General features: G+C 34.9%; 51 protein-coding genes (2 of these 51 only partly in view). 19 read left to right on the top strand and 32 right to left on the bottom strand.

Going from position 1 to position 57671, the window contains the following annotated elements; translation table 11 throughout:
- The 4 genes in view from JG29_RS00590 to JG29_RS00575 are tightly spaced (at most 30 nt apart) and all read right to left on the bottom strand, a layout consistent with a single transcriptional unit that may run on beyond the window.
- Positions 1-1287 carry the 5' portion of an MFS transporter gene (locus JG29_RS00590; protein ID WP_045922035.1) on the bottom strand. The gene continues 225 nt to the left of window position 1, outside the view, so the window shows 1287 of its 1512 coding nt (coding positions 1-1287); the start codon lies at positions 1285-1287; its stop codon lies beyond the left edge, outside the window.
- 30 nt (positions 1288-1317) lie between these two features.
- Positions 1318-2730, bottom strand: a complete 1413-nt coding sequence (uxaC, locus tag JG29_RS00585) for a glucuronate isomerase (protein WP_045922034.1) — start codon at positions 2728-2730, stop codon at positions 1318-1320.
- An 18-nt stretch (positions 2731-2748) separates the two neighbouring features.
- The gene (gene uxuA / locus JG29_RS00580) at positions 2749-3825 is read right to left on the bottom strand and encodes a mannonate dehydratase (protein WP_198139884.1); all 1077 of its coding nucleotides are present in this window, start codon (positions 3823-3825) and stop codon (positions 2749-2751) included.
- A 14-nt stretch (positions 3826-3839) separates the two neighbouring features.
- Complete coding sequence (locus tag JG29_RS00575) at positions 3840-5471, bottom strand: mannitol dehydrogenase family protein (RefSeq protein WP_045922032.1); 1632 nt, start codon at positions 5469-5471, stop codon at positions 3840-3842.
- 179 nt (positions 5472-5650) lie between these two features.
- Between JG29_RS00575 and JG29_RS00570 the strand changes: the two genes are divergently transcribed.
- On the top strand, positions 5651-6346 hold the full coding sequence (locus tag JG29_RS00570; protein ID WP_232297084.1) for a GntR family transcriptional regulator: 696 nt from the start codon (positions 5651-5653) through the stop codon (positions 6344-6346).
- Positions 6347-6389: 43 nt separating this feature from the next.
- On the opposite strand, the gene JG29_RS00565 is transcribed toward JG29_RS00570, so the two are convergent.
- Complete coding sequence (locus JG29_RS00565; RefSeq protein ID WP_045922030.1) at positions 6390-6857, bottom strand: hypothetical protein; 468 nt, start codon at positions 6855-6857, stop codon at positions 6390-6392.
- 134 nt (positions 6858-6991) lie between these two features.
- Here JG29_RS00565 and JG29_RS00560 point away from each other — a divergent pair, with 134 nt between their 5' ends.
- The 3 genes from JG29_RS00560 to JG29_RS00550 all read left to right on the top strand — a co-directional run bounded on the left by JG29_RS00560 (position 6992) and on the right by JG29_RS00550 (position 10158).
- The gene (locus JG29_RS00560) at positions 6992-7822 is read left to right on the top strand and encodes an aldo/keto reductase (RefSeq protein ID WP_376890641.1); all 831 of its coding nucleotides are present in this window, start codon (positions 6992-6994) and stop codon (positions 7820-7822) included.
- Positions 7823-8113: 291 nt separating this feature from the next.
- The gene (locus JG29_RS00555; protein ID WP_045922029.1) at positions 8114-9697 is read left to right on the top strand and encodes an Nramp family divalent metal transporter; all 1584 of its coding nucleotides are present in this window, start codon (positions 8114-8116) and stop codon (positions 9695-9697) included.
- A gap of 20 nt (positions 9698-9717) precedes the next feature.
- Positions 9718-10158 carry a universal stress protein gene (locus JG29_RS00550; RefSeq protein ID WP_156961595.1) on the top strand — a complete coding sequence of 147 codons (441 nt, stop codon included), beginning with the start codon at positions 9718-9720 and terminating at the stop codon, positions 10156-10158.
- Between the two features lie 63 nt (positions 10159-10221).
- On the opposite strand, the gene JG29_RS00545 is transcribed toward JG29_RS00550, so the two are convergent.
- From JG29_RS00545 to pdxA, 5 genes are all read right to left on the bottom strand, one after another.
- Positions 10222-10542 (bottom strand): PTS lactose/cellobiose transporter subunit IIA, encoded by a 321-nt coding sequence (locus JG29_RS00545; protein ID WP_045922027.1) that lies wholly within the window; start codon positions 10540-10542, stop codon positions 10222-10224.
- Positions 10543-10561: 19 nt separating this feature from the next.
- Positions 10562-10870, bottom strand: coding sequence for a PTS sugar transporter subunit IIB (locus JG29_RS00540; protein WP_045922026.1), 309 nt, complete (start codon positions 10868-10870; stop codon positions 10562-10564).
- A 305-nt stretch (positions 10871-11175) separates the two neighbouring features.
- Positions 11176-12438 (bottom strand): four-carbon acid sugar kinase family protein, encoded by a 1263-nt coding sequence (locus JG29_RS00535; RefSeq protein WP_045922025.1) that lies wholly within the window; start codon positions 12436-12438, stop codon positions 11176-11178.
- A complete protein-coding gene (locus tag JG29_RS00530; RefSeq protein WP_194239616.1) occupies positions 12435-13409 on the bottom strand; it encodes a 2-keto-3-deoxygluconate permease in 975 nt (324 codons plus the stop codon). The genes JG29_RS00535 and JG29_RS00530 overlap by 4 nt, the downstream gene beginning before the upstream one ends.
- Positions 13406-14455: a 4-hydroxythreonine-4-phosphate dehydrogenase PdxA gene (gene pdxA / locus JG29_RS00525; protein WP_198139883.1), complete on the bottom strand. Its 1050-nt coding sequence runs from the start codon at positions 14453-14455 to the stop codon at positions 13406-13408. The genes JG29_RS00530 and pdxA overlap by 4 nt, the downstream gene beginning before the upstream one ends.
- A gap of 169 nt (positions 14456-14624) precedes the next feature.
- Here pdxA and JG29_RS00520 point away from each other — a divergent pair, with 169 nt between their 5' ends.
- Positions 14625-16379, top strand: a complete 1755-nt coding sequence (locus tag JG29_RS00520) for a sigma-54-dependent Fis family transcriptional regulator (RefSeq protein WP_045922024.1) — start codon at positions 14625-14627, stop codon at positions 16377-16379.
- Positions 16380-16387: 8 nt separating this feature from the next.
- Here JG29_RS00520 and JG29_RS00515 read toward each other — a convergent pair whose 3' ends face one another.
- The 3 genes from JG29_RS00515 to thiT form a co-directional block, all read right to left on the bottom strand.
- Complete coding sequence (locus tag JG29_RS00515; RefSeq protein WP_045922023.1) at positions 16388-17485, bottom strand: DUF871 domain-containing protein; 1098 nt, start codon at positions 17483-17485, stop codon at positions 16388-16390.
- A gap of 271 nt (positions 17486-17756) precedes the next feature.
- The gene (gene lplA / locus JG29_RS00510) at positions 17757-18770 is read right to left on the bottom strand and encodes a lipoate--protein ligase (protein ID WP_045922022.1); all 1014 of its coding nucleotides are present in this window, start codon (positions 18768-18770) and stop codon (positions 17757-17759) included.
- Between the two features lie 95 nt (positions 18771-18865).
- Positions 18866-19438, bottom strand: a complete 573-nt coding sequence (gene thiT, locus JG29_RS00505; RefSeq protein WP_052696299.1) for an energy-coupled thiamine transporter ThiT — start codon at positions 19436-19438, stop codon at positions 18866-18868.
- Positions 19439-19737: 299 nt separating this feature from the next.
- Here thiT and JG29_RS00500 point away from each other — a divergent pair, with 299 nt between their 5' ends.
- The 4 genes from JG29_RS00500 (at position 19738) to pepT (ending at position 24379) form a co-directional block, all read left to right on the top strand.
- Positions 19738-20475, top strand: coding sequence for a DUF475 domain-containing protein (locus JG29_RS00500; RefSeq protein WP_045922020.1), 738 nt, complete (start codon positions 19738-19740; stop codon positions 20473-20475).
- 259 nt (positions 20476-20734) lie between these two features.
- Entirely contained in the window at positions 20735-21160 is a 426-nt protein-coding gene (locus tag JG29_RS00495) for an Hsp20/alpha crystallin family protein (RefSeq protein ID WP_045922019.1), read from the top strand.
- Between the two features lie 343 nt (positions 21161-21503).
- A complete protein-coding gene (locus JG29_RS00490) occupies positions 21504-23123 on the top strand; it encodes a peptide ABC transporter substrate-binding protein (protein ID WP_052696257.1) in 1620 nt (539 codons plus the stop codon).
- A gap of 14 nt (positions 23124-23137) precedes the next feature.
- Positions 23138-24379 carry a peptidase T gene (gene pepT / locus JG29_RS00485; protein ID WP_045922018.1) on the top strand — a complete coding sequence of 414 codons (1242 nt, stop codon included), beginning with the start codon at positions 23138-23140 and terminating at the stop codon, positions 24377-24379.
- Between the two features lie 78 nt (positions 24380-24457).
- Here pepT and JG29_RS00480 read toward each other — a convergent pair whose 3' ends face one another.
- Genes JG29_RS00480 through sufC form a run of 7 tightly spaced genes read right to left on the bottom strand, consistent with a single transcriptional unit; the run spans position 24458 to position 30557 of the window.
- The gene (locus JG29_RS00480; RefSeq protein WP_045922017.1) at positions 24458-25048 is read right to left on the bottom strand and encodes a VIT1/CCC1 transporter family protein; all 591 of its coding nucleotides are present in this window, start codon (positions 25046-25048) and stop codon (positions 24458-24460) included.
- A gap of 14 nt (positions 25049-25062) precedes the next feature.
- Positions 25063-25383 carry a metal-sulfur cluster assembly factor gene (locus JG29_RS00475; protein ID WP_045922016.1) on the bottom strand — a complete coding sequence of 107 codons (321 nt, stop codon included), beginning with the start codon at positions 25381-25383 and terminating at the stop codon, positions 25063-25065.
- A 16-nt stretch (positions 25384-25399) separates the two neighbouring features.
- Positions 25400-26806: a Fe-S cluster assembly protein SufB gene (gene sufB / locus JG29_RS00470; RefSeq protein WP_045922015.1), complete on the bottom strand. Its 1407-nt coding sequence runs from the start codon at positions 26804-26806 to the stop codon at positions 25400-25402.
- 1 nt (position 26807) lies between these two features.
- Positions 26808-27257 carry a Fe-S cluster assembly sulfur transfer protein SufU gene (gene sufU, locus JG29_RS00465; RefSeq protein ID WP_045922014.1) on the bottom strand — a complete coding sequence of 150 codons (450 nt, stop codon included), beginning with the start codon at positions 27255-27257 and terminating at the stop codon, positions 26808-26810.
- Positions 27244-28479, bottom strand: a complete 1236-nt coding sequence (locus JG29_RS00460; RefSeq protein WP_045922013.1) for an aminotransferase class V-fold PLP-dependent enzyme — start codon at positions 28477-28479, stop codon at positions 27244-27246. The genes sufU and JG29_RS00460 overlap by 14 nt, the downstream gene beginning before the upstream one ends.
- Positions 28472-29746: a Fe-S cluster assembly protein SufD gene (gene sufD, locus JG29_RS00455; RefSeq protein WP_045922012.1), complete on the bottom strand. Its 1275-nt coding sequence runs from the start codon at positions 29744-29746 to the stop codon at positions 28472-28474. The genes JG29_RS00460 and sufD overlap by 8 nt, the downstream gene beginning before the upstream one ends.
- Positions 29733-30557, bottom strand: coding sequence for a Fe-S cluster assembly ATPase SufC (gene sufC, locus JG29_RS00450; protein WP_045922011.1), 825 nt, complete (start codon positions 30555-30557; stop codon positions 29733-29735). Before sufC ends, sufD begins: the two co-directional genes overlap by 14 nt.
- 224 nt (positions 30558-30781) lie before the next feature.
- On the opposite strand from sufC, the gene JG29_RS00445 reads away from it, so the two are divergent.
- Positions 30782-31807: a LacI family DNA-binding transcriptional regulator gene (locus tag JG29_RS00445; RefSeq protein ID WP_045922010.1), complete on the top strand. Its 1026-nt coding sequence runs from the start codon at positions 30782-30784 to the stop codon at positions 31805-31807.
- Between the two features lie 64 nt (positions 31808-31871).
- On the opposite strand, the gene JG29_RS00440 is transcribed toward JG29_RS00445, so the two are convergent.
- Both JG29_RS00440 and JG29_RS00435 read right to left on the bottom strand, forming a co-directional pair.
- A complete protein-coding gene (locus JG29_RS00440; RefSeq protein ID WP_045922009.1) occupies positions 31872-33374 on the bottom strand; it encodes a UxaA family hydrolase in 1503 nt (500 codons plus the stop codon).
- 2 nt (positions 33375-33376) lie between these two features.
- Positions 33377-34804, bottom strand: a complete 1428-nt coding sequence (locus JG29_RS00435; protein WP_232297066.1) for a tagaturonate reductase — start codon at positions 34802-34804, stop codon at positions 33377-33379.
- Between the two features lie 445 nt (positions 34805-35249).
- Here JG29_RS00435 and JG29_RS00430 point away from each other — a divergent pair, with 445 nt between their 5' ends.
- The 5 genes from JG29_RS00430 to JG29_RS00410 all read left to right on the top strand — a co-directional run bounded on the left by JG29_RS00430 (position 35250) and on the right by JG29_RS00410 (position 42168).
- Positions 35250-36719, top strand: a complete 1470-nt coding sequence (locus JG29_RS00430; RefSeq protein WP_084232461.1) for a glycoside-pentoside-hexuronide (GPH):cation symporter — start codon at positions 35250-35252, stop codon at positions 36717-36719.
- A gap of 24 nt (positions 36720-36743) precedes the next feature.
- A complete protein-coding gene (gene uxaC / locus JG29_RS00425; protein ID WP_045922007.1) occupies positions 36744-38189 on the top strand; it encodes a glucuronate isomerase in 1446 nt (481 codons plus the stop codon).
- 14 nt (positions 38190-38203) lie between these two features.
- A complete protein-coding gene (locus JG29_RS00420; RefSeq protein WP_045922006.1) occupies positions 38204-39085 on the top strand; it encodes an aldose 1-epimerase family protein in 882 nt (293 codons plus the stop codon).
- A 684-nt stretch (positions 39086-39769) separates the two neighbouring features.
- Positions 39770-40933, top strand: coding sequence for an amidohydrolase (locus tag JG29_RS00415; RefSeq protein WP_045922005.1), 1164 nt, complete (start codon positions 39770-39772; stop codon positions 40931-40933).
- 47 nt (positions 40934-40980) lie between these two features.
- Positions 40981-42168 carry a hypothetical protein gene (locus tag JG29_RS00410; protein WP_045922004.1) on the top strand — a complete coding sequence of 396 codons (1188 nt, stop codon included), beginning with the start codon at positions 40981-40983 and terminating at the stop codon, positions 42166-42168.
- 198 nt (positions 42169-42366) lie between these two features.
- Here the strand turns inward: JG29_RS00410 and JG29_RS00405 are convergent, their stop codons facing one another.
- On the bottom strand, positions 42367-42675 hold the full coding sequence (locus JG29_RS00405; protein WP_045922003.1) for a DUF6506 family protein: 309 nt from the start codon (positions 42673-42675) through the stop codon (positions 42367-42369).
- Positions 42676-42801: 126 nt separating this feature from the next.
- On the opposite strand from JG29_RS00405, the gene JG29_RS00400 reads away from it, so the two are divergent.
- The gene (locus JG29_RS00400; protein WP_052696256.1) at positions 42802-43758 is read left to right on the top strand and encodes an NAD(P)-dependent oxidoreductase; all 957 of its coding nucleotides are present in this window, start codon (positions 42802-42804) and stop codon (positions 43756-43758) included.
- A 198-nt stretch (positions 43759-43956) separates the two neighbouring features.
- Here the strand turns inward: JG29_RS00400 and JG29_RS00395 are convergent, their stop codons facing one another.
- The 7 genes from JG29_RS00395 to JG29_RS00365 form a co-directional block, all read right to left on the bottom strand.
- Entirely contained in the window at positions 43957-44718 is a 762-nt protein-coding gene (locus JG29_RS00395) for an acetoin reductase (RefSeq protein WP_045922002.1), read from the bottom strand.
- A gap of 51 nt (positions 44719-44769) precedes the next feature.
- Entirely contained in the window at positions 44770-45540 is a 771-nt protein-coding gene (locus JG29_RS00390; protein ID WP_045922001.1) for a (S)-acetoin forming diacetyl reductase, read from the bottom strand.
- 166 nt (positions 45541-45706) lie between these two features.
- Positions 45707-46840 (bottom strand): NAD(P)-dependent alcohol dehydrogenase, encoded by a 1134-nt coding sequence (locus tag JG29_RS00385; protein WP_045922000.1) that lies wholly within the window; start codon positions 46838-46840, stop codon positions 45707-45709.
- 246 nt (positions 46841-47086) lie between these two features.
- Positions 47087-48253 (bottom strand): MFS transporter, encoded by a 1167-nt coding sequence (locus tag JG29_RS00380; RefSeq protein ID WP_045921999.1) that lies wholly within the window; start codon positions 48251-48253, stop codon positions 47087-47089.
- 100 nt (positions 48254-48353) lie between these two features.
- On the bottom strand, positions 48354-49679 hold the full coding sequence (gene potE, locus JG29_RS00375) for a putrescine-ornithine antiporter (protein WP_045921998.1): 1326 nt from the start codon (positions 49677-49679) through the stop codon (positions 48354-48356).
- Between the two features lie 26 nt (positions 49680-49705).
- Complete coding sequence (gene speC / locus JG29_RS00370) at positions 49706-51898, bottom strand: ornithine decarboxylase (protein WP_232297064.1); 2193 nt, start codon at positions 51896-51898, stop codon at positions 49706-49708.
- 92 nt (positions 51899-51990) lie between these two features.
- The gene (locus JG29_RS00365) at positions 51991-52182 is read right to left on the bottom strand and encodes a helix-turn-helix domain-containing protein (RefSeq protein ID WP_045921997.1); all 192 of its coding nucleotides are present in this window, start codon (positions 52180-52182) and stop codon (positions 51991-51993) included.
- A gap of 149 nt (positions 52183-52331) precedes the next feature.
- Here JG29_RS00365 and JG29_RS08520 point away from each other — a divergent pair, with 149 nt between their 5' ends.
- Positions 52332-52721, top strand: coding sequence for a helix-turn-helix domain-containing protein (locus JG29_RS08520; protein WP_052696255.1), 390 nt, complete (start codon positions 52332-52334; stop codon positions 52719-52721).
- 356 nt (positions 52722-53077) lie between these two features.
- On the opposite strand, the gene lplA (JG29_RS00355) is transcribed toward JG29_RS08520, so the two are convergent.
- A complete protein-coding gene (lplA, locus tag JG29_RS00355; protein WP_045921996.1) occupies positions 53078-54091 on the bottom strand; it encodes a lipoate--protein ligase in 1014 nt (337 codons plus the stop codon).
- Between the two features lie 335 nt (positions 54092-54426).
- Between lplA (JG29_RS00355) and JG29_RS00350 the strand changes: the two genes are divergently transcribed.
- Both JG29_RS00350 and JG29_RS00345 read left to right on the top strand, forming a co-directional pair.
- Entirely contained in the window at positions 54427-55653 is a 1227-nt protein-coding gene (locus JG29_RS00350) for a CPBP family intramembrane glutamic endopeptidase (RefSeq protein WP_045921995.1), read from the top strand.
- 749 nt (positions 55654-56402) lie between these two features.
- On the top strand, positions 56403-57251 hold the full coding sequence (locus tag JG29_RS00345) for an aldo/keto reductase (protein ID WP_045921994.1): 849 nt from the start codon (positions 56403-56405) through the stop codon (positions 57249-57251).
- A gap of 51 nt (positions 57252-57302) precedes the next feature.
- Here the strand turns inward: JG29_RS00345 and JG29_RS00340 are convergent, their stop codons facing one another.
- On the bottom strand, positions 57303-57671 hold the 3' end of the coding sequence (locus JG29_RS00340) for an MFS transporter (protein ID WP_045921993.1). 855 nt of this gene lie beyond the right edge of the window; 369 of the gene's 1224 nt are visible here — the last part of the coding sequence; its start codon lies beyond the right edge, outside the window; its stop codon occupies positions 57303-57305.

The following is a 57671-nucleotide window of genomic DNA, read 5'->3' as shown; positions in this document are numbered from 1 at the left end:
TTTAGCAGATGTTGATTGCATTATTTGGCCTTTTACATAGCCTCCTTTATCTAAAAGAAATCCAACGATTATAGTAGCAACAGCGACTGTTGATTTACGAACAAATGTCATAACAGCTGCATAAATTCCTTCTCTATGTTTACCAGTAACAATTTCATCTAAATCAGGGATCAACGGGAAAACATTCCAAGGTACGAATTGTAAAATTGACAAACCAAAATTATATATTAATCCAAAAATGAATAACATTATTATTATCGCATTGGGTTTGGCTAAATATAAATACAAAAATCCACATAAAGCAAATAACTCACAACTATAAGAAACTGAATATAACCAACGAGGTCCATATTTAACCATTAAAAATCCAGATAGTATAATTACTGCTGGTCCTATTATACTTAAAGAAAGAACGTTTGCTCCTGTAGTAGAGCCTACCATGATAGCTGAAACTGCAAAATAAGCAAAAACTGCATTAAAAACATCTTTTGATGTAAAGGATAATAAATAAATAATTAAATGTTTTCTAAAAGATTTCAATTTAAGTGTAGAAAAATATTCTTTTGCTTCTTTTATTAGCAACTTTAACAAACCTTGCTTTTTTGTCTTTTTTTGCTTATTTGGAGTATCCTCATATTCTATATGTCTTTCCCAAGTAGTAAAATAAGCTATCATTATACAGATAACATAAATACATGAAAAGATAATAGCATTAAGAATAAAAGGCCATGCTTTATTTTCCCCTAGGATCTTAAATAATTGACCTGGAACAAATGTTGCTAAAAAAACTCCAATTGATGAGATAAACATTCTTGATGTAGAGAAAAGTGTTCTTTTATTAAAATCATCTGTCATTTCTGTAGGCAGAGTTTCCCATGGAATCAATACCATTGCAGCAATAATTTCAAATAATAAATAACTAATTAAATAATAAACAAAGGTCATATGTGCGACCCACATAAGTATGAAAACTAACATTAATGGTGAACCGATCAGCAAGAAAAAATGCCGTCTTCCAAATATTTGGCCTAACTTTGTTTTGTAAAAATTATCGGTAATACTTCCCATTAAAAGACTTGTTACAGCATCAACAATTCTTGCAATACCTAAAATGAAACCAGCTTGTATAGCAGTCAAACCAGCATAGGTCGTCCAGTAAAATAGTAACCATGCACCTATAATAGTAAAGGCTCCACCCCCCATCATATCTGGTAAACCATAACCTATTGCCCTTAATAAATTTATTTTTTTAGGCTTGTAAATCCTTTTTAAATTTTTGGATTCCATCTTACTAACCTCCTTATCTGTAAATTTATATTAAAAAAATCCAAAATAATTAGCGGCATTATTATAAGAAATATCTTCAACAATTTTTCCTAAGTAGTCATAATCCTCAACCACCTGACCACGTGCTACCCAGTCGCCAATTAAATCACACAGAACCCGGCGAAAATATTCATGACGGGGATAGGATAAAAAGCTTCTCGAATCAGTTAACATGCCGACAAAGTTCCCTAAAAGACTTTGTTGCGCCATAATTCGTAATTGTTCTTTGATACCTTCACGAGTATCGTTAAACCACCAAGCACATCCCAGCTGTAGCTTTTGGATACCATCTCCTTGGAAAGATTGCATTCCGGTAGCTAATTCCATCCAGTCATTGGGATTAGTTGAATATAGTATTGTTTGCGGAAGACTATCCTCATTATCAGCAAATAATTTCATTATTTCTTCCGATATAGCAGATTGTGAGCCCATAGAATCAAAACCAGTATTTGGACCTAATTGTTTCATCATTTGCGGATTACCATTGCGCAAAACATTCAGATGATATTGCATAGTCCATCCATATTTTTTGTTGAGTTTCATTAATGCTTCAATTAAGGCAGTTTGATAGCCACATATTTCTTCACTATTTAGATCATGATTATTTTTCTTAGCTTTTTGAATAATTAGATCAAGTTGTTTTTTATCCAGTTTAACAAAATAATAGTTATTTAAACCATGGTCTGATAAACGGCCACCAAGAGAATTAAAATAGTGAAAACGACTGCCTATTACATGAACAAGATCATCAAAACTACAAATTTCAATACCAGATAATTTCTCTAATTTATTTAAATATTTCCCGTAATCGCCTGTGCCAATGTTTAATAAATTATCAGGACGCATAGCTGGCAAGACTTTAAACCCATTTTCTGATTCTTTTTGAGATAGTAATTTATGGTAATGTAAATCAGAAGCAGGATCATCCGTTGTACAGACAACTTTAACATTTGCATTCTTAATTAAATTGCGTGGCTTAAATTCTTCAGTTTGTAATAATCGATTAGCTTTTTCCCAAATTGTAGGAACATTAGATACAGTAAAAGGTAAATCAATTTTAAAAAAACGTTTTAATTCTAAATTAGTCCATTCATATAATGGATTACCAATTGCTTTTTCAATAGTTTGAGCCCAAGCAACGAGTTTTTGATATTCATCACCATTACCGGTAATTAATTTCTCAGGTATTCCATTAGCTCTTTCTAAGCGCCACTTATAATGATCACCATAAATTCCATCGTTCAACCAAATGCGTGTCAAATTTGGATAATTTTTATTTTCATAAATGGCTTGGGGTTCCAAATGGCAATGATAGTCAATAATGGGCATTTTTTCAGCATGTTCATGATAAAGTTTCTTTGCAGCTGCTGTTGTTAATAAAAAATCATCATTTAATAACGCCACCCTTTCTTCCTCCTTTTCTTATTTATTACCCTTTTCAATTGCTTCCCATAAACCATTTAAATAACTAATTCCCAACGCCCTGTCATAAAGCCCATATCCGGGACGGCCATTTTCTCCCCAAATATCGCGGCCATGATCTGGACGAATATAACCATCAAAGCCGGTATCATATAACGCTTTCATTATTTCGTACATATCTAAAGAGCCAGCAGATGACAAATGGGCTGATTCATGAAAATCACCTTCTGTACCCATAAACTTAATATTACGGGCATGGATAAAAGGTGCACGATCTTTAGCTACAAATTCACGAATAATAGCGGGAACATCATTAGCCGGATTCTCTCCTAAACTCCCTGTACAAATTGTAAAGGCGTTATATGGTGATTCATGTAACTGTTCAATAGTTAACATATCTTCACGATTTTTATAAATCCTCGGTAATCCAAATAACGGCCGTGGAGGATCATCCGGATGCATTGCCATGCGGACATCACATTCTTCACAAACAGGAATAATTGCATCCAAAAAATATTTCAGATTCTCGGTTAACTTTTGCGCATCCACATCTTTATAAGCAGCAAATAATTCTTTTAATTGCGCTAATCTTTCCGGCTCCCAGCCTGGTAAGATATAACCATTAGAATTATCTTGTACTGATCGTAAAATATCTTCCGGATCTCCCTCTACTTTTTGATGCTGAAAAGCCAAATCCGTCGAACCATCTGCTAAAGGAAAATGTAAATCAGTTCTCACCCAGTCAAAGATCGGCATGAAATTATAACAAATGACTTTAATTCCGTAGGCGGAAAGATTTCTGATCGTCTGCTGATAATTTTCAATATATTGATCACGACTAGGCAAGCCAATTTTAATATCATCGTGGATATTAACTGATTCAATAACTTCCAACTTTAAACCTGCTTCGGTGACCTCTTGTTTCAAAGCAGCAATTTCGTCGTTTGGCCACACTTCTCCTACAGGAATATCAAATAAAGCTCCTACTACTTGTGTGGTACCTGGAATCTGGCGGATGTCCTGTAAAGAAATAGCATCGTCTTTAGCTCCATACCAGCGAAAACCCATATTTTTCATTGAAATATCTCCTTTTAATAATTTCCTTTTTCGGATATTGTCTGTTGAATAGTCTTAATAACAGCACCTTTACCAGTAATCATTTGAGCAAAATATTGTTCTACTTTAGTACCTAAATTAATTGCATATAAATCGTTACCAAAAATTTTTTTATTACTTAAAATAGGCTGTAAATGCTGATGAACATCAATAGCTGACCCTAATTTTATTGATTTAACGTAAGGCTGCACATCCTTTAACATTGGATCCGGGCTCAGTGTGAAACTTTGGCCTTGATCATCAATTCCCATTAAATAACGACACCAGCCAGCCAAAATTAAAGGAATGAATTCTAAATTCTGTACGTCTCGTTTAGGATCATCAAGATAATGTTGAATAGTAACACCATAACGAATAGGAATTTTTTGAGAAGTGTCAGCAGCAATTCGTTGAGGGGTATCAGGAATATTCTTATTAGGTAAACGCTTTGTAATTAATTGATTAATAAATTCTTCAGGATTAATAATTTTAGGATCTTTAACGACCGGCAAATCCTCTTGATAACCTAAATTCTTAATTAATCCTAAAAGTGTAGGATTTGCTACTTCAGCCGCAATAGATTGATAACCTAATAAGTTTCCAAAAATTGCTAAGGCAGTATGCAAAGGATTCAAACACGCAGTGACCTTCATTTGATCAGCATCATTTACTGTTTGTCGATCCGTCATTAAAACACCAGCCTTTTCCAAAGGCGGGCGACCATTAGGAAAATCGTCTTCAATAACTAAATAATGGGTTTCTTCAGTATTACCAAAAGGTGCAATATTAGTATGCTTAACTGTATGCAAAATTTGGGTGTCATCAAAACCTAGGGCTTTTAATTTTTGCGCAACTTCTTCTGAAGGATTGGGTGTGATCCGATCAATCATGCTCCACGGAAAAGTAATTTTGCTGCGATCCTGTAAATATTGAATAAAACCAGCATCCACCAACTGATTGTCTTTCCAGCCTTGAGCGATTGTCATAATTGCTTGTTCTAATTTAGCTCCATTTTGTGAAAAATTATCTGTACTTACTAAAGCTAAAGGAGCTTGATTACGTTGATAACGGGCATATAATAAATGAGCTACAGCACCCATGTTAGTAAGCGGTTTCTTCGGCCCGGCAGAAATATCTTCTTGTGCCATGGGCGTTAATGCCCCATTAATATCTGTCAAAGCATAGCCTTTTTCAGTAATAGAAAAAGTCACAAATTGTAAAGTAGGATTTTCAAAAACATCGGTTAAATAATTCCAACCTGTAGTATTATTACGATTGAAATAAACGCTGGCTCCAACACTAGCTACTAATTCTTTGTCTAAAGTACCATCACTTTTCATCGTGACACTTAATACTCGATTATTATAAGGATGGTATATTTGATCAATTACTTCATCATCATAAGTTTCGGCAACAATAACGCCACTAGTCATTTGTTTCTGATTCAATAATTGTTGGGCAATTCCTGCATGAAAACAGCGAAATAAATTGCCACCGCCAAAATGAACCCAAATTGGTGCTTTTTTCGTTGTTTCTACAACTTTGTCTTGATCATATTGTGGCAAGGTAATTTTTTTTTGAATAAACTCATTGCTATTTTGTAGATAATTATCATTCAATCTAACCATAAAGTTCTCCTCCTTTTAAAATTTTAATACACTAATATATTAGTTTGTACAACTACAATGTATCCGTTTTCGTTATAATTGTCAAGGACTTTTCAAATAAGTTTTCCCCTGAATATTGTCAAATAAACCTTATATGTTCTATACTAGCAAATAATCACTTAATCTATAAATTGAAAAGAGTGAAATATTTATTGAGTTCACCAATGAATTTAAATTCACAAGCCTATAATATTATTTTAAAAAAAATAATTAATACTACTTATAAACCGGGGCAAAAAATCTCGGAAAAAGATTTGGTTAAAGAATTAAATATCGGTCGTACTCCTGTTCGAGAAGCCATCTTACGTCTTCGGCAAGAAGGACTGGTAGCTGCCATTCCTCAGTCAGGAACTTATGTAACCAAAATTGATTTGCAAGTTGCAGCTGATGCTCGTTTTGTAAGAGAGAGTATTGAAACCCGGATTATCAGAGAAGCTGCCAGCGCAAGTGATGAACTAGCAATTAATAAGTTAAACACTATTATTGCTAATCAAAAATTCTTTACAAAACAACGACAATTTGAAAATTTTTTTTCGGAAGATGAAGCTTTTCATCATGAATTCTATAAAATGGCTGATCGGCAAAAAGTCTGGGATTGGCTGCAAACAATTAATATGCAATTAAACCGCTTTCGAATGCTACGCTTAACAATTGAAGAACTACCTTGGGAAGGACTTATTCAAGAGCATATTGCAATTTTAAGGGCTGTCAAAAATCATGAGCCAGATGAAGCCCAACGTTTATTGACTAAACACTTAAATTTAATGCTTGATGAAGAAAATGATCTTTTAAGAGCCTTTCCTAATTATTTTACAAATATTCCCCAAAATAAATAAAGAAATAAACTATTTACAGTTTATTTCTTATCTAGTTATTAATTCACAGTTGGGAAATTTCAATTTCAATATTTTGCGGAATTACTTTGCGCAAATCCTTCTTTAGCTCATCTACTGAACGATTAAAGGTCATTTGAATATTTTGACGACTAACCATTGTAAAAATAGAAATCACCTGAGGTTGGGTGTGTAAAACCTGTACTGGAATTAAAGTTACATGGGCAATTTTTTGATAGTTAACTACGGTAGCAAAAAAGCCGTTAGTCACTAACCTTTTAGTGCCAATGCCTCCTGTTCCTTGCATTAAAGTAATCGTTAAAAACGAGGCTACCATAATAATATACGGCCATGAATTAATAGGACCTGTCCATACCCACATAGCAAAGAATATCGTCCAGAAAACACAAGAGATTTTATATTTGGCTGGGATAATAATTTGCGCTTGCCAATATAAATTAAATATAAAGACCGCGATAAACAGAATATCTAAAAAAATTAACAGTCCTGTCATGATTACACCTCCGCTCATTTAAATTCTATCATGTTTTCGGTTGTAACGGCACCATTTAGTGTTAATTACTAACTATTGCACTTTACCATTATTTGCTGGAAAATAAGGATAGAAGGAGGCAGAATATATTGCAAATACCTACAATAACCACTAATAATGGTTTAAAATTACCTGCTATCGGTTTTGGAACCTATCAACTTAAAGGAGCTTTAGGCGTTAATGCAATTACCAGCGCTTTAAATATTGGTTATCGGCTTCTGGATACAGCTTTTAACTATGAAAATGAAGGTACTGTTGGAACCGCAATCAAAAGAAGTGGTATTCCCCGAGAACAAATTATTATTTCTTCGAAATTGCCAGGCCGTCATCATCATTATCAAGAAGCTTTAGAAACTATTCAAGAATCACTCTACCGGGCTGGATTAGATTATTATGATTTATATCTTATTCACTGGCCTAATCCTAAACAAGGTCTTTATCTAGAGGCTTGGCAAGCTTTAATCACTGCCCAAAAAATGGGATTAATCCGAGAAATCGGAGTATCAAATTTCTTACCGGAACATATTGATCACCTTATAGAACAAACAGGCATTACGCCAGCTGTTAATCAAATTGAATTGCACCCTTATTTTTCAGAAAGACAACTCAGAAAATATGATCAACAACACCACATTGTCACCTGGGCTTGGAGTCCTTTAGGCCGGGCCAATGCTGTCTTAAAAGATCCGATCATTGCTGGTATTGCTCAAGATGTCAATCGTAGTATTAGCCAGGTCATCTTACGTTGGGAAATTCAAATAGGGGTATTACCAATTCCTAAGTCAGCTCATAGTATACGCCAATTAGAGAATTACCAGATTTTTGATTTTGAATTATCACCAGCCCAAGTTCAAACCATCAGCAATTTAGATCGGGCCGACGGACGTACTCAAAACCAAGACCCCGCAGAATATGAAGAATTTTAACCAGGCTTGCTTCAGTTTCTAAACAACTTTAACAACCATTGATAACAAATAATTTATTTTATTTTTTTAAATTAGCACAAGACAATTGTGCTATTTTTTTTTGGAAGCATTTTCTTCCAAGCAACACCTAATTTATAGGCATTTACATTCATTTTTAGCCCATAAAAAGAGTAAAGAAAAGTTCTATTTTCAAAAATAATTACAAAAAAAATTAAGTATACCTAAATTTAAGTTTAACTTTAACAAAATAAGGAGTATTATATGTTTTGAAATAAAGAAGGAGGGATTGTAGTGGTCGAAAAACAAGCCACGAAAAAACACCACTTAATAGAATATGCCAATGGTCCTTCTTTGGAAGAAATCAACGGTACCGTTGAAGTTCCCAAAGGTAAAGGCTTTTGGCGCACATTATTTGCTTATTCAGGACCAGGAGCTTTAGTCGCTGTTGGTTATATGGATCCGGGTAATTGGTCAACTTCCATTACCGGCGGTCAAAATTTCCAATATTTATTAATGTCTATCATCTTGATTTCAAGTTTGATTGCGATGTTATTACAATACATGGCAGCTAAACTTGGCATTGTGACGCAAATGGACTTAGCCCAAGCCATTCGTGCCCGGACTAGTAAAACTTTAGGAATCGTATTATGGATTTTGACGGAGTTAGCCATCATGGCTACTGATATTGCCGAGGTTATTGGTGGCGCGATTGCTTTATACTTGCTATTTAATATTCCTTTAGTAGTCGCCGTTTTCATTACTGTTTTTGATGTTTTGCTACTATTGTTATTAACCAAAGTGGGTTTTAGAAAAATTGAAGCCATCGTTGTTGCTTTAATTATGGTTATCTTATTTATCTTCGTTTATCAAGTAGCTTTATCAGATCCTAATTGGGGCAAAATAATTGAAGGCTTAGTTCCAACTGCTCAGACAGTGTCAACTCACCCACATATTGGCGGTCAAACTCCATTATCAGGTGCTTTGGGAATTATTGGTGCGACAGTTATGCCACATAACTTGTATCTTCACTCTTCAATTTCACAAACACGTAAAATTGATCATAATGATGAAGAAGACGTAGCTCGCGGTGTGAAATTTTCTGCTTGGGATTCCAATATCCAATTAACTTTTGCGTTCTTTGTTAATGCTTTGTTATTGATTACCGGGGTAGCTGTTTTTAAATCCGGTACCGTAGAAGATCCATCTTTCTTTGGATTATATCAAGCTTTATCTGATACTTCTAAACTCAGCAACGGAATTTTGGCTGAAGTTGCACGGAGCGGAATTTTATCAACCTTATTTGCTGTAGCTTTATTGGCTTCCGGACAAAATTCTACTATCACTGGTACCTTAACTGGTCAGGTTATTATGGAAGGTTTTGTTCATATGAAAATGCCCCTTTGGCTCCGGCGTTTAGTAACGCGGCTAATTTCGGTTATTCCTGTATTAATTTGTGTGTTACTCACCAGCAATAAGCCGGCGATTGAAGAACATCAAGCCTTAAATGATCTGATGAATAATTCACAAGTCTTCTTAGCTTTTGCGTTACCATTTTCTATGTTGCCATTGTTAATGTTTACTGATAGTAAAGTGGAAATGGGAGAACGTTTCTCTAATTCCTGGTGGGTCAAACTCCTGGGCTGGATATCAGTTATTGGTTTAACCTACTTGAACTTATTAGGATTACCAGATTCCATTGCTGGATTCTATGGTGATAAAGCCACAGCCGGACAAATTCAAACTGCCCATATTATTGCTTATGTCATCATTGCACTAGTTCTGGCTCTTTTGGTATGGACTATCGTTGAACTTTATCTGGGTAATAAACGTTTTAAAGAAGAACAGGATGCCAAATTACAAGAAAGTGTAGAATAATCGAAAAGAGGTAAACCATCATGGAAGAACCAAATTTTGATTTAAAAAAAATATTAGTCGGAGTAGACAATTCGGATGATGCTCAAAAAGCTTTTAAATGTGCTATTAAATTAGCTCAAGCTACTAAGGCCCAATTATTAGTTGTCACGGTGTTAGAAAAGCATGACATGAATGTTTATGAAGTATTGGATGATGATTTTATCCATGGTAAACGTGAAGATGTTGAACAGCATGTCCAAGAATATGTTCAATTCGCAGAAAATGCTGGCGTGCAAGATGTTCAAGGTATTATTAGTGAAGGCAATCCCAGCGAAACTATCGTGGAGGATGTTATTCCTAAATATCATCCCGATCTATTAATTATCGGCTCTTTAGATATCAAAGGCCCTAAGAAAATTTTTGGTAGTCAAGCAGCCGCTATGGCCAAACATTCTCCAATCTCTGTTTTGGTCGTTAGATAATAATTAGAAAATAAAAAGGCAGCTATCTGTTGGTAGCTGCCTTTTTTGTCTCAATTATAGTGCTTAATCATCGTTTACTTTTTTATATAAATCCACGATTTCTCCGGCCAGATCTCGAAAAGTAATAGCATTCATCAAGTGGTCCTGCGCATGAGCCATCAAGAGGGTTACGGGCGCATGTTTACCGTTAGCTTCTTGAGTCAGCATATCAGTTTGAGAATTATGAGCTGCTGCTAAAAATTTATCTGCTGCTTTTAATTTAGCATCGGCCTGTTCAAAATCTCCAATTTTAGCAGCTTTAATCGCTGAGAAAGCGGCTCCTTTAGCATTTCCACCATTTATAATGAGTCCCATAACTGTTTGTAAATTATCATCTGCGTCCATCACTATTCTCCGGACAAATTTATTTAATTAATCCTAAAGCTTGATCTAAAACTTTCGGGCCATCCATCATGCCGTAATCCTGCATATTAATAACTGCTACAGGAATCGCAACCCGTTTTTTAAAATCGTCTAACATATAACTGACTTGAGGACCTAAAAGTAACACATCAGGATGGTCATTTTCTATTTTTGAATCAGCCTCGGCTGCCGAAGTTGCGAAAATTTTTGCATCAATATTTTGATCCTTAGCTGCTCTTTGCATTTTAGTAACTAATAAACTAGTTGACATACCAGCCGCACAAACTAACATAATAGTTTTTTCACTCATGATAAATTCTCCTTCGAATAATATCTATCAAACTGGCAGCAAAATAACATAAACGCTTTCAGCTTAATTTAGTCATTATTTTATCATACTTGTCTACTAGGAGAAATGAATAATATTCATTAGTTAGATGATAATTATTTTTATAGACTAACAAATAGAAAATTTAAAATTCCAATTGTAATTGGTGTCTCCAGAATATACGAGATAATAATGTCCATCAGCCGCTAAAGGAAATTAATCGTTGATAGATCCATATTTAAAAAAATTGCATCTTTGTAAGATGCAATTTTCTACATTTAATTATTTTAAACAGCATATTCTTGTGGAAAATCAGTTTTAAAGGAGTTCTCTTTCAATTTTTTAAAAGAATACGTTATCAAATCATCATAACCAAACGCTCCTGCTTTAGTAACTATATTTAAGGAGTCAAAAATCCCGCCATTTACACGCATTAATGGTACTCCAATCGCAATTTCTTCTTTAATTGATACACTATTGGCTCTAATGCCATCAAAGAAACCCTTGGCAGTATCACCTCCGGTAATAAACAAACCATTAATTGTTTGCTTTTCTATCACTTTCCGACAGATGCCACCTAAAACGGACTGAACCACACTATTAATTTCGTCCATGGAAAGCCCTTCGTTAACCAATGATTGGCGAGTATTATCCAACTCTTGAATATCACATGAGGCCGAAGAAGCAATAATTGTATCTCTCCTATTTCTTAATGATTGGATAGCCAAATCAACATATTCACTATAATTTTCGTTTTTATAGACTTGACTAATAGGCACGGCCACAACAGTAACATTATTCTGGGCAGCATATTCAATTTGTTTTCTGGTAACTTGGCTCACACTACCAACTAAACCCAGAGAAGGATTAGCCGGATAAATTTCATTCAAGATTGCTTCCATGATACCTGAAGAGCCAATCCATAATATTCTTTTATCATGTACCTTTTTTAAAAACTTGTGCACCAATACCTGCATATCTTGATCATTAATTGAATCACAGGCATAAAGTCGGCAATCGTTTTCAATTTCAAAATTATTTTTTCTTAAATCTTCTAAACTAAATAATCTCTTATTTTCATTAGGGAACGCCCGATCCAAAATTCTGAGAATATTATCTTCTTTTAAGGGCTTGATAGGATCCTTACTAAAATCGGTCTTTATTCCCCTTACTCCATTTACATATAAAATTCCATTTTTAATGATTCGATTTAAACTGGGGAGAGCATTATCAAAGATAATAAGGTCAGGAGTATATAAATTATCAATTATTTGTAATTCCTCAACAATATTACCTCTGAGTGTAGAATCAACCTTTTTAATAACATAGTCATAAGAATCTAAATTAACGGGAGATAAAATTTTAATTAATTTTCTCTTGGTTTCTTCACTAGATAAATTTCTAGTCTCCGTATCAATTACCAAAGATTCTACTTTATCTTCTAAAGAATCAGAAAATTTAACTTTAGTTGGAATCGATTTTTTAGTAAGTTGCACACCCGTATCATTAGCTCCCGTAAAATCATCTGCAATTATGAGATATTTTTTCATTTTTTGATATCTCCTTGAGGCACAGTTTTTTTATTAGTATGTTTAGCTATCCAAGAAACAAAAATCGGGCATATGATAGCAGTAATTATGACCGAAGCTGCTACTTGAGCGGTGGCTGCCGCAGCAGTTGCTCGAAAAGCCGGTAAAACTGCTGCAATTGCCGCTGGTGTAGCAGCCGCATTCCCGGCTGTGGTTCCGATTGCTGCCCCCACTTCTGGATGTTGTGAATGGACTACATACTTCATTAACAGAAAACCTAGAGAACCAGCAATAAATGTTACCAAAAGCCCTAAAATAATTCCTGGAATACCCGCCTTAAGTATTTGTTTAAAATTCAAGGCTGCTCCTAAAGAAAAGGCGAAAAATGGTATTGGCATCACCGTTCCAGCCTTCAAAAATTCCTTTAATTCCGAATCAATATTTCCCAGAATAAAACCTATAATTATCGGGATTAAAGCAGCAATAAAGAGCATTACAGGTAGATGTGCGGTTCCCGTTGCTCCTAATGCCACCATTGTAAAAAAAGGACCATCCATTAAAGTCGTTATGGATACTGCCCCAACATCACTGGCATCTCCATATTCTCCCGCTAAAGCACCGTACAGACCGCCATTAGCATTAGTCATAGAGGCAATCAAGGCCATCGGATAAATACCTAAGAAGCTGCCTTTACCAAAAAAGGCTCCAGCTAAAAAGCCAAAAAGAATTCCTAAGACTAATCTCATTAATGTTAAAATGCCACCCTTGATCAAGGGAATTCCTGCCTGTTTAACTGAGATTTGAGCCCCGTTACATAAACAAAAGAGTGATAATAAAGTTAAAGTACCTGTTTTAAATAAGGCTGTGGTAAAACCACCAATATTGAGAGCTTGCGGAGCAAAAGTATTAAAACAAGTTCCCAGCAAAAGTGGAATAACCATTAATCCACCCGGAAATTTATTAACAGCCTGTAAAATTTTCACTTCTTTCATTGGGCTACCATCTCTTTATTCTTGGCTAATTTAATTGCATAATCGATAGCATTCTCTAAACTGATCTCATTTGCTGTACCCTTTAAAGCTTGATCAAAAGCTGTTCCATGATCAACAGAAGTTCTAATGATAGGTAATCCTAAAGTAATATTTACTCCAGCCACGCTTTTCCATGTATGTTTTTGAGGATCATATTGAAAGCCTTTGAGTTTTAACGGTATATGACCTTGGTCATGATACATGGCTACAACAATATCAAACCAGCCACCGATAGCCTTAGGAAAAATAGTATCAGGAGGAATAGGACCAGAAACATTGATACCTTCCGATTTAGCAATTTCAATTGCTGGAATTATTTCATTAGCCTCTTCATCTCCAAACAAACCATTTTCGCTACTATGAGGATTTAAACCCGCGACTCCAATTTGAGGATGAGAAATTCCTAACTGTTTGCAAGCAGTATTGGCAATACGAATAACTTCCGTTACACGCGGGGTTTTCACTAAATCACAGGCTTGTCTTAAAGAAACATGAGTTGAATTGTGAACTACGCGTAAATTACCATGTGCTAACATCATTGTATAATTCTGCGTATTTGTATATTTTCCATATATTTCAGTATGACCAGCGAAATGATGCCCGGCAAGATTCATAGCTTCCTTATTTAGCGCATTGGTGACTGTTGCGTCAACAACACCCTTCATTGCTAAATCGATCACTTTTTTAACATACTGAAAGGCGGCATTGCCAGCCATTGAACTAACTTTGCCAAATTCCAATTGGTCAATATCCACCATTTGCATATCTAAAATATCAATTGTACCTGGTTGAAATTGGGCATCCTTGACATCTTTAATTGAATTGATTTTAAGACTTAACGCAGGCAAAACTTCTATTACTTTTTTGATCACATTGCTATCACCGACTAGTAAAGGCCGACATTTTTCATATAGTTGTGCTTTTTGAAATACTTTAAGAGAAATTTCAGGTCCTATACTTGCAGGGTCCCCCATGGTAATAGCTATAATTGGTAATTGTGCTGTCATCTTCAAACTCCTTTCATACTCTCTGACTTCAGTATAAAAGGGTCTCTCTGAAAGCGCTATTTTTTTCTGTTTTATTTTGTAACATTAAGTAATATAATATTCAATATATAAAAAAATTTTTAGCATAATGTTCATATAAGAAACAAATCTAATCCAAGGAGGATTTCCAATGTTCCATTTTCTAGGAATTTTACCGTATGCTGGACTTAGTAATGCAACAAGAAGAGTGGGAAGCAACTTCAAGAATGTAGATATTGATAACTTTGTAGGTGATTTAGAAAATGGAATTACCGTCTTAAATTCGAAGGATTTAACTGACTATGATGCGATAATTTCTCGGGGCGGTACTAGCAAAATGCTTACGCAAGTCACACAGTTACCTGTTATTGATATCGGCGTTTCCAAATATGATATACTGCATGCTATTCAGATCACCCAAAAATTGAGCAAAATAGCAATAGTAGGCTTTAGTTTCTTAATTAACAAGGCGCAAAATGTAATTAATGATTTTCAAAGAAATATTGATTTATTTACTATTAATTCTGAATTCGAAGCGCGGCAAAAAATTTTAGATTTACAAAAACAAAATTACGATATCGTTATAGGAGATATGGTCACTGTTCGTGTAGCTAATGGTTTAAACTTTAAATCATTACTGATTTCTTCTGATGATGAAAACATCGAAAATGCTTTGACTAATGCTTTAAATATTGTTCAATATCGGAGAAAAAATCATAATCTGGAATGCTTATTAAATAATTTTCTCAAAACTAATAATAAATCTATCGTTATTTTAGATTCCAACAAAAATATACAAAAACAATTTAATCTTCCGCATAAACAAAAAATACTCCCTCATATTAAAAAAAGAGTGGAGTTAAATAAATTGCATAATGAAATATTTAAAAGTCAAGGAAAATATTACTTAATTAGACAAGATAAGCAGAAACCTAACTTTTTATATATTAATAATTTGGCTTATTATAATCAAGAACAGCCAGCACCTTTTCCAATGAATAAATTAGAAAAAGCCATGTTTACAGCCGCTTTCAAAGCTATCTATTCTAAAGAAGAGCATCAAACTTTAGAAACCATGAATGATGATGATTTACCGGTAATTATCAGTGGTAGTGATGGTACTGGTAAAAGGTTTATTCTCAATAAAGTCCTTCAAAAACAAAAAAATGTAATAAAAATTTCTCCTATGAATACAAATATTAACCATCTATTAGATTCTGATCATATTAATAATTCACCATTATTAAGTTCCAAAAATACTATCGTCTTTGACAAATTTGAAGATTTTGACCTACAAGCACAATCTTTGATTATTGAATTTATTAACCAAACGCTTTTATTTAAAAGAAATAAATTATTTTTTACGCTGGAGAAATCTAAAGAAAAAGCATTATTAAATTTAAAAAAAGTAAATCAAATTTTTCATTCGGTCCAATTACGTAGTGTTAAAAAAATTGATAGCCTTACTGCGAATAGTCTGATAACTTTATTAATTAATGAATTTAACCAAAATTTCGGTAAAAACGTTATGGGATTAACGGATATTGCTTTTGATTGGTTAATAGATACTTACTGGAGTAATAATTTAAGACAAATTTTATTTACTTTATTAAATGCTTATCATATAGCCGAAAAACCTTATATTAATATTAAAGAACTAAAATTAGTTTATAAAAAGGAATTAATCTTTGAGAATACCCAATCTTCTGAAAAACTCCAATCTCAAGAAAAAATTCCTTTTATTATAGATTTTTCTAAAAAGCCTTCTCTGGAAGACTTAACCAATCAACTCATTAAAATAGTTCTAGTAAGAAATGATTACAATAAGTCTCAAACTGCTGCTCAATTAAAAATTTCCAGAACTACCTTATGGCGGATTCTTAACAAAAATAATTTTAATGCTTAAAAAGCAAACTACTTCTGTTCTACTAACTTAAAACTCTGCCAAGGTTGAAGATAAGCTAATAAAGGCAAGTCACTATCAGTAATTCTGCCGACTACATTGCGCCGACCATCATTAGTAAAAGAACGCAAAGCAATTTGTAATTCTCCTTTATAGCGTTCATATTTATCGTTTACCACAATAATATCCCCCCGCTGAAAGTTTTCTTCATTATTAAGGGGTGCAATAACAGCCTGGCGATATTTTACTCTTGAACTTGAAGAACGTAATAAGTAAGCAGAAGCATCCCCGCGATACAACTGCACTTCATCCAGAACAATCTGGCGCTCGATTCCAGAAATCTGCAAATTTAACTGCACATGAAGAAAAGGCTGGGGAGCTTTAAAGGCAGCGGCAATATTTTCCAGCTCCTCTTTGGAAGCATAGGCATTACCCACAATGATGTCATCAACCATATTCATTAAAAGCAAATGATTAACTTGCGAACTAACAGCACGCTGACGATCACTTTCTAAAGTAGGAAGCCCTTCACTAACTGCCCAAGGACCAGTAGTGGCCACTTGTGAAGAAATAAAAGCTGCACTATGAATATTAAATTGTCGATAAGGCTGCGAGTATTTTAGGAAAATGTCTTCACTTAAGCCGGTATAAGCTTGCGGATAAAAATTATGACAGCCCCAAAGATTGTCAACATTAGGGGCATAATCCATAATTTGTGCAAGATAGTGAGTGCCACGACTCATATTCAGTTCAATTTTTAAACCGTAAGGATTGCGGGTCATTTGCGCTTCTTCTAAACCGCTAAAGCCCTCATCCAAGCGTAATCCCCACACTTTTAATTTTGCAAAGAAAGCTAGATCATCATATTTAATATTTAAAGAAGAAAACAAACTAGGATTAATATCAACGATTACTTTCATGCCTAAAGAATTAGCATAATCTACCACTTGTTTAAATTTGGCTAAAATATCTTCCCCATTAGCACCAACTAATTGGAGTAAAGATGTAAAAACGCGTTGATAACCATATTTATGAGCTAAATCTAAATATTGTTTATCTTGAGCAAAAGTGGATTTTTCCGGATAGACAGAAACACCTAACATGCGCATACTAAATCACCTCATCATTTATCGATTAATTACCTTATTATATAGCAATAACAATTATTAAATGGAAAAATAAACGATTCGCAATAGATTTTTTGAATTGGATGCCATTTTACTTGTAACAGCTAACGTTATTGAAAACATAAATGATTACTGCAATTTCTGCTTTTATTATGATTAAAAACGCTGTTCTTATCAGCTTATTAATCAAAAAAAAAAAACGATTTTAGTGCTAAAGCTTCACTAAAATCGTTGTTTCTTACTAATCCAATCTTTATGGTTGAACTAATTGTAAAATGTCTGCCGGATTGATTCCCGTAAAATAATTACTAAGATCATTATTTTCAAAGACTGCCTTTAAACTGTCATAATCGTAGTTAATCCCAATTAATTTTTGCTCTAATTCACTTACATCTTGGGGACCAAAGAAATCTCCGTAAAAACGCGCTGCACTAATCTTGCCGTGTTGTACCTGAAAACGTGCATCAATGGTACCCATATCAAAATGTTTCCTTTTTTTGACCGTAAACTCCGGTGACTTGCCGTAAACCCAATCCCAATTATAATAATATTGCTCTTTAATCTCATCAATCTTAGTTTGATCTTGGGCTGTAATTTGATATTCATGATCTTTGATTTCATTCAAATCATGGGCATCAAATAAACTTAGTAATAAAACATCACGAAATTGTTCGGTAGTCAAATTTTGATACTGTTTAGCTAAATAAGGACGGATATTTGTTACGCGGCTGCGGATAGATTTAATACCCTTAGATTCGATTTTATCTTTATTTACATGCAAAGCCTGGGTTAAAACATCTAAATCCACATCGTAGGATAAGGTTCCGTGAGAGAATGTTTTTCCATTTTTGGTATACATAGCATTACCGGAGAACTTTTTCCCATCAACTAAAATATCATTACGTCCAGAAACTGCAGCTCCTTGAGCGCCTAATTTATGCAAGGCCTCGACCATTGGCTGTACAATTTTTGCAAAATCTCCAAATTTCTCATCCGCTGCATCAACGACAAAGCTAAAACATAAATTGCCCAAATCTTGATAAACCGCACCACCACCAGAGAGCCGACGCGTTACAGTAATGTTATGCTCTCTTACATACTCATTATTCAGTTCTTCAATAGTATTTTGATTACGACCAACAATGATACATGGACCTTCAATATAGAAAAGTACTAAAGGCTCTGAAAATTCTTTATAATTCATCAAATATTGTTCGGTAGCCAAATTATCCCGAATATCATTTGATTTCATAACTACGTAATACACTAAGCATTTCCTCCTTTAATCAGTCAAAGCGATTTCATGTTTAGTATAGTGCACTTTGCTTAAGAATTAAATACCACCTTTTTAATTGACTTCTATTAATCCTTTACCAGCACTAATTGTTTCAACACTTTCTTCAATAATAAGAAAATTATGGCCACCATTACAATATTAGCCACTGCACTACCACCATTAATAATTAAGGAATAAACCCAGGGATTCATTGATTTGGGAGCATAAGCCCCCCAAACTAGTCCCCCCGCAAAAAAGTGCAGTAAATATTTAGCGCAAACGCTTACTAAAGCACTCCAAAGCATTATCCAATAAGTCTGCTTATTAGTCTGTAACCGTAACTGCATTTGTCGAGACCACAAGCCAGCCAAACCTAAGACACCAAAAGCAACGGGATATTCCAAAATTCCCTGCCACAAATTGAGCACTGAACCTTTACTTAAGCCGCGTAAAATCAAATCTAATAAACCCCAAACTACACCTGCTGTGATTCCCGCACCTAATCCTCGACGCCAAGCATAGATGACTAAAGGGATAATACCGTATTGCAATTCAATAGATGAAACACCAATACTGTGAGGAATATAAGTTAAAGCCATAGCTAAAGCAACAATAATAGCGCCTTCAACAGTTACTAACAGTTTGTTTTTTTGCATAATAAAACACTCTCCTTTATGAATATCCCGCAAGAAGAGTGCACCACTCACCACAAATCCCTACGCTTGTACTAACAAACAGGTTCCAAGGGTCTGAACTTAATCACTCTCAGCATATAGCTCCCCTTTGCGACGATTATTCAATTTTCTATAATTTACCATAACGCAAAGTACTTTTTTTGACAACCTTTATCTCACAATGATATTGAGAGAAAATTGGGCTCTCATAGCAATTAGACTGTAATTTATGATAATATTACAATGTTCAGAGATTTAGTATAATAAAATTAAAGGAGAAGCAAGTGGACTTTATAATCAATCTTTATAAACCTTTTTTCGATCCACATAATTGGCAGACTGTAATTACTTCCCCTAATGATTGGCTCTTAATTCTTTCACTAGTAATCATGGAATGTTTATTATCAGTAGATAATTCAATTGTTTTAGCCGCGCAGGCCCATACTCTGACCCAAAAAAAGCACCAAGAAGAAGCTCTTTTTTATGGTATTTGGGGCGCTTTTATTTTTCGTTTTCTAGTTATCGGTATTGGAACCTATTTAATCAGCCTGTGGTGGATTAAAATTCTGGGTGCCGTCTATTTAATTTATATGGCCGTCCATTTTTTCTATGAAAAAATAACCCATAAGAAAAAGCACTTCAAAATGTTTAAAATTAAAGGATTATCACCAGTCTGGCAAGTTGTGGTATCGATTGAATTTACAGATATTATGTTTTCGTTAGATTCGGTCCTGACTCTAATCGCTATTTCCAATAATCCTGTTATTATCTTGATCGGTAGTATTGTAGGTATTATTGCTATGCGGGGAGTCGCTGAGGCTATCATGGGATTAATGAATAAAATTCCTGAACTGGAGCCCATGGCCTATGTTTTGATATTCTTTATTGCTATTAAATTATTTTTAACTATTCCTGCAATTGATATCGAAATTCCGAATACTATTTTCACTTCAGTATTAGTTATTGCTTTTGTCATAACTTTCGTTATTCACTTTTGGCGAAAACGTCGAAAAGCTAATTAAAATCTTTCTCAGATGATAAAAATTACTCTTATTATCAATAAGTTGAAACTTCAACCTAAATTAGAACTATGCCTGGGGTTAAAAACTGATATCACCAGATGTTCTAACTACTAACTTTCAATGGTAAAAAATTCATTATCTTCTACCAAAGTTTTTAAATTAGCACTCAACAATTAAGAGTGCTAATTGCTTGCTTCTTTTCTGTCAAGCTACTACTATATAGTTGTACGAAGGAAGAGAAGAAAGGAAGTAATCAGTTATGGCAAACAATTTAATGAATCGTCGTAATGATGCGTTTGATATGTTTAATAATATGGATCGTTGGTTTAATAATTGGGGCTCCGATTTTCCAGCTATCAATATGAAAACTGATGTTTCTGAATCAAAAACAGCTTATGATGTAGTTATTGATCTTCCTGATATGGATAAGAAAGATATCTCCATAACCTATGATAATGATATTTTAACGGTTTCTGCTCATCGTGATTCTTTAAATAATGCTAGCGATAAAGATGGCAACTTAATTATGAATGAGCGTTCTTATGGTCGTTTTAGTCGGCAATATCGTTTGCCAGATGTTGATCGCCAGCAAATATCCGCTAAATACGAAGATGGTAGTCTAAAGATTAACTTACCAAAAGCTCAAGATTTACCAAATAACAATACTAAAATTAATATTGATTAATTATCTCTATTTTTAAGGTGGTAACTGGTAATAATCCAGTTATCACCTTTTTTTGTGAGGCTAGTTTTTCCTCTTGTCTATAGCAATTTAAACAATTTACACAGTAGAATCTAGCCAATTATTTAAAAGACCATTAATTATAATAAATGACTAATTCATTTTTATTAGGAAAGATAGCTGGCCTATCATTTTTATCAAATAATGTCATCTTTTTGTAGCTTGACTTTGCTTAATGCCTCTCTTATAATTCTCATTATAATTTAATCTTGATGCATCATTTGAGATTTTAAAAGTATTCGGAACAGCCCGATTTTAATTTTTGTACCATAAAGGAGGAGAAGTTATGAAGTTAGCTCGCGCTGCAATATCTGTTTTTTTAGCAGCTGTTACGGTAATTGGAACTGTCTCAACAGCTCAAGCAGCAACTAAACAAGAACTTAACTGGACCGAAAGTGTAGACATCGCTTCAGTTGACAACGCTCAAGCTACAGATACTCTCAGCTTCAATATTTTATTAAATACCCAAGATTCGCTTTATCGATTGGATAAACAAGGCAAACCGCAGGCCGCTCTCGCCCAAAAAACAACTATCTCCAAAGATGGTAAAACCTATACTTTCAAAATCAGGCCGAACGCTAAATGGTCTAATGGCGATCCGATTACTGCTAAAGACTTTGTTTATTCTTGGCGGCGTGTAGTTAATCCTAAAACGGGATCACAAAATGCTTTCAATTTCTTCCAAATTAAAAATGCGAAAGCCATTAATTCCGGAAAAATGGATCCTGATCAACTAGGAGTTAAGGCTCCTGATGATCATACTTTTGTAGTTAGCCTTTCCAGACCCGTTTCTTATTTTAAAAATTTAGTTTCGTGGCCTTTATTTGCTCCGGAAAATCAGAAAGTTGTAGAAAAATACGGCAAAGCTTACGGAACTAGTGCAACTAAGACTGTTTCTAGCGGCCCATTTATACTCAAAGGCTGGGATGGAACCAATGCTTCTTGGACCTTGGCTAAAAACCCGCACTACTGGGATAAAAAGCATGTCAAATTAAATAAAGTTAACGAAAGTGTCGTGAAAGATGCCCAAACGGGTATCAATCTTTATCAAAATAAAAAAGTTCAAGAAACCGTTCTGATTGGTGAACAAGTACCACAATTTAAGGGACAAAAAGACCTTATTTTCCGTCATGCTTCTGGAATTGTTCGGATTGATATGAATCAAAAGAAGATTAAAGCCTTTCAAAATCGTGATGTCCGCAGAGCCTTGTCTCTAGCTGTCAATCGTAAACAATTAACCAAAAATGTTTTACAAGACGGTTCTCTGGAACCAAAAGGATTTACTCCTGTGGGATTGGCTAAAGATCCAACTACCAAAAAGGATTTTGCTAAGCAAACCGTCGTGAAAGATGCTGTCTCCCATAACTTGCCTCAGGCCAAAAAGCTTTTGGCCAAAGGTCTCAAAGCAACTAATACCAAAAAATTAGACTTAGAGCTAATGGTTGATGATAGCCCTAATACCAAAAAGACCGGGGAATTCGTCCAGGGTGAACTGGAAAAATTACCGAAAGTCAAAGTTCATATTCAAAGCCTTCCTAAAGTACAAAGACTATCACGAGAGCGAAAGGGCGATTATGATATGGTTATAGCTACTTGGAATGCAACTATTTCTGATCCTATAAACTTCTTAGATATCTGGGAATCCAACTCCACTTATAATGATTCCAATTGGAAAAACGAGAAATTTGATCAATATCTTGAACTTTCAGAAAACAAATATGCTAATCAACCGGCCAAACGCTGGAGTTATTTACAAAAGGCGGAACGTGAATTAATGAAAGATCAAGGAACTATTCCGCTTTATCAAGTAACTCAAGCCCAATTATTAGATCCTAAAGTCAAAGGCATTATTTATAACGGCTCTAGTGTTCCTTATGATTGGAAAACTGCTTATATTAAAAAGTGAGGTTATTGCAGATAATGAAATATGATATTGATAGTCAAGAAGTTTTAGATAATTTTTTAACCTATGCCAAAATTAATACTCGTTCTGATCCTCAAAATTCTCAACAAATTCCTTCAACCGCTTGCCAAATGGATTTGGCCCGAGTTCTGGAGCAGCAGCTCAAAGATTTAGATTTACAAGATGTCAAAATTAATCCGCATAATGCTTATGTAACGGCACTTTTACCAGGTAATAGTAATGAAGATCAGCCTACTATCGGCTTTATTGCCCATTTAGACACTGCCGACTTTAATGCAGAAAATATCCAACCGCAAGTCCACTATAATTATGATGGTCAACCGATTAAATTTGCTAATGGTCTACAATTAACTACTACTGAATTTCCTAATCTGAAGAACTTTCTCGGACAAACCCTCATTACAACTGATGGAACCACTTTACTAGGTGTAGATGATAAAGCCGGTATTGCAGGAGTAATGAGTGCTGTTAGTCATTTAGTTCAGCATCCTGAAATTAGCCATGGACCAATTAAAGTAGGCTTTGGTCCTGATGAAGAAATTGGCCAAGGGGCAAAACACTTTGATGTGGATGATTTTCAGGCCGACTTTGCCTATACCTTAGATAATGGTGATTTAGGTGATATTGAATATGAGACTTTTAATGCTGCTCAGGCCATTATTGATATTCAAGGTAAAAGCGTCCATCCCGGTCAAGCTAAAGAAGGCGGATTAGTTAATGCAATCAGCATTGGCGAACAATTAGACCAAATGATCCCCACTGCAGAACGGGCAGAACTCACGGAAGGGCGCGAAGGTTATTACCTAATGTTAAAATTTTCAGCCAGTATTGAACATGCTCGTTTGCTTTATATTATTCGTGATTTTGATCATCAAAAATTTGAACTACGTAAAAAAGTTGTACAACAAGCAGTTGAACAACTTAATCAGCAATTAGATCAACCACGTATTCAGCTTAAACTTCAAGACGAATATTATAATATGGCTGATATCATTCAAAAAGATCCTTATCCTATTGAACTGGCACAACAAGCTCTGCAAAACTTAGGTATCACTCCGAAAATTAAAGCTTTTCGCGGGGGAACAGATGGTTCTTTGATCACTTATAAAGGTTTACCTACTCCCAATTTGTTTAATGGCGGCGATAATTTCCATGGACCTTATGAATTTGTCACAGTAGAAGCAATGCAAAAATTAGCAGCTACAATTATTGAAATTAGCCATCTTGCCCACAAGTAAGACTTAAAAATTAAGCACTGATTAATGAGTTACCTCTCATCTGATCAGTGCTTTTTATTATAGATTTAATTATGTTGACTAAACGGATAATACACTACCCAAAATATAAGTGATTATGATCGTCAAAAATCCGACTAAAACATTTCTTATAATCGTTTTTCCGATAGAAATATGATTACCTAAGGTACTAAAAACAGCATTCAAACATAAAGCTAATCCCATTAAACAGGCAGTATTAAAAATTCGCCATTGAGGTGTTGATAAGGTAATGGCTAATAAAGGAATGAGAGCACCCATAATAAAAGATAAAAAGGAAGTACCGGCAGCATGTAAGGGCATTAATAAATCCTTTTTGTGTAACTGTGGTGCATCAATCGTTTTAGCTTTTAAACTGGCCTGACTTGTCATTGTTTCTACTTGCAGATCACGTTGGGTACTAACAGATATCCACTCGCCACCAGCCATCGAACAAGCACCAGCAAGCATCCCTGATATTCCCGTAATCAACAAACTTCGACTATCCAAATTAGCTCCGGTAGCTCCCAGAACAATTCCGGAAATAGAAATAATTCCATCATTAGCACCTAAAATACCAGCACGCAAAACACTTAGTCGGTCCCAAAAATATAATTTAGTATTTCTTAAACCTTTGATCAAACTATTTATCATTTTTCTGACCTCAATTAATCATGAATTCCTAAAGTTAGACGCGCATAGCGACTCAATCGATCTATACTCCAAGCCGGCTCCCAAACTAAATTAATTTGACATTCGTCAATCCCAGCAATAGCTGTGACTGCTTCTTTAATTTGTTTATCCAGTGTATCTGCCAAAGGACAACCCATAATTGTTAAGGTCATCGTAATAGTACAAGTTCTTTTTTGCACCTGAATATCATAAATTAACCCTAAATTAATTAGGTCAATTCCTAATTCTGGATCATCAACTTCCTCTAAGGCTGCTGCTACTTGGTTTTCTAAATCTTTATCAGATAATTCTGTCATTCATTAATCCTCCGGATTAACCAATGGAACCTTCCATTTCAAAACTAATCAAACGATTTAATTCAACAGCATATTCCATTGGCAGTTTTTTAGTAAAAGGCTCTACAAAGCCCATTACTATCATTTCAGTGGCTTTGGCTTCTGAAATACCACGGCTCATTAAATAATATAATTGTTCTTCTGAGATTTTAGATACTCGCGCTTCATGTTCCATGGCTACATGACCATTTAAAACCTTATTATAAGGAATAGTATCTGATGTAGATTGATCATCCATTATAATGGTGTCACATTCAACATGAGACTTGGAACCGGTTGAATTCTCATTAAAAATTACCGTCCCACGATAATCTACGGCTCCACCATCTTTAGCAATCGATTTGGAAACAATGGAACTAGAAGTATGAGGAGCATTATGCACCATTCGGGCGCCTGAATCTTGATCCATTCCCTTGCCCGCTACAGCAATCGACAACATGGTTCCGCGAGCATGAGGGCCATTTAAATAAACACTAGGATATTTCATGGTAGTTTTAGAACCTAAATTACCATCAACCCATTCCATAGTAGCATTTTCAGCAGCAGCAGCTCTTTTAGTTTCCAAACTATAGACATTTGTGGACCAATTCTGAATAGTAGTGTAGCGACAATAAGCATCTTTCAAAACATTTACTTCGACTACCGCAGCATGTAGGCTATCAGATGAATAATTAGGAGCAGTACAGCCCTCGACATAATCAACACTGGCTCCCTCATCGACAATAATCAGAGTACGCTCAAATTGACCAGAATTTTCTGCATTAATCCGAAAATAAGATTGTATTGGTGTCTTAGTCCGCACTCCCTTGGGTACATATATAAAAGTTCCACCGGACCAAACGGCGGCATTTAAAGCCGTAAATTTATTACTTGTCGGCTGCACCAACTTGCCGAACCATTTTTTAAATAAGCGTGGGTATTTTTTTAAAGCGGTATCGGTATCAGTAAAAATAATCCCTAATTGCTGAAATTGCTCCTGCATTTTATGATAGACAACCTCTGATTCATACTGTGCTGAAGAACCTGCTAAATATTTCCGCTCTGCTTCAGGAACTCCTAAACGCTCAAAAGTGGTTTTTATTTGGTTGGGCACTTCATTCCAATCCCGATATTTTTTATCGGTCATCTTTTGATAATAAAGCATGTTTTCTAAATCAATGCCGGATAAATCCGGACCAAAGTTCGGCATTGGTAATTTTTGATATATTTGATAAGCCTTTAAGCGATAATCTAGCATCCATTGCGGTTCTTGCTTAGCCTTGGAAATTTGACGTACTGTATCCTCAGTTAAGCCTCGCCCTGTAGAAAATTTGGGCTGCAAATCATCATGAAAGCCATATTCATAATTGTGCTTTTCTGAAACAATATTTGGTATGTCTGCCATCTTATTCTCCCTCATTTTCTTTCAACGCCTTTTTTAATGACCACCAAGCAAGCGTGGCACATTTAATACGCGTAGGAAATTTTACAACTACAGCTAGGATAGCTGCATCTTGTAATAATGATAAATCAGCTTGTGTACATTGAACTCCCAGCATCATCTGTGAAAAAATATGAGCTCTTAATAAGGCCTGCTCTTTAGTTTTACCTTTGATAGCATCAGTCATCATACTAGCTGATGCTTGGCTGATTGTACAACCATTACCCGTAAAGCCAATCTGTGTAATCGTATCTTGTGAGTTTAAATAAAGTTGTAAATGAATCAGATCTCCACAGCTAGTATTCTCTAGAGTAGCGCAATAATTAGCGTTTGCAATAGCACCATAATTATGAGGATGCTGAGCATGATCCAAAATTACTTCGCGATATAAATTATTTAGCTTACTTAGACTCATAAGTGAAAAACTCCCTTGTTTCTTGTAGTGCAGTTAATAATTGTTTAATATCTGCCAATGTATTATATAAATATATACTTATTCGTACACTCGCATTAATACCTAATGTTTGCATCAGTGGCTGGGCACAGTGATGGCCGGCACGAACCTCTACACCCTCTTGATCCAAGGCAGTAGCTACATCATGCGGATGAATACCCTGCAAATTAAAAGAAACAATTCCACTTGCCAGCTGCTGTTGTGGACTATAAATTGTAATGCCGGGTATTTCTTTTAATCGTGGTAACAAATAAGCAAGTAATTTTTGTTCATAATCTGCAATTTGACTCATACCGAACTGCTGTAAATAATCAATTGCCCAACCTAAACCGAGAGCACCGATAATATTAGGAGTTCCCGCTTCTAATTTGGCTGGCAAATCTGCCCAGCTACTTTGATATAAGCCTACGTGATTGATCATTTCTCCGCCATATTGCCACGGTTTTAGCTGCTCTAATAATTCATATTTACCATACAAAACACCAATACCTGTGGGAGCAAGCATTTTATGGCCTGAAAAAGCATAAAAATCCACATCTAATTTCTGCACATCTACGCACATATGGGGTATTGCTTGAGCACCATCTACTACTAAAATAGCCCCTTTTTGATGCGCCCAATGAGCAATTTGTTCAATAGGATTAATAACACCTAAGACATTGCTGACATGGCAGAGAGCAACTACTTTAGTTTTATTGGTAATTTTTTGTTTAAGCTCAACTAAATCAAGCTCATGATCTTTGGTTAAGTTAATATAATTTAGCTTAATTCCTTTTTTCAAAGCTAATTGTTGCCAAGGAACCAAATTACTATGGTGTTCCATGACAGAAAGAACAATCTCATCTCCAGCGTGTAGATATTGTTCCCCGTAAGAATGCACAATTAAGTTTAAAGACTCCGTAGTCCCATGGGTAAAAACGATCTCATTTGCGTGGGCAGCATGAATAAAATGTTGTACTTTTTGTCGAGCTTGCTCATAAGCTTCGGTAGCTTCTTGAGCTAAAGTATATACTCCACGATGAACATTCGCGTTTTTAGTTTGATAAAAATTTTGTGTTTTATCTAATATTGGCTGTGGCATTTGGGTTGTAGCGGCATTATCCAGATAAGCTAGACGTTCACCATTAATTTTGTGTTCTAAAATAGGAAAATCAGCTGCAACATTAGCTAAACTCTTAACCATGAATTAATTTCCTTTCCACAGTAGCAATTAATTGCTGGCGCATTTGATTATTAGGCATTCCAGCAATGACCGGCCCTAAAAAGCCACGAATAACTAAATTTTGGGCGGTTTGAGCATCAATGCCCCGACTCATTAAATAATACATTTGTTCCTGATCGACTTGACCAATGCTGGCAGCATGTCCGGCTAAAACATCATTTTCATCAATTAACAAAATAGGATTAGCATCACCGCGCGCTTGATCAGATAACATTAAAACTCGATTTTCTTGTTCCGCGTTGGCCCCATGAGCACCGTGAATAATATGTCCAATACCATTAAAAGTTAACTGTGATTGATCTAATAAAATTCCCCGCTGCACGATATTGCCCACGGTTTGTTGACCACGATTAACGACTCTAGTATTAACTCCGACACGTTGCTGACCCGTACTTATTGCTATTACCTGAGCGTCAGATTGAGATTCACGTCCGTTTAATTCCGAAGCAAAATCGCCAATCGTAGGACCATCATTCATCATCCCAATAGACCATTCAACCTGGGCCTGGTCCGCCACAACTGCTCGACGATTTAAATAAGCTCTTGTATTAATTGCTAATTCATCTATAGCGGCAAAATGGACCCGACTATATTCTTGTGCAATAATTTCTACTACACAATTAGCAACATTAGTTTGATCTCCTTGAGACGATAATTGGGTCATGACCGAAACCTGACTTCTACTGCCGGCTACCAGTAAAAGATGATGAACTAAGGGCTCTTTGAAAGTATTATCTTGGATAATCTTGACAGTTATAGTTTCAGACAAATGCACATTCTCGGGTATATAAATAAAAATACCATTATTCATCAGCGCACAATTATAACTAATAAGTTTATCTTCATCTGGACGCAATGCAGCTTTAAAATAATATTTACGCAACAGTTGCGGATAAGTTTGTAAAGCAGTAAAAATGTCAGTAACAATAACACCTTGAGCCTGCAGCTCAGGATTTAATTGTACTTGTCCTGTAGATTGTCCTTTTTGAATAATAAAATTATCTAAATTAGCAGGGTCAACTTTAGGTACATCTGAAGTACAGATTTGTGAGTCCATCGGAGCAATTAAGGGCCAATCATGAAAATGAAATTGGGGAATTACAGGCCAGGATAACTGCGAAATTAATTTTAAAGCCGCTTGTCGCTGCTGCAAAAACCATACCGGTTCTTGATGCTGTTGGCTAATGCTATGAAGAGACTGTTCGAGATTGGTTTTAATTACGCTCATTTTTGGCCTCCGCAGATTCATCTACTAAATCAATATTTAAACCTAATTCATCTCGGAGACCAGCATAACCTTCTTGCTCTAAACGCTTAGCTAATTGGGCATCACCTGATTGGATTATTTTTCCCCCCATCATCACATGAACAAAATCAGGCACAATATAATTTAACAAGCGCTGATAATGGGTAATAATTAAGGAGCCGAAATTGTCTCCCCGCATAGAGTTCACCCCTTTAGCTACTACCTGCAAAGCATCAATATCCAAACCAGAATCAATCTCATCCAAGAGTGCAAAACTGGGTTTGATCATTAGTAGCTGCAATATCTCATTACGTTTTTTTTCACCACCGGAAAATCCTTCATTTAAATATCTTTCAGCCATGGATTCATTCATATCTAACAATTGTAAATTTTTATCTAACTCTTGAATAAAATCTCGTACACTCATCGGCTGGTCATTAGGGCGGCGGGCATTAATTGCAGTTCTTAAAAATTCGGCGTTGGTAACCCCTTGAATTTCTGCAGGATATTGCATGGCCAAAAACAGACCTTGACGCGCTCGTTGATCAACAGGCCAAGCTAAAATACTTTCTCCGTCCAGCAAAATATCGCCTTGAGTGACTTGGTAAGCTGAATTTCCCATAATGGTTTGGGATAAAGTCGATTTCCCAGTTCCATTCGGACCCATAATGGCATGAATTTCCCCTGTCTTAATGGTTAAATTCACGCCTGTTAAAATTTCTTTAGTAATTTGCTGTCCCTGCTCTTCACTAGTAACACTGACATGCAAGTCTTTAATTTCTAACTTTTTCATTACTGAAATATCTCCCTTAACTGTTAAGATTAACTAAATCATAATGTAATAGTCTTTATCCTAATTATTAATTTTGAACTTTAAATTCTTTTAAAATGGCGCTCTTTTTTATCGTTAATTAATTTTGCTTGAAATTATAATAATGAAATGTTTATTATTAATAAGCATAAACATATTAGTGGGTGAAGATAACATCTTCTCTCTCATTAGATGGAGGCCCCTACATGAAATTGCTGCCTAAGCAAAACATTACGCTGAAGACCATTGCTAAATTAGCTCAGGTCTCTCCTACTACTGTTTCACGAGCTTTAAACAACAGTTCTAATATAAAACCTGAAACCAAAGCCAAAATCATCGCTCTTGCTAAAAAGTTAGGTTACGTGCCTAATTTAACAGCTAAAGCTTTAGTAACTAAACATTCCTATATTATTGGTGTTTTTTTTACCAGTTTATCTTCAGGCACTTCTGAAAGTTTTTTAAAAGAAGTTATTAATCAAGCAAATAATATTTTACCTAATGGTTATACACTTGCAATTAACGATATTAATAGCATCAGTAAAAATAAAAATTTACTTAGTCATAATTACGATGGTATTATTGTCCTCAGTCAATCAAAAAGTGATGATAAATTCATTGCTGAAATAAAAAATCGACAAATGCCCGTGGTAGTTTTAAATCGGCAAATTTCTAGAAATGATATTTCTAACTACAGTAGTAACGATTTTCTAGGTGTTAAAAATATGATGGCCTATGCAATTAGAATGGGCCACCGTAAATTTGGACTTATTAAGGGAATTGATAGTTTCGAATCAACCAAAGAAAGAACCAGGGGTTTTTATAATGTTTTACATCAATATGGTTTAACTATTAATCCAGAATTAGTCAAAACAGGTGATTATAAACCTAAAAGTGGAAATATTGCCATGCGCCAAATTCTTACTTCTGGCAAAATTCCTACCTGTGTTTTTTGCGAAAATGACGATATGGCTCTAGGTGCCATTAAGGCTTGCCAAGAATTAGGGTTTCAAGTACCGGAAGATATTTCCTTTATCGGCTATGATAACACAGACTATTCCAAATATCTTATACCCAGTTTAACCACTGTTCGAAAACCAACTGATAAGATTATAGATTTAGGCATCAAAAAACTGACAGAACTTTTAAGTCAAAAAAACACTAAAGTAAATATCGACAAAATTAATATTACTCCTGAAATCATTGTTCGAAATTCCGTTGCCGATCGCCGTTAAACAGTCTGGTTCTGAGTAAAATAAATGCTTCATGGTTAATCCCAAATGAAGCATTTATTTAATTCTATTCAGTTACGCCTATTTTAAAGATAGCTAAGCCATGAATTCCATACTTTTCATTATTAGTTTTTTCACCGCTGGCTACATCAATAATGTATTGAATAAATTGATCTGCTAACTTATCCATAGGTGTATTCATTAATTGTCCAGCATCAAAGTCAATCCAGCGCGGTTTTTTCTTAGCAATATAAGAATTAGATGAGACCTTCACCGTAGGTACATAAGTGGCAAAAGGTGTTCCTCTTCCCGTAGTAAAGAGAACCATTTGGCAATCAGCCGAGGCTTCAGCTGAAGAAGAAATCAAATCATTACCAGGGGATTGTAATAAACTCAAACCATTAGTCCGAATCTTTTCTCCGTATTGTAAGACATCGTTAACTGGTGACGTTCCCGATTTTTGTGTACAGCCTAATGATTTATCTTCTAGAGTGGTAATCCCACCTTCTTTATTACCAGGAGACGGATTTTCATAGATAGGCTGATTAAATGACTCGAAGTATTTTTTAAAATCATTAATTAAAGAAACAATCTTTTCAAAAGTGGCTTCATCTTTAGCCCGCGACATCAGAATAGTCTCAGCCCCAAACATTTCAGGAACTTCAGTTAAAACTGTTGCTCCGCCTTGGGCAGTAACAAAATCAGATAATCTTCCTAATAAAGGATTGGCAGTGACCCCAGACAATCCATCAGAACCACCACATTTAAGGCCAATTTTTAACTCACTTAACGGTTGGGGAGTCCTAACGTCATTAGCTGCTGCGGCGTTAATTTCTTTTAACATATCTAAAGCAGTACCTAATTCATCATCTACTTCTTGAGAGACCAAAAATTTAATTCGTTGAGGATCAATCGGACCACCAGCTTTTTCTAATTCCGCCTTCATACCTTCCATTTGGTTATTTTCACAACCTAAACCAAAAATCAAAACCCCGCCTGCGTTAGGCTGTAAGGCAGCATCTACTAATATCTTTCGTGTCTGCTCAAAATCATCTCCCAGTTGAGAACAACCATAAGGATGCTTTAAAACTACTACATTATCAAAAGAACCATTATCCGGATAAAGCGCTTTAAATTGTTCCACGATAATATCTAACAGTGGATTAATACAGCCCACTGTGGGGATGATATATAAATCATTGCGAATTCCCACCTTACCATTAGGACGTTTATATCCCATGAAAGTCCGAGAATCTTTTGCTACTTTATTTTCAAATTTTACAGGATTGTAAGTGTAAGTTAATTCTCCGGATAAATTAGTTTTGACATTATGGGTGTGCAGCCACGCTCCTTGATTAATAGGTTGTGTAGCATGACCAATGGTAAAACCATATTTAATTACGTTTTCATCTGTGGCAATATTTTTTAAAGCAAACTTATGCCCTCTTTTAATATCTTCTTGCAGTGTAAAAGAAGTGCCATCGTCTAATACAATCGGAGTTTCCGCCGATAAATCTTGTAAGGCGACGCCTACTGAATCCTTAGGATTTAAAATAATAAATTGATTCATAATTAATCTTCCTTTTCGTTAATCATTTGCACCGCTTTACGAGATCCTTGTTGGTCAATAATTTGTAAATCTTGTTTCACTAAGTCGATCAAACCGGGAAATTGGGTCAAATCCTCACCCCATAATTTTTCATCAGCCAGAGTAGCTTGAACATAATTATCTTTCTGTCGTAATTCTTTAAATTCAGCTAAAACTTCTGGTGTATCCTCCGGAGCAAAATCTGCTTTTCCAGCATAAATCTTTAAGTAACTGGCTAAAGCTAGCGTAATTCTCAGAGGTAGTTTTTTCTCTTTAGCAAAATAGCGTTTAAAGGTGGGTAATAAACGAGCTTGAAATTTTGAAATACTATTTAAAGCAATAGAACTTAACTCATGATTAACATAGGGATTTTCAAATCTTTCTTTGACACCTTCTGCGTAATCATTCAATTCTTGTTCAGGTAAAGCTACAGTAGGAATAATTTCCTGATACATTTCATCATTTATAAATTTATAAAAATCTGGATCCTTCATTACCTGTCCCACAGTATCAATGCCTGCTAGACGAGCAATAGGGCTCATTGTTGTGTGAGGTCCGTTCAATAACGATACCTTACGATTACGATAAGGCTGCATATCATCAGTTACGACTACATTTAATCCAGCCTCTTTTAAGGGTAATAACTTTTCTAACTTCTTATCGCCTTCAATAACAAAAATCAAAAATGGTTCTGCTTTGACAATTAAGCGATCATGATAATTCCATTCTTTTTCTAAATCTGCTGCTCTTTCTTTTGGATATCCCGGAACAATCCGATCTACCAAAGTAGCATAAAAGTCATTTTCCTGATTAATCCAGTCTACAAAATCCTGACCTAAATCCCATAATTGTGCATATTTTAGGACTATTTCCTTTAGGGTATTACCATTATGATTAATTAGTTCACACGGAATAATCTGAAAACCTTTCTTGCCCAACTTAAATCTTTCATAAAGTAAGGCTGTTAGTTTTCCAGGATAAGAGTTTTGCGGCTGATCCGTTAGGTTATCGTTTTCATCAAAAGCAATACCTGCTTCTGTAGTATTTGAAAAAATAAATTGAATATCATCGTTTTTAGCCAGATCTAAATATGATTGATAATCTTCATATGGGCGAATAGTTTCATTGATACTCTCAATAATTTCATGATCTTGGACTTTTTGTCCGTTTAATTTTCCTTCTAACAAAGTTGTATAGAGATCATCTTGTTCGTCTAATACTTTAGTCATGCCCCTATCTATTGGCTGGACTACAGCTACACCTCCTTGAAATAAACCTTGTTTATTCATCTGCTGAATCTGCCAATCAATAAAAGCTCTTAAAAAATTGCCTTCACCAAATTGAATTACTTTTGTTGGATATTGAGGTAATTTACGAAACGTATTATCAAGTTGCTTTAATTCCTTATCCATCATAACCTCCATTTAATAAACTAACTCAGTAACGTTACTTTATAGATTGCAATAATATTAATTACGTTAACGATTTCATAATAGGAATTATTATTATAATTGTCAACTATATTATTTTTTTTATTCACAATTATTTTTTATTTTCTGCTTTTAAAATTTAAAAAGTTAAATTAGTAATAATACGCCTAATAGTTGATTACAAGGGATTTAGGAGCAACAAATATCTCTATTTAAAATAATTTTTTAGAGGTAAAATTTTTATTTTATTTATTTTTTATATTGTGAATTATTAAATTTATGGTTGACTTTTAAACTAAAATGCAATATTATGCAATCGTTAACATGTTAACCTTTACACAGTATATTTTATAAAATAACTAGTTTTTATATTTTTAATTAGGATCTTGCTATCACTTTACTTATTACTTTAAGAAGAGGAACAAAAATGGCAGAAAATAAAACCGTCGATACAGCTAAGCGACAGAAAACACTGGCGCAGGAATTAGCCACTGGAAGTTCAGGTAAACGAATACCATTATATCAAAAAATAGCTTATGGATTTGGTGATTTTGGTAACGGCTTCATGTTTGATTTAGGACAAGCGTATTTAACCAAATTCTGGATTGATGCAGCAGGTATTGGCGCTGGAGCCGTAGCTGGTATTTTTGGGTTTACTAAGATTTTCGACGCTTTCATGGATCCCGTTGCTGGTTCAGTAATTGATAATCGGAAAAAGATTGGTAAGGCAGGTAAATTTCGGCCGGTAATGATGATTTCCGCAATTTTGTTAGGAATTATGACTGTTGTCACTTTTACTATGCCGGATTTATCTCCCACAGGTAAGATCATTTATGCTTATGCAGCTTACATGATTTGGGGAGCAATATACTCCTTTACCAATGATCCTTATGGATCTTTAGCATCAGTTATGAGTCGAGACGTCCAAGATCGTAGTTTCTTGGCTACTTCTAGACAAGTAGGTTCTGTAGGTGCTCAATTTCTAACAGGTATCGCTTTTATTCCACTTATGACAATGTTCAGTGGTGGTAATTCAAAGCATGGATTTTTTATTGCTTCTATTATCTTCGCAGTATTAGGAGTTTTAATGTTTTTAATTTGCTATTTAGGAACAAGAGAAAATGTGCAAGTTCACCGCGATAAAGAGGCTAAAGCTGAAGGTTTTAAAGATTACTTTAAAGTAGTATTTACTAATGGACCGCTTTTTGTCATTATTCTTATGACTATTTTTACTATTTCCGCAATGAACACTAATAACCAAATGATGGTATTTTTTGCTCAGTATAACTTAGGTAACATCGGTCTACAGCCAATTGTCAATGGTATTATGATGGGTACCTCGATTGTAGGAGTATTTTTAATTCCTACGTTAACTAAACATTTTGGCAAGCGTAAAACAGCAATGGTTAGTTTTGTCGTTGGTGCTGCAGCAAATATTTTAAACTTCATTTTACCTACTAATGTGATAACCTTTATTGTTCTTGTTACTATTGGTTATACTGCTTTAGCTATTCCTAATGGAATTACTTGGGCTTTTGTTTCGGATGTTATCGATTATGGAGAATGGCATACGGGAATGCGTAAAGAAGCTATTACCTATGCTGCCTTTAATTTCTCACGCAAATTGGCTCAGTCTTTAGCTGCACTTGTTAGCGCGGGAATTTTGGCTTTAACAGGATATATTGCCAACGCTCATCAAACTGCCCGTACTCTTACCGGGATTAAAGCGGCGATGACACTTTATCCGGGAGTTTGTTTATTAATTGCTGCAATAGTTATTGGTTTCTTATACAAATTAACGGATGACAAATATGTGCAAATTGCCCAAGATCTTGATAACGGTGTTTGGGAGCATGGTAAAATTGGCGATCAAGATGTCAAAAATAAAAATAATTAATAAATTTAAAGGAGAAAATTAACTATGGCTTTATTAGACGACGACTTTTTATTAAGTAACGAAATAAGCAAAAAATTATTCAATGATTATGCAAAAGACATGCCCATTATTGATTTCCATTGTCACTTAAACCCCAATGAAATCTATGAGAATAAAAACTATGCCAATATTACAAGAATTTGGATTAATGAAGAACATTACGGTGACCATTATAAATGGCGCTTAATGCGCGCTAATGGCGTACCTGAAGAACTCATTACTGGCGATGGTGATGACTATGATAAATTTATGGCTTGGGCTAAAACTATCGAAAAATCTGCGGGCAATCCTTTATATGAGTGGACTCATTTAGAGCTCAGACGCTTTTTTGGTATTAATGAAACCTTCAATACTAAAACCGCTCCCGCTATTTGGGAAAAGGCTAATAAGTTATTGCAAACGGATGACTTTAAACCGCGCAGTCTTATCCGTAACTCCCACGTTTATGCGGTATGTACAACAGATGATCCCGCTTCTGATTTACACTATCATAAGCTTCTTAAAGCCGATGAACGGCAGAATGGTTTTAGAACTTTACCAGCCATGCGTCCGGATAAATTAATTCAAATTGAACGTGACGGTTTTGGCGATTATCTTAAAACTTTAAGTCAAGTATCTGGAATTGAAATTACTAATTTCGATACTTTGATTAAGGCCTTACATCAAAGATTTGAGTACTTTAATGACATGGGTGGACGACTATCTGATCATTCATTATTAACCTATCATTTCCACGAAGCTAATACTGAAGAACTGAATAATATTTTCAAAAAAGGAATTGCCAATGAACCTCTCAGTCAATTAGAAATTGACAAATACCTGACCATGCTCTTAGAAAATCTGATGAAATTAAATAAAGAATTCGACTGGACTATGCAGTGGCACATTAACTCCGTACGTGATATCAATCGTCCAATGTTTGATCAATTGGGCCCAGATACTGGTTATGATGCAATTGGAACTCAACCGGATATTGTGCTGCATTTACAAAAATTATATACAAAAATGCGAGATACCAATGACCTTCCTAAGACCATCTTCTATTCTTTAAATCCTAATGATTGGATGGAATTAGCAACGATGATGGGCTGTTTCCTAGAAGGCGGCGTTCAACGGATGCAATTAGGCGCCGGCTGGTGGTTCAACGACACGGCTGAAGGGATGCATGAACAGCTCAGGGTTTTTGCTGAAGAAAGCTGCTTGCCAAACTTTGTGGGGATGCTGACAGATTCACGTAGTTTCTTATCTTATCCACGGCACGAATATTTCCGGCGCGTATTATGTAATTTTTATGGTGAATTGGCTGAACAAGGAAGAGTTCCTGATGATGTTGAATATCTCGGCAAAATTGTCCAAGATATTTCTTATAATAATGCTTATAAATTCTTCGATTTCTTTGACGATGCAACCCCGCAAGAACTGTTTAATTAAAGGAAGCTGAAAAAATGCAAACAATTGAAAATGATTTCTTTAAAGCCGAAATCGATGAACAGGGAGCACAATTAACTCATTTATATCAGAAAACTGATCATTATGACTACATTTGGAATAATGACATCTGGCCAAAGCACGCCCCAGTTTTATTCCCAGCAATTGGCCGTTCTAACAAGGATAGCTATCTCTATAAAGGCACTACTTACCAAATGCCGCAGCATGGATTTGTTTCCGATTATACTTTTAATGTCCTTTCTAAAGCCAAAGATACTGTCACTTTACAGTTGACTGCCAATTCCCAAACTCTCCAAAACTATCCGTTTAATTTTACTTTATCTATAACTTTTAAACTACAAGCTAGTGGGTTACATTTACAATTTAGTGTTATTAATAACGATAATCAAGCTATGTCCTTTTCGTTAGGATCACATCCTGCTTTTAATGTACCTATTGCCGATCAAGGAGAGTTTACTGATTACCAATTAGAAATTACGCCCCAAGTAAAACAGTTGACGCAATTTGATATTATCAAAAAACCATATCCTTTTCGACAGGGTACTACGTCTTTAGTACCCAATTACCAAAATGGGATTATTAAATTAGACTATCAGATGTTCCATAAAGGCTTGATTATTATTGAAAATTCTGGATTAGAGTCAATTAAACTCTCGTCACAACAAAGCAGTCATAGCATTCAATTATCATTACATGATTTTCGATATGTTTGTCTCTGGACTAAAGAAGATGCCCAAGCACCTTTCTTATGTATTGAACCTTTTGCAGGATTACCTGATGTCTATGGCAAACCAGTCGATATCATGCAAAAAGAAGGCAATGATCTTCTCTCACCGGGGGAAAGTAAAAATTTGCAATATGATATTACCATCCACTAACTAAAGCATCGGCTATTAATAAAAAAAGCAGCTGTAGAATTATCTACAGTTGCTTTTTTGTCTTTCTTGCAATTAATTTATAAACATCCAGAATAAATCATCCAAATAATTAGCTTAATAAATCAACTAGAACATCTTGCTGTGGGTTTGATGATACCAGCACAATAAAAAATTTAGATTACCATAGGTTTTAGTATATTAAGTAATTAAATTCTTGTTTCAGCTCCAAAAATTAAAAACATAATCTTCTGAAATTTTGTTTATTTCAGCCTTATTCATATATATATAAGCGGACTGGATAGTACTTTCACTTGCAATAATTTTTTCTACTATTGTAATTTTGGTCTTAAGCATTTAATTATAGTATTTTGCAGCCTTTTCTGATCTTAATTATCCCCCCAAAATAAGAAATATTTTTAATTTTTAAATTACAATTTTAATATGATTTTAATCGCGAAACATCTCTATAAATCATTTTTTAAACATCTTAAGATTCGCAATTAACTGATAATTAACAGTATTATTCGTAAATGGATCAATTTAGCTTAAAAAAATACCGAATATAATTATTAAATTAGATTTTTTTACAAAAAGGATTGACATTAAAAAACACAAAAAGTATGATTTTTATTAAATTTATCTAATTTAAATTAGTAAACTACTAATGTTCAAGGAGGAATCAATATGCAAATACCTCAAGAAATTAAAGATTGGCAAGATGAGTTTATTCAGATTAGACACTTTTTACATCAGCATCCAGAGATCGGCTTACAAGAGCGACAAACTGCTGATTTTATCGCCAATAAACTAAGCTCTTGGGGTTATGAGGTGCATGCACCTATCGGGCCTACTGGTGTAGTTGGCCAAATAAAAACGGGGCACAGTGACCAAAAAATTGGTCTGCGCGCTGATATGGATTGTTTACCCATACAAGAAGAAACCGATCTTCCTTATGCTAGTCAAAATCCCGGTTTTATGCATGCTTGTGGACATGATGGCCATATGACAGTATTACTGGCGGCAGCTCGTTATCTAGCTTTAAAACAAAATTTTGATGGTACACTCAATGTCATTTTTCAACCGGGAGAAGAGGGATTACACGGAGCCCCCAAAATGATTGCGGATGGACTGTTCGATAAATTTCCTTGTGATCAGATTTTTGGTTTTCATAATTGGCCTAATTTTCAAAAAGAAATGATCTATATTGAACCTGGTGTAATCATGGCCTCATCAGATCGTTTAAAAATTGTTATTCAAGGACATGGTGGTCATGCTTCTGCTCCGGATAAATGTCTTGATCCTACGATTATTGGGTCCCAATTAATCAACAATTTACAAACTATTGTATCTCGTAATGTCAATCCCCAAAAAGCGGCAGTTATCACAGTAGGATCTTTCGTTGCTGGTGATGGGTCGACTTATAATGTTATTCCCGATACAGCCACTATTCTTTTAAGTATTAGAACTTTGGACAAAAAGGTGCGGCAATTGGTTTTAAAAAGGGTTAAGGACATGATTAACGGCTTAGCTCAAGCTTATGATGTCCCTATTACAATTAAACACCGTCTGATCTCTTTACCAGCTCAAAATGAAATTCAGGCTACTACTTTTGCGCAAAAAGTTGCGCAAACAGTCTTTGGGAATGATCATGTTAATACTCATTTTGAACCTGTAATGGCTAGTGAAGATTTTGCTTTTATGCTGGATAAAGTTCCTGGCTGTTATGCCTTAATGAGTAATGGCCCTAGTGATGCTTATTTGCATAGTTCTAAGTACAATTTTAATGATTCTATAATCGCTCCTATGGCTACATATTTTATTAAACTTGTAGAAACTTATTTAGGATAGTTAAAATTTCAAGCACTTAAAAATCTAAATAAAAAAGAAGTCTTAATATGAAATTTATTATTGCATTTTTAATAGTTATGTTATTCATTATGATAGGTGAATGGGTTTCATCATTAACTCATGCGTATATTCCCTCAGTTTTTGTAACAGCAGTTTTATTTATGATTGGTTTTTGGACCATTGTTCCCAAAAATGTTGTGGAAACTGCTTCTTTTGGTTCTAATTTTAGTGCCATTTGTTTAGGGCTAACATTAGTTAATTTAGGAACTTTAATGAGTCTCAAAGAATTGCTCCAACAATGGCGAGCCGTTTGTATTGCTTTGTTAGGAATTGTCGGCACTTTAACTTTAACTTTGACTATTGGTACTTGGATTTTCAATTGGCATACTGTGGTGGCTGCTGTGCCGCCATTAACGGGTGGATTAGTAGCAGCCTTATTAATGACTACTGGTTTAAAGGCTCAAGGTATCAACTATTTGGTAGCTTTGCCAGTATCCATGTTTGTTTTTCATTCCTTAGTCGGATATCCCTTAACTTCTTGGCTTTTGAAAAAAGAAGGCAAAAGATTGGTTAATGAATTTAACTCTTTACCTGCAAGTCAGAAAAATTCAGTAGCCAAACTGAGTAATGATGATGATTTACAATCTAAACATTTTTTCCATCTTCCCCAACAATATCGTACTTCCTCTTTTATTTTAGTAAAAGTTGCCTTAGTAGCTCTTTTAAGTAACTTGGTAGCCACGGCAATTCATCCGTTTATTAATATTAATGTTAATGTTATTTGTCTAGTCTTTGGTGTTATCGCTCATCAATTAGGCTTCTTAGAAAGCCACGCCCTCAACAAAGCCGGAGTTTATGACTGGCTAATTTATGGTTTATTGGCTTATATTTTTTCTCAACTAAGTATTACTACTCCTCGTCAAATGGGAACGATTGTCGTTCAGATTATTGTTTTAATTGCCTTAGGATTATTGGGAATGTTTATTGCTTCCAGCCTGTTAGCTAAACCTTTTAAAATGACTTGGCAAATGGCTTATGCTTGCTCTTTAACTTGCTTGTTTGGATTTCCTACCGATTATATTCTGACTTCCGAAGTATCGCGTGAAATGGCCCATAATAAAGAAGAAGAAAATTATTTATTGGCACACATGATGCCCAAAATGTTAGTCGGCGGCTTTGCCACTGTTTCTATTGCCTCAATTATTATTGCATCCATTTTTCTTAAATTACTATAAGCTTACTTACCTGCTCTCAGATCCTTAAAATAGTTGGATTCCATTACATTTTAGGTCCAAAAAAATTATTGGATAGGAAAACAGCTGTAGAATAAATTAAGATCTTACAGCTGTTTTTATTATATGATGATCAATTCACATATCTTGTCTTTATCTAATTTCATAAGTCTATTAAAAATAAGATCAAATATTGTCGCTTTAATTAAAAAGCTGATCGCCACTTTGAAAATCTAATCCCGGATGATTATCAAATCTAACTACACCCACGGCAATCTCATCACTAACTGCAGCTTTGATTTTAGCCGTTCCCATAATTCCAAAACCACCACACAATTCGATTGCCTTAACACCTTTGTTTTCTAAAAACTGGGCTGCTTTAACAGCATCATCATAATTTTGTGCACCAATAGCAGTTAGATTAACACTAGGTGTGGACACTGTCTTAAAATCTGAATGATAATTAGCCTGTGCAGCTAAAAAAATAAAACCTGCTTCTAATTTTGCCATTTTTAATCCCCCGTTATTTCAAATTGATTATATTATATCATCAATGAAGGCGCTTTACTAAATATAATAAGCGCAACCATTGCCGATTATAATTTATAGTTGTAATCTAGCATTGAGGTGATACTATTGAATATTCTGGTTGCTGCCCATCATGATCAAGTACAATTTAAAAATATAATAGATCAAGACCCCCAATTTCAGAATGATAATATTTTTTATGATGACGAGCAAACTCTGGATCAGACTACCCTAGCAAATATAGATATCTTACTAGGTAATAATCAAGAACTGCTCTCTAAAATATTGAATTTACCTCAGGCACATCTTGCCTGGATTCAATTATTATCTACGGGAATTGACTATTTACCTCTCAAACAAATTCAACAACACCACATTCTCTTAACCACACTGAAAGGTCTTCATGCGGAACCCATTGCTGAATCTGTTATCGGAATGATCTTAAGTCATTATCGGGCCCTGAATTTTGCCAGTCGCCAACATAATTGGCAAAAATTAACGACTGATCTTCAAATGTTGTCCAATAAGCAAGTTGTTATTTTTGGTACTGGACATATTGGTAGTCGGTGTGCGCAATTACTGCAGGCATTTCATGCTCATACTATTGGCGTCAATCATAATGGACATCCGGCTTCTAATTTTGAAAAAACCGTCGCTACTAAAAAGCTCAATTCTGCAATTTTTCAAGCTGATATTATTATTAATACAATGCCCTTAACTCCAGATACGAAAAATTTTTTTAATACTGCTTTTTTTAGTCAATTGACCAATCAGCCATTATTTATTAGCATTGGTAGAGGCTTAAGCACCAATACAAATGATCTAATCGCTGCTTTACGCCAACAGCAAATAAGTAGCGCTGCTTTAGATGTTACTGATCCGGAACCGCTGCCAAATGATAATCCGCTGTGGCAAATGGAAAACGTTTTAATTACGCCGCATATAGCGGGTGATTTTCAAGAATATCCCCAACAAGCAATTCAACTTTTTCAAGAAAATTTGCAACAATTTCGGCAAAATCACACCGTCAATATTAATTTAGTAGATTGGAATAAAGGATATTAGTTTACACAGTCGAAAAAGGTCAGTACTTCATTGAGAGCTGTTTTACGAGAATTGACTGTCGCTAACCATAATATCTAGTTTGATCAAAAATAACCATTAAGTCCAATCAGAACTTAATGGTTATTTGTTTAGTTTCCCAAATGATAAGTACTATTTAAAACTTCAAAAGCAACTCTTTTAGTAATTAAATATTTCGGCTTAGGCGTAATCAATACCACCATCAACAATAATTGACTGTCCTGTAATATAGTCAGACTTCGGATCAGCTAAGAAAGATACTAAATTAGCTACATCTGCTGGAGTTTCTCCACGGCCTAAGGCGATGCTATCAATATTCTTTTGAAGACTTGCTCCCAGCGGCAAATTATAAATCTTAGCCATTTCTGCATCAATTTGATCCCACATTGGCGTCAAGACAATTCCAGGGCAATAAGCATTGACGGTAATTTTATCTTTCGCTAATTCTTGCGCCGCAGTTTGGGTTAAACCACGTACCGCAAATTTTGTAGCAGAATAAATACCCAACATTTCAAATCCTTGATGGCCAGCAATGGAACAAGCATTAATAATTTTGCCCCCAGTTTTTTGTTTTTGAAATTGTTTAGCTGCTGCTTGAATGCCATAAATATCACCTTTAACGTTGATATCTAAAATTTGGGAAATATCTTTTTCTTCTGCGTCAATTAAAGGACCAATTTTAGCAATTCCCGCATTATTGACCATGACATCTAAGTGCTCAAAATCTTTTACGACGGCAGCAACTAAATCAAATACACTTTGCTTTTGGGCAACATCTACAAAATATCCTTGAGCGCCTTGGCCAATTTCGGCTGCAACTTTCTTAGCATTATCTTCTTTCAAATCGGCTACAGCCACTGTTAAGCCATCCGCGGCTAATTGTTTTGCTATTCCAGCACCAATACCCTGACCTGCTCCAGTTACAATTGCTACTCTTTTCATGATCTGCAACTCCTTTTTGACCTTCTCAATGAATAGTCATTAATTTTAGGGTTAATTAAATACCATTCCGCCATCAATCAATAAGGCTTGCCCCGTCATATAATCTGAATCGGGACCAGCCAAATACGAAACACAAGCAGCAACGTCTTCAGGCTCAGAGAGTCTGCCTAAAGTAATATCCTTAGCATACTGTGCCATCCCCCATGCGTCATCTTTTCCATTTTCTTGCGCTACTTGATGGGCAATATCCATCATCATAGGAGTTTTGACAATACCGGGACAATAAGCATTGACAGTAATATTATCTTTAGCTAAATCACGAGCTGCTGTTTGGGTAATACCTCTAATCGCAAATTTGGTACCACTGTAGAGTGCCAAATTAGGATTACCCACTTGCCCGGCTTGTGAAGAAGCATTAATAATTTTGCCACCATGACCTTGAGCTTTAAAGGCCTTAACAGCAGCTTGAATCCCCCAGTAAACGCTACCAACATTAACCGCATAAACATGCTCAAATTGTTCAGGAGTAATTGTTTCAATCGGTGTCGTCGGTCCTAAACCTGCATTATTAATTAAAACATTTAAATCACCTAATTTTTGTAATGTTTCTTCCACAGCAGCCATCATTTGTTCTCTTTTGGAAACATCAACTTTAACGGCGATAGCTTGTCCTTTTTGATTAATTTCTTGAACAGTTTGTTCTGCTCCTTCTAAATTAAAATCGGCGACGGCAACTACAAAGCCATCAGCACTGAGTCTTTTTGCAATCGCTTTCCCAATGCCTTGAGCTGCCCCCGTAATAAATGCTACTTTTTCCGTCATAGAAAAACCTCCTTTTCAAAAATATCTTCCCTCTCTAATAATAAACAATTTTCTTCACAATTTCACCTGTTTTCAGATAAAAATATTAAGAAAAAACGATCTTGAAATCCCTCAAGATCGTTCTTTCGTACAACTTACAATACTTAAAATTACTAGCTATTAAATATTAGTTTCCCGGCTGATATTCCGGATCAATAATTAAAACAGGTTTAATCACTTTACCATTATTAGAATCAGCATTAGCTTCGTTAATTTGGTCAAAGTTATAAACCTTTTCTAATTTATCAAATGGAAATTTGCCTTGCTGCCAGTAATTAACTAATTGCGGCAATAAGATTTGTGGAACAGCATCACCCATCAAAACCCCATCAACATGCTTTTGTTCAGCTGTTAATTCATTCCATGGCATAAATTCTAAGGTTTGCGCAGTTACAGCTATCGGGGCAAAATGACCACCAGAAGCTAAGGCTGATACACATTGTTTCATAATTTCTGCTCGGCCAGTGGTATCAATCGCATAATCAACGCCTTTTTGATTAGTTAATTCTTTAATCTTAGCAACCCAATCATCTTTTTTACTATTAATTACATCAGTAGCGCCTAATTCTTTCGCGGTTTCCAAACGTTGATCTACAATATCAACACAAATAATTTTCGCACAGCCCCGAATGCTGGCAGCCATTAAAGAACCAGCACCAACAGCACCTGTACCTACAATGGCAATGGTAGAACCTGCTTCAGGTTTTAAACCGTTAAAAACTGTTCCGGATCCGGTAACAAAACCACAGCCTAAAGGACCGACTTTACGCAGATCTATACTTTTATCAATCACAGTAACATTGTTGGCCTGAACTAAAGTTTCAGTTGTAAATGACGATTGATTAAAGAAATTATGAACTGGCGTTCCGTCTTCTTTATGAAATGGTGTTTCTCCGTTAGGACGTACCCCGGCTGTATTCAGGTTTGCCCAGTTGAGACAAGAAGAAGGGTGACCTGTACGGCATTGCTCACAAGTTCCATCATAATCATATGATAAAATCACATGATCACCGGGTTTAATATTATTAACTCCAATTCCTACTTTTTCTACAATTCCTGCGCCTTCATGTCCTACTACTCCAGGATAAGGATAAGCTCCTGCAGAGCCATCGCGCACAGCTTGATCCGTATGACAAATTCCGCTGGCAACCATCTTTACGAGAACTTCACCCGCTTGTGGCTCATCATCTAACTGCAATTTTTCTAATTTAAAGTCGGCGTTCTTTGCTTCAATCACAGCTGCTGTAATTGTCTTCGTCAAAAAAAACACTCCCCTTTGTTAATTATTTAACGTCCTTATTATAATTCGAAAAGTCCTTAAAGAAAAACGTTACGACTATAAAATTAGATAATAATAGCAAGTCTTTCAGAGAAAACGGGCAGTGTTTGCTGCAATTTTCCATCTGAACATTGCCGAGATTTTAATTATCAAAATCTTGCCAGAATTATTTACTTTTAGATGTACATTTAATTGTCTTTGCTGATTTTGTCATTTAATAAATGTTACTTATTGATCTAGATCATGTTTTTTATTTTGATAGACAGAAAAACTAAAAATAAAAATAGCAGCCATTATAATTAGCACTAAACATAGAAATAAAACCTTATAATTAAAACAATCAATAATTGCCGCTCCGATAAAGGGGCCCACCGCCTTACCGCCAGCAGTAAACATTTGCACAAGCCCTTGATAAATACCACTTTCATTATTAGGCGCATAAATATCAACTAAACTAGCCACTCCGGGAAATAAAAGAATTTCACCAAAAGTTAAGAAAGCCATCGATATTCCTAAAATAAAATAATTATGATTCAACAATAGAATAAAAAAAGCAACTGCGAATAAAAATAGTCCGACATTAATTCTCGAAATGATATGCTTAATCAAAAAGTCATTAAAAAGGGTTAAAACTGGTTGGAAAGTTATGATTAAAACTGCATTTAATGTCCACAGAAAACTATATTGTTTAATACTGAAACCTTTACCCAGCATATATGCAGAAAGATTACTCTGCCATTGCGTATAAACAACCCAAGATAATAAAAGAGCTAAGAGCACACTCCAAATCAAAAATTTGCCTTTAACAACAACTTTCTTTTTGGAATAGCCTTTATTGTAATTAACGATATTAAAATATCTAATAACTATGATTAAAAAAATCACTTGAGTTAAACTAGCTAAAGTAAAAATATAACTTACGCCAATCTTTAATAAATAACCAACGGCTAGAGTTCCAAAAACTAAGCCAAAATTACTTGTAAAATACAGCATATTAAAGATTGAGCTTGTTTTTTTATTTTGTACACGAGTAGCCAAAGAATAAATACAAGTTGTTAAGATGCCATTGGAAAACCCGGATAAAACAATTAAAAAAGCATAGATAGGCCACGAGTTTAAAAATATTAATAAGCCTAAAGCCAAAATATTAATCATTACTCCCACTAAACTTGTGTAATATATACTCCACTGATCAAATAAAATTCCCCCTAACCAATTTCCCAGCATGGTAGCTAACTGGTTAACACCTAAAACTATACCAGCAACGGTTAAGGTCTGATGTAAAGTATTGTGCATATAAATAGTATTCAGCGGCCAAATAAAGCTCATCGCTGTACTAGTTATCAATGATCCAATTAATAGCCATTTTAGTTGAATAAAGTACTTATTCTCCATTTTTATATCCCATCTCAATTTAATAAATAAACTGGCCGAAATATAATTATATCCCGACCAGTTTAATCTGTTTATAAAGAATTTATTTAGATAATTATTTCTAATTATTTACTTTTTGAACATCAAATTTATAAGATACTAATCCATATAAAGTCCATCCGGCAAAAGTTACCAACGCTCCCCCAACTAGAGCCGTGGCTCCCGCGGTATACAAGGCATAAATACTATATATCGAGGCGATTAAAGCAATAACGTTAGTTAAGGTTTGACTATTTGGTGATATATTTTCTGTTTTTTGCATAGTCTTTAAAGCAGCCATAGATAAAATGTACGGAACTACATTTGTTACCACTGCTAAATTAACTAAAATGGTAAATTGTTTGGATAATGAAGGACTAATGGTCATCAAGGATAATAAAGATTGTAGAATTGTAATTATTACCATTCCCATTATTGGTGTTCCATTACTGATAGTTTTACCAAAAATTTTAGGAAAATAGCCTTCAATAGCAGAAGAACGAAAAACTTCAGCTATTGTAAATTGCCATCCTAATAAAGATCCAAAACAAGACAAGACCATCAAAGCCATGACAATTTTACCTGCTAACGGATTAAACATTTGAGCAAAAGCATAACCAAATGGAGCATTAGAATTGGCTAATTGAGAACTAGGAACAATCCCTTGCATAACATTGGTTGAAATTATATACATTATAGCAGCCCCAATTGTTCCACCTAAAACCGCAATTGGTACATTCTTTTTAGGATTTTCTACTGAATCCATGTTTGCAGAAGCAGATTCCAATCCTAAAAAGGCCCATAGAGTGATAGAGATAGACTTACTTATTCCAGTAAAGAAATCATAATGGTGCGGATTCCAATTAGCAGCATATAATTTACCACTAAAGAAAAACCATCCCACAATAGATATAAAAACTACTGGGATTATAACTCCCCAAACAGTAAAGGTACTAATTTTTCCAGTAATACTTGGGCCACCAAAATTTAAAACTGTAGCTAACCAAAGTGTAAAGATGGTAGCTAAAGCTACTTGAACTGGCGACAAAGTTATATCAAAAACGGCAGCCGCATAACCAACCGCAGATATCGCAATAGCTGCATTAGCAATTACTAAAGAAACCCCATAGGTATAATTGGCTAAAAATGATCCAGCCTTGCCGAAGGAATATTCTGCATATCCCCCCATTCCTCCTTGTTTAGTTGTATACATACCAGCCCGGGAAAAAGCGTATGCCAAACACATCGCACCACCAGCTGTTACTACCCAGGAAAGGATTGACATAGTTCCAACCTGAGCCAAATTAGTAGGCAACATAATAATACCGGAGCCCATCATATTAATAGCTGTGATAACGGTTAATTGTATCACGTTCATTTTCTTTTTTTCTTGAGCCAAAGTTCCCATCATCCCTTAATCATTTTAAATTTTATTTATTGTGCTGATTCATCATAGACATAGCCATAAGCTACAGACTGTCCATTTTCATCTTTAAAATAAACACCCTGAATTTCAGGTGAAAAGCCTGGGAACTTATTAATTCCTTCATTTAAAATCAGGAAGTAAGCTTGCGCTTCTTTAGTCCATTTTTCTCCTGGAACAATACAGAAAATCCCTGGAGGATATGGTAATGCCCCTTCTAGAGCTGTCATTCCCACAATATCTTTTAAAGGAACTAGTTTGGCATTATTTTTCAACAATTCAACATTAGCGTCATAAGGAGTCATTGCCTGTTCTGGGAAATAATCACTCAAAAACATCTTTTTTTGATAATCTTTGGCTTTACGATCTTTATAAAAATCATGCAGCTCTTGACATAACTGTCGAATAGTATAGCCCCGATAGCGTTGCTCATTTTGCTCATATAAACTAGGTAAGACTGTTTCTAAAGGCGCATCTTGATTAACTAAAGATTCAAATTTAATGATTTGCGAAACTAAGTTATTCATCTTGTCCGGAGTTTCTGCAGGTGTCATCAAAAATAGAATTGAATTTAAGTCATTCTTTTCCGGAATAATTCCGTGTTCCCGTAAATAACTGGCTAAAATTGTAGCTGGAATTCCAAAGTCTTCATATTCACCAGTTTCCGCATTAATTCCGGGAGTAGTAAGCATAAATTTATTTGGATCGACAAAGTATTGATTTTCTGCGTAACCATCAAATCCGTGCCACTTTGCACCGGCTTCAAAACGCCAATAATCAATATCATTTACCATTTCTTCTGTATCACCATCTTCCCATGGTTTACCATGGACAACTGGTGGTACAAACGGACGAATCATCGTCGCATTTTTCAAAAGTTTTTTACGGGCATTGACGGTAGTTACTAATGTATCATGCCATAATTTTTTACCGGCTTCGCCTTCCTGCATTTTGGCATTAACATCCAAAGTAGCAAAAATTGGGTAGAAAGGAGATGTAGAAGCATATTGCATATAAGCATTATTGAAACGTTTATGATTGATATAGCGTTTTTGCCCTTTAATATGCGAATCCTTTTTATGAATTTGCGATGCTTGTGAAAAACCCGCTTGTTGTTTATGAGTTGATTGTGTGACCAGAATACCTGGATCGTCAGGTCCCAAATCTAATAATAATGGCGAAGAATCTCTCATCATTGGAATAAATTGTTCATAACCTACCCAAGCAGAATCAAATAAAATATAATCGCAGAGCTTACCAATTCTTTCCACAACACGTTTAGCATTATAAATGGTCCCGTCATAAGTTCCTAATTGAATAACAGCTAATCTAAAAGGACGTTTAGCTTTGGCTTTTTCTGGATCAATCTGAGCAATTTTTGCTCTAATGGATTTTTCATCAAATTCACTAGAATAAATTCCGCCAATAAAGCCATAAGGATCACGAGAGGTTTCTAAATAAACCGGAATTCCACCACTTTTTACTAAAGCGGCGTTATATACTGATTTATGATTATTACGATCAAACAATACTAAATCTCCCGGTGCTACAGCTGCGGTGATCGCAATATTGTTAGAAGTGGTCGTACCATTCATGACAAAATAGGTTTTATCTGCGTTAAAAACTTTAGCGGCATGTTTTTCAGCATCCATTGCAGGACCTTCATGGATTAACAAATCTCCCAAGGCCACATCAGCATTGCAAATATCTGCTCTAAAAACATTTTCACCAAAAAAGTTATATAATTGTTGACCTGCTGGATGCTTACGGAAATATTGGCCTCCCTGATGACCAGGACAATCAAATTGAATATTGCCCCGTTCTACATATTCTTTAAGCGCTTTAAAGAATGGTGGCAATACTTGGCTTTCATATTTAGTTGCTGCTGCTTCAATTTCACGATCATATAGGCGACGATCTGATTCTACATTAATATCAATAATATGATAGATTTTTGCCATTAAGTCCGCGGATAAATCGCTATCACCTTGGGAAATAACAAAAATTGGGATATTAAATTTCTGAGCATCAACTTTATTAATAATATCTACATCGTTATCTCCAACAACTACGGCTGCTACATCAACAAAGTTTGATTTATAAGCGTCAACAACGGTTCTATCTGTGTCAAAAAATGGGCGGCATTGTTCAGTTGCTGCGATGTTTAATTGATCAATGTAATTATTCTTTTTCATACGCGTCATTTGTTCTCCTTATTTTCTGGTTCAAAAGTATAAATGTAACTTTTTTCACAATCATGGATAGTATATCTTGTTCATAATTGATACATTATGTTTCATTTATCTACAAAGAATCGTGTCCAATCAAAATGCATAATTTCTGCTATTTTTTGTGCAACTTGCGGGCTTGGTCGTCTTTTACCACTTTCTATAAAGGAATAATATGGACGTTTTATTCCTGCCATAGCAGCAACACTATATTGCGTCATATGTAACCCCTTTCTAATATTTTTTAACCATATCCGCATTTTATCACCTCTTCTTTTGTAAACGTTTCGTTACATTTTTAATAATAATAAACAATATGAATTCTGTCAATGCGAAAAAGCATCTAACCGCATCTAATATCATGGTAACAAACTGTTACCATTAAAAATAAAATAAAGGAGAATTTGCAATGTTTAACGAAAGATTAAAAAATGAACGCAAACTACATCATTATACTCAGGAGTTTATCGCCAAAAAGATTGGAGTTACTAGAGCAGCCTACTCAGCCTATGAATCCGGTAAAAGACAACCTAATTTTGGAATTTTAAAAGGTATAGCTAAAATTCTTAACGTATCTACTGATTATTTACTAGAAATTAGCAATCAAAAGCGCTATCGCAATAATATTGACACTCAAAGACCTGATTTAGGTTCAATGGCTGAAGAAATTTTAGCTATCATTCAAAAAGATACTGCTGCTGATTTTTGGGGAGAACCTGCTTCTAAATCTCAAAAATACTATTTACAAATAGCCCTTAAAATCGCATTAAAACTATGTAAAGAAAGTAAAAAAAAATGATAAAGAAACCTGCTAATCCATGAGTTTCTCAATGCAATTAGCAGGCATTTTTATAAAGAACGTTAAAATTTAAAACTTTAATTTGCTTTGAAATCCAATTTAGTCCCATTAATTCTGGATCATATATTTGCTGATACTTCAAAGCAGTATTAACTTCTTAAAATTAGTCAAGTAGAGACCAAAAGAAGTCTTAATTGGTTTTCTTTTAGATAATTTCTTGTTAATGTAATTCATATTTTAATTAACATAATGTTACATATATAGCTGCAAAATCTGATCACTATAAGCACCAGTCATCTTCAGAAATTAAAAACTTCCCGTATTTAGTTAGACAATTCAGAAATAATTTTTACTACTTACGGAGCTATCAATTGAAGAATATCATGGGGCTTGATACCTGTAAAATACTGCTGCAATTCATTATGATCTAACATCTCTTGCAAGCTGTCGTAGTCATAAGGACGACCAATTAATTGACGCTCCAATAGTTGAACATCTTTTTCACCAAAAAAGTCTCCATAAAAGCGCACTGCCTTAATTATGCCGTGCTCTACTTGAAAACGCGCATCAATTGTCCCCATATCAAAATGCTTTCTTTTTTGAACAGTAAATTTTGGAGACTTACCATAAACCCAATCCCAGTTGTAATAATACTTTGCTTTTAACTGATCAATAACAGCTTCGTCTTCTGCGGTTAAATGATATTGATGATCTTTAATTTGGTCTAAACTCTGGGCGTGGAACAAACTTAATAATAAGACATCACGAAATTGCTCAGTTGTCAGGTTTTGATATTTTTTATCTAAATAGGGGCGAATATTAGTTACCCGACTACGGATAGATTTAATTCCTTTGGATTGAATTTTGTCATTATTAACATGTAAAGCTTTTGTCATTGCATTCAGATCGACGTTATATGACAAAGTACCATGGGAAAAAGTTTTACCATTTTTGGTATACATAGCATTTCCGGAGAATTTTTTACCGTCAATGGTAATATCATTTCGACCGGTAACTTGAGCACCTTGCGCACCTAATCTATGTAAGGCCTCTACAATTGGTTGAACTATTTGCTTAAAATTACCAAACTGCTCGTCAGCAGCATCGACAACAAAACTAAAACATAAATTTCCCAAATCATCATAGATGCCGCCACCACCAGAAACCCGCCGCGTAACGGTAATATTATGCTCATGTACGTATTCATTATTGATCTCTTCGATCGTATTTTGATTACGACCAACAATAATACACGGCTTTTGAATATAAAAAAGTACTAATGGTTCTGCAAAATCCTTTTGTTCTGTTAAATATTGTTCAGTTGCTAAATTATCCCGAATATCCCGAGATGGCATTAAAACATAATACAAAATTATTCCTCCTTTATAATATTAGAAACGATTACATATCTAGTATAAATATTAATGCTATAAGTTTCAAAGTCACCTCGTTTTTCTAGCTGAGTAACTAAGAAATCAAATAATTATTCTCCTCAAAAACAAGACTTATTTACCATAAGAGTGCTTAATATCAACGAAAATATTGGCTGCTAGCTGGAAATATTTATTCTGATTGTTCTGAATATTTTATATATAAAAAGCTATCGGAAATTATTTAAATTACTCTTTTATGGACAGATACTTCTTATAATGGTACTTTTTAGAAATAGACCTCTGTAAATTTACTAACTTAATGGAGAAAATATATGGCATATAAATTACAACACAATTCACATATCCGCTATTGGTTTCTGGGACAATATTTTGGTGAATTAATCATTTTAACTTGCATCATGCTAAGGCGAATTCTAGGAACGGCAATTCAAAACCAACCCCTAGGACTAGTTTTATTGCTGAGTATCGTTGCCTTTATTATTATTCTGCCAGGTATTTTTCTCATCGATTCCCAAGAGGCGCACTTGTCCAAACTCAAAAATTGGCAACGTTATGCCCGCTTGTTTAACCACTATTTGCAATCTCTCAGTCAAGCTTTAATTTTACCTGGCATCTTCATGGTATTGAGTTCGATGCTTCAGAGTAGAGTCACTTTTTGGAATAATACTATTTTTATAATCATAATGCTTTATAGTTTAATCATGTATATCCCCGTAGGAATTCTCGCTTTAAGTCGAATTCAAGCTGTGAGCGGCCGCTTGCTAACAACTATGTTTATGGCTTTGATCATATTAGGAACACCACTTACTAATAACCGCAATTTAAATAAAATTTTATTAGATTTTATTCACAGCGGTTTTTTAGCTGCTATGAGCTTTATTGTTTTAACTCTTATTGTAATGCAGATATGGAATTTTCCTTTACCTAAATTGGCTTGGCCGACTCAAGGATCCCCAAAAGTCCTTACCTTCTTAGTCACTTTGTGTTTAGTATTTATTTTCTTTAATACTTTTAGTACCGCTACTAATTGGCAGCAAATTCTGACCCATTTTGATTTTCACATTTCGGCACTTTCTTTAAACTTTATTTTATCCGGCCTGGAAGCAGGACTTTTAGAAGAATGGCTGTGTCGTTTTATTTTTCTTTATTTATTATTACGTGCTTTACAACACCGATCTTGGCAATTAGATACAGCCGTGATAGGAAGTTCTTTCATTTTTAGTTTAATTCATTTAACTAATTTAATAGCCCAAAATTGGGTGACTACGCTCAATCAAGCAGCTTTTGCTTTTAGCATTGGCATCTTTTTGGCCGCACTTTATCTTTATACGAAGGCTTTTTGGTGGCCGGTACTTTTTCATATTAGTTTAGATTTATTAAGTTTTATAACCAGTGGACATACCACTATGGCTGCTCCTTCTCAATTTAAATGGCAATTTTCTCTTTTAATAATGGCTATTTTTCTCGTTACTGCTCTGTTTTTATTGAGCGGTTCCCACCGAGAAATAATGCACAAAAATGTTTCTGAATTACTTTAGAATAACTTGGGTAAATTGAAATTATTCCTAATTGTAAGATAGGCTTTTTACATGCTTGCTTTTATTTGTCATGCTGTGGGTAATAAAATTTTTAGCGATTCCAGTTTATTCTTAATACAAATAACAACAATGATTAATAATCTATAAATAAAAAAAAGCCGGAATATTCTGCTTCTTTTTTATAAATGAGCGTATCGCTTAAATTTCTCAAAAAAGTAAAAATCTTTTTGTTACTCAAAAAAATAATTATCAGAAAAATACCCCTATTAGGTAACACGCTCACGGCAAGGTCTCATAGCTATCAAATCATTTAGAAAATGCTATTATTATTAATGGAATGGATATTTTCTACATTATGTTCCCTGACATTCCAATGTTCCGCTCATTTACCCGCTTCTAGGCGATAAATATCGCAAACTTTATTAATTTGTCCTGTGCCTAGCGTACATTTAAAAAACACATATACCATATTTTGGTCGGTACTGATATTAATAATGTCGATTTGAGGCTGCATTTTGAGAAAGCAGGTAATAAATTCTCGAAAACCGGCCTTACCATTTTTAGCGGTCGGATTATGTTATAAATAATCATCTTTCATATAGTCATCCAGGTTGGCTAAATTACCAGCTGGAAAAACCTTTTGATAGAATTTGGTAACATATCCATTTCAGCTCACCTTTTTATAAATATTCCCGGTTTTTATAATGGATTTAATATTTCAGAGTCAGTCCAAAGAAAGGAAAATTACAATGAAAACTATTACGATTAATCATCAAGAATTACCAGCATTGGGTATTGGAACTTGGGAGATGGGCGACGATGACAACGCTTTGGATGCCGAAATTGCCAGTATCCGCGCAGGATTGGATGCTGGTTTAAAAGTTATTGATACTGCGGAAATGTATGGAAATGGGCGTTCAGAAAAACTAGTGGGCCAAGCTATTAAACCGTATCAAAGATCGAATATCTTTCTCATTTCTAAAGTTTTACCCCAAAACGCTTCGGCAAAAAGAATGCGGCAAAGTTTAACCGCCAGTCTCCAACGTTTACAAACTGATTATCTCGATTTATATCTGTACCATTGGCGTGGCTCAGTGTCTTTGCAAGAAACCGTAGCAACTTTACAAGACCTTCAAAAAGAAGGAAAAATTCGAGCTTGGGGTGTCTCTAATTTTGATATTGGTGATATGCAAGAACTCTGGCAATTGTCAGCGGGCAAGAATGTTGCCGCTAATGAAGATTTATATAATCTTGAAACTCGCGGCATTGAATATAGTCTTCTGCCTTGGCAAAACCAGCATCAAATCCCTTTAATTGCCTATAGTCCTTTGGGACGTGGTCCCAAAATGGGCAGTACAATGATGCAAAATCCGGCTGTACTACAGGTTGCTCAACAGCATCATGCTAGTGCTTATCAAATTTTATTAGCTTGGGTTATTAATCAACCTCACGTTTTAGCTATTCCTAAAAGTAGCAGTGCACAGCATCTTTTAGATAATGCCCAAGCTTTAAATATTGAATTAACATCCGCTGATTTAAAAATATTAGAAAAAGCATATCCTAAACCTACTCAAAAAGAACCATTGGCCATTTATTAAAAATAAAAAAAGTGAAGCTCAAAGTCTTCACTTTTTTATTATCTTAATTCTTTAGTTAAAATGCCGTAAATTAGGAATAGACAGCATTACCAAAAAGCTTAGGCAATATAACAAAGCTAAAAATCCCATGACTACCACTAACGTATAGTGATCCATTAAAAAGCCGATCACTACTGAAGAAAAGCCACCAATAGCGCGCCCCACGTTAACAATGACATTATTAGCAGTAGAGCGAATTTCTGTAGGATAAAGGCGGCTAATAATGGCTCCATAACCACCAAACATCCCATTGGAAAAGAAACCTAATACGGCTCCGGCCAACAGCATTGTTATTTCATTTACTACAATAGTAATACTAAAGACCGATAAAGCCGAAGCTAATAGAAAAATACCGAAGGCTCTGCGCGGACCAAAGTAATC

Source organism: Bombilactobacillus mellis (assembly GCF_000967245.1).
Lineage (GTDB): Bacteria > Bacillota > Bacilli > Lactobacillales > Lactobacillaceae > Bombilactobacillus > Bombilactobacillus mellis.
This window is presented reverse-complemented; position numbering and strand designations above follow the sequence as displayed.

Bases quoted from the DNA above. Each gene is read 5' to 3' on its own strand.
- JG29_RS00350 (WP_045921995.1), top strand. From the start codon at position 54,427: ATGGCATATAAATTACAACACAATTCACATATCCGCTATTGGTTTCTG.
- JG29_RS00405 (WP_045922003.1), bottom strand. From the start codon at position 42,675: ATGGCAAAATTAGAAGCAGGTTTTATTTTTTTAGCTGCACAGGCTAAT.
- sufC (WP_045922011.1), bottom strand. From the start codon at position 30,557: ATGAAAAAGTTAGAAATTAAAGACTTGCATGTCAGTGTTACTAGTGAA.
- JG29_RS00440 (WP_045922009.1), bottom strand. From the start codon at position 33,374: ATGAATCAATTTATTATTTTAAATCCTAAGGATTCAGTAGGCGTCGCC.
- JG29_RS00540 (WP_045922026.1), bottom strand. From the start codon at position 10,870: ATGAGTGAAAAAACTATTATGTTAGTTTGTGCGGCTGGTATGTCAACT.
- JG29_RS00415 (WP_045922005.1), top strand. From the start codon at position 39,770: ATGCAAATACCTCAAGAAATTAAAGATTGGCAAGATGAGTTTATTCAG.
- JG29_RS00515 (WP_045922023.1), bottom strand. From the start codon at position 17,485: ATGCGCATGTTAGGTGTTTCTGTCTATCCGGAAAAATCCACTTTTGCT.
- JG29_RS00520 (WP_045922024.1), top strand. From the start codon at position 14,625: ATGTTCCATTTTCTAGGAATTTTACCGTATGCTGGACTTAGTAATGCA.
- JG29_RS00430 (WP_084232461.1), top strand. From the start codon at position 35,250: ATGGCAGAAAATAAAACCGTCGATACAGCTAAGCGACAGAAAACACTG.
- JG29_RS00565 (WP_045922030.1), bottom strand. From the start codon at position 6,857: ATGACAGGACTGTTAATTTTTTTAGATATTCTGTTTATCGCGGTCTTT.
- JG29_RS00495 (WP_045922019.1), top strand. From the start codon at position 20,735: ATGGCAAACAATTTAATGAATCGTCGTAATGATGCGTTTGATATGTTT.
- JG29_RS00390 (WP_045922001.1), bottom strand. From the start codon at position 45,540: ATGACGGAAAAAGTAGCATTTATTACGGGGGCAGCTCAAGGCATTGGG.
- JG29_RS00535 (WP_045922025.1), bottom strand. From the start codon at position 12,438: ATGAAAAAATATCTCATAATTGCAGATGATTTTACGGGAGCTAATGAT.
- JG29_RS00550 (WP_156961595.1), top strand. From the start codon at position 9,718: ATGGAAGAACCAAATTTTGATTTAAAAAAAATATTAGTCGGAGTAGAC.
- sufU (WP_045922014.1), bottom strand. From the start codon at position 27,257: ATGAGTCTAAGTAAGCTAAATAATTTATATCGCGAAGTAATTTTGGAT.
- uxuA (WP_198139884.1), bottom strand. From the start codon at position 3,825: ATGAAAAATATGGGTTTTCGCTGGTATGGAGCTAAAGACGATGCTATT.
- JG29_RS00380 (WP_045921999.1), bottom strand. From the start codon at position 48,253: ATGGAGAATAAGTACTTTATTCAACTAAAATGGCTATTAATTGGATCA.
- JG29_RS00445 (WP_045922010.1), top strand. From the start codon at position 30,782: ATGAAATTGCTGCCTAAGCAAAACATTACGCTGAAGACCATTGCTAAA.
- JG29_RS00410 (WP_045922004.1), top strand. From the start codon at position 40,981: ATGAAATTTATTATTGCATTTTTAATAGTTATGTTATTCATTATGATA.
- JG29_RS00420 (WP_045922006.1), top strand. From the start codon at position 38,204: ATGCAAACAATTGAAAATGATTTCTTTAAAGCCGAAATCGATGAACAG.
- JG29_RS00475 (WP_045922016.1), bottom strand. From the start codon at position 25,383: ATGACAGAATTATCTGATAAAGATTTAGAAAACCAAGTAGCAGCAGCC.
- JG29_RS00395 (WP_045922002.1), bottom strand. From the start codon at position 44,718: ATGAAAAGAGTAGCAATTGTAACTGGAGCAGGTCAGGGTATTGGTGCT.
- potE (WP_045921998.1), bottom strand. From the start codon at position 49,679: ATGGGAACTTTGGCTCAAGAAAAAAAGAAAATGAACGTGATACAATTA.
- pepT (WP_045922018.1), top strand. From the start codon at position 23,138: ATGAAATATGATATTGATAGTCAAGAAGTTTTAGATAATTTTTTAACC.
- sufD (WP_045922012.1), bottom strand. From the start codon at position 29,746: ATGAGCGTAATTAAAACCAATCTCGAACAGTCTCTTCATAGCATTAGC.
- JG29_RS00365 (WP_045921997.1), bottom strand. From the start codon at position 52,182: ATGCGGATATGGTTAAAAAATATTAGAAAGGGGTTACATATGACGCAA.
- sufB (WP_045922015.1), bottom strand. From the start codon at position 26,806: ATGGCAGACATACCAAATATTGTTTCAGAAAAGCACAATTATGAATAT.
- JG29_RS00480 (WP_045922017.1), bottom strand. From the start codon at position 25,048: ATGATAAATAGTTTGATCAAAGGTTTAAGAAATACTAAATTATATTTT.
- pdxA (WP_198139883.1), bottom strand. From the start codon at position 14,455: ATGACAGCACAATTACCAATTATAGCTATTACCATGGGGGACCCTGCA.
- JG29_RS00460 (WP_045922013.1), bottom strand. From the start codon at position 28,479: ATGGTTAAGAGTTTAGCTAATGTTGCAGCTGATTTTCCTATTTTAGAA.
- speC (WP_232297064.1), bottom strand. From the start codon at position 51,898: ATGACGCGTATGAAAAAGAATAATTACATTGATCAATTAAACATCGCA.
- JG29_RS00530 (WP_194239616.1), bottom strand. From the start codon at position 13,409: ATGAAAGAAGTGAAAATTTTACAGGCTGTTAATAAATTTCCGGGTGGA.
- JG29_RS00575 (WP_045922032.1), bottom strand. From the start codon at position 5,471: ATGGTTAGATTGAATGATAATTATCTACAAAATAGCAATGAGTTTATT.
- JG29_RS00435 (WP_232297066.1), bottom strand. From the start codon at position 34,804: ATGGATAAGGAATTAAAGCAACTTGATAATACGTTTCGTAAATTACCT.
- JG29_RS00545 (WP_045922027.1), bottom strand. From the start codon at position 10,542: ATGGACGCAGATGATAATTTACAAACAGTTATGGGACTCATTATAAAT.
- uxaC (WP_045922007.1), top strand. From the start codon at position 36,744: ATGGCTTTATTAGACGACGACTTTTTATTAAGTAACGAAATAAGCAAA.
- JG29_RS00345 (WP_045921994.1), top strand. From the start codon at position 56,403: ATGAAAACTATTACGATTAATCATCAAGAATTACCAGCATTGGGTATT.
- JG29_RS00490 (WP_052696257.1), top strand. From the start codon at position 21,504: ATGAAGTTAGCTCGCGCTGCAATATCTGTTTTTTTAGCAGCTGTTACG.
- JG29_RS08520 (WP_052696255.1), top strand. From the start codon at position 52,332: ATGTTTAACGAAAGATTAAAAAATGAACGCAAACTACATCATTATACT.